53 protein-coding genes and 2 tRNA genes (1 of these 55 running past the window's edge) are annotated in these 57,671 nt (G+C 54.6%); 18 read left to right on the top strand and 37 right to left on the bottom strand.

Annotation, left to right across the window (positions count from 1 at the left end):
• The 9 genes from ccsA to H5T64_00235 form a co-directional block, all read right to left on the bottom strand.
• A protein-coding gene (ccsA, locus tag H5T64_00275) for a cytochrome c biogenesis protein CcsA (GenBank protein ID MBC7262774.1) crosses the window boundary here: on the bottom strand, positions 1-104 show its beginning. Its footprint begins 721 nt before the window's first position; 104 of the gene's 825 nt are visible here — the first part of the coding sequence; the start codon lies at positions 102-104; its stop codon lies beyond the left edge, outside the window.
• 2 nt (positions 105-106) lie between these two features.
• A complete protein-coding gene (locus H5T64_00270; protein ID MBC7262773.1) occupies positions 107-1,144 on the bottom strand; it encodes a cytochrome c biogenesis protein ResB in 1,038 nt (345 codons plus the stop codon).
• A 123-nt stretch (positions 1,145-1,267) separates the two neighbouring features.
• Entirely contained in the window at positions 1,268-3,628 is a 2,361-nt protein-coding gene (locus tag H5T64_00265) for a glycosyltransferase family 39 protein (GenBank protein MBC7262772.1), read from the bottom strand.
• Positions 3,629-3,650: 22 nt separating this feature from the next.
• A complete protein-coding gene (locus H5T64_00260) occupies positions 3,651-5,375 on the bottom strand; it encodes a cellulase family glycosylhydrolase (protein ID MBC7262771.1) in 1,725 nt (574 codons plus the stop codon).
• Positions 5,376-5,480: 105 nt separating this feature from the next.
• Positions 5,481-6,641 (bottom strand): lipopolysaccharide heptosyltransferase II, encoded by a 1,161-nt coding sequence (waaF, locus tag H5T64_00255; GenBank protein MBC7262770.1) that lies wholly within the window; start codon positions 6,639-6,641, stop codon positions 5,481-5,483.
• 16 nt (positions 6,642-6,657) lie between these two features.
• A complete protein-coding gene (locus tag H5T64_00250) occupies positions 6,658-8,004 on the bottom strand; it encodes an ATP-binding protein (GenBank protein ID MBC7262769.1) in 1,347 nt (448 codons plus the stop codon).
• Entirely contained in the window at positions 7,982-8,680 is a 699-nt protein-coding gene (locus H5T64_00245; GenBank protein ID MBC7262768.1) for a DnaD domain protein, read from the bottom strand. Before H5T64_00245 ends, H5T64_00250 begins: the two co-directional genes overlap by 23 nt.
• 38 nt (positions 8,681-8,718) lie before the next feature.
• A complete protein-coding gene (dnaB, locus tag H5T64_00240) occupies positions 8,719-10,062 on the bottom strand; it encodes a replicative DNA helicase (GenBank protein ID MBC7262767.1) in 1,344 nt (447 codons plus the stop codon).
• 4 nt (positions 10,063-10,066) lie between these two features.
• Complete coding sequence (locus H5T64_00235) at positions 10,067-10,573, bottom strand: bifunctional nuclease family protein (protein MBC7262766.1); 507 nt, start codon at positions 10,571-10,573, stop codon at positions 10,067-10,069.
• 150 nt (positions 10,574-10,723) lie between these two features.
• On the opposite strand from H5T64_00235, the gene H5T64_00230 reads away from it, so the two are divergent.
• On the top strand, positions 10,724-11,155 hold the full coding sequence (locus H5T64_00230; GenBank protein MBC7262765.1) for a zinc ribbon domain-containing protein: 432 nt from the start codon (positions 10,724-10,726) through the stop codon (positions 11,153-11,155).
• Positions 11,156-11,225: 70 nt separating this feature from the next.
• Here H5T64_00230 and H5T64_00225 read toward each other — a convergent pair whose 3' ends face one another.
• From H5T64_00225 to tdh, 4 genes are all read right to left on the bottom strand, one after another.
• Positions 11,226-12,215, bottom strand: a complete 990-nt coding sequence (locus H5T64_00225; GenBank protein ID MBC7262764.1) for an SEC-C domain-containing protein — start codon at positions 12,213-12,215, stop codon at positions 11,226-11,228.
• A gap of 38 nt (positions 12,216-12,253) precedes the next feature.
• Positions 12,254-14,029 carry a hypothetical protein gene (locus tag H5T64_00220; protein MBC7262763.1) on the bottom strand — a complete coding sequence of 592 codons (1,776 nt, stop codon included), beginning with the start codon at positions 14,027-14,029 and terminating at the stop codon, positions 12,254-12,256.
• Positions 14,030-14,133: 104 nt separating this feature from the next.
• Positions 14,134-15,318, bottom strand: coding sequence for a glycine C-acetyltransferase (locus H5T64_00215; protein ID MBC7262762.1), 1,185 nt, complete (start codon positions 15,316-15,318; stop codon positions 14,134-14,136).
• A 90-nt stretch (positions 15,319-15,408) separates the two neighbouring features.
• Positions 15,409-16,479 carry an L-threonine 3-dehydrogenase gene (gene tdh, locus H5T64_00210; protein ID MBC7262761.1) on the bottom strand — a complete coding sequence of 357 codons (1,071 nt, stop codon included), beginning with the start codon at positions 16,477-16,479 and terminating at the stop codon, positions 15,409-15,411.
• 344 nt (positions 16,480-16,823) lie between these two features.
• On the opposite strand from tdh, the gene H5T64_00205 reads away from it, so the two are divergent.
• The gene (locus H5T64_00205) at positions 16,824-17,429 is read left to right on the top strand and encodes a protein-L-isoaspartate(D-aspartate) O-methyltransferase (protein ID MBC7262760.1); all 606 of its coding nucleotides are present in this window, start codon (positions 16,824-16,826) and stop codon (positions 17,427-17,429) included.
• On the opposite strand, the gene H5T64_00200 is transcribed toward H5T64_00205, so the two are convergent.
• Together H5T64_00200 and H5T64_00195 are read right to left on the bottom strand one after the other, a co-directional pair.
• A complete protein-coding gene (locus H5T64_00200; protein MBC7262759.1) occupies positions 17,410-18,552 on the bottom strand; it encodes an MFS transporter in 1,143 nt (380 codons plus the stop codon). The genes H5T64_00205 and H5T64_00200 overlap by 20 nt on opposite strands.
• 113 nt (positions 18,553-18,665) lie before the next feature.
• Complete coding sequence (locus H5T64_00195; protein MBC7262758.1) at positions 18,666-21,059, bottom strand: hypothetical protein; 2,394 nt, start codon at positions 21,057-21,059, stop codon at positions 18,666-18,668.
• 279 nt (positions 21,060-21,338) lie between these two features.
• Here H5T64_00195 and H5T64_00190 point away from each other — a divergent pair, with 279 nt between their 5' ends.
• The 7 genes from H5T64_00190 to ybeY all read left to right on the top strand — a co-directional run bounded on the left by H5T64_00190 (position 21,339) and on the right by ybeY (position 29,504).
• Positions 21,339-23,444 carry an acetate--CoA ligase gene (locus H5T64_00190; protein ID MBC7262757.1) on the top strand — a complete coding sequence of 702 codons (2,106 nt, stop codon included), beginning with the start codon at positions 21,339-21,341 and terminating at the stop codon, positions 23,442-23,444.
• Positions 23,441-24,517: a phosphotransacetylase family protein gene (locus H5T64_00185; protein ID MBC7262756.1), complete on the top strand. Its 1,077-nt coding sequence runs from the start codon at positions 23,441-23,443 to the stop codon at positions 24,515-24,517. Before H5T64_00190 ends, H5T64_00185 begins: the two co-directional genes overlap by 4 nt.
• Before the next feature lie 20 nt (positions 24,518-24,537).
• Positions 24,538-25,824, top strand: a complete 1,287-nt coding sequence (eno, locus tag H5T64_00180) for a phosphopyruvate hydratase (protein ID MBC7262755.1) — start codon at positions 24,538-24,540, stop codon at positions 25,822-25,824.
• 158 nt (positions 25,825-25,982) lie between these two features.
• Positions 25,983-26,183 (top strand): 30S ribosomal protein S21, encoded by a 201-nt coding sequence (locus H5T64_00175; GenBank protein MBC7262754.1) that lies wholly within the window; start codon positions 25,983-25,985, stop codon positions 26,181-26,183.
• 181 nt (positions 26,184-26,364) lie between these two features.
• Positions 26,365-26,829, top strand: coding sequence for a GatB/YqeY domain-containing protein (locus H5T64_00170; protein MBC7262753.1), 465 nt, complete (start codon positions 26,365-26,367; stop codon positions 26,827-26,829).
• 12 nt (positions 26,830-26,841) lie between these two features.
• Positions 26,842-29,025 carry an HDIG domain-containing protein gene (locus H5T64_00165; GenBank protein MBC7262752.1) on the top strand — a complete coding sequence of 728 codons (2,184 nt, stop codon included), beginning with the start codon at positions 26,842-26,844 and terminating at the stop codon, positions 29,023-29,025.
• Positions 29,022-29,504: an rRNA maturation RNase YbeY gene (ybeY, locus tag H5T64_00160; GenBank protein MBC7262751.1), complete on the top strand. Its 483-nt coding sequence runs from the start codon at positions 29,022-29,024 to the stop codon at positions 29,502-29,504. Before H5T64_00165 ends, ybeY begins: the two co-directional genes overlap by 4 nt.
• 54 nt (positions 29,505-29,558) lie before the next feature.
• Here the strand turns inward: ybeY and H5T64_00155 are convergent, their stop codons facing one another.
• Positions 29,559-30,176 carry a glycerol-3-phosphate acyltransferase gene (locus tag H5T64_00155; protein MBC7262750.1) on the bottom strand — a complete coding sequence of 206 codons (618 nt, stop codon included), beginning with the start codon at positions 30,174-30,176 and terminating at the stop codon, positions 29,559-29,561.
• 175 nt (positions 30,177-30,351) lie between these two features.
• On the opposite strand from H5T64_00155, the gene H5T64_00150 reads away from it, so the two are divergent.
• Together H5T64_00150 and H5T64_00145 are read left to right on the top strand one after the other, a co-directional pair.
• On the top strand, positions 30,352-31,404 hold the full coding sequence (locus tag H5T64_00150; GenBank protein MBC7262749.1) for a 2-dehydropantoate 2-reductase: 1,053 nt from the start codon (positions 30,352-30,354) through the stop codon (positions 31,402-31,404).
• On the top strand, positions 31,397-31,945 hold the full coding sequence (locus H5T64_00145; GenBank protein ID MBC7262748.1) for a hypothetical protein: 549 nt from the start codon (positions 31,397-31,399) through the stop codon (positions 31,943-31,945). Before H5T64_00150 ends, H5T64_00145 begins: the two co-directional genes overlap by 8 nt.
• Positions 31,946-31,961: 16 nt before the next feature.
• Here H5T64_00145 and H5T64_00140 read toward each other — a convergent pair.
• The 9 genes from H5T64_00140 to H5T64_00100 form a co-directional block, all read right to left on the bottom strand.
• A tRNA-Leu gene (locus H5T64_00140) sits at positions 31,962-32,045 on the bottom strand.
• A gap of 18 nt (positions 32,046-32,063) precedes the next feature.
• Positions 32,064-33,740, bottom strand: a complete 1,677-nt coding sequence (locus tag H5T64_00135) for a peptide ABC transporter substrate-binding protein (GenBank protein MBC7262747.1) — start codon at positions 33,738-33,740, stop codon at positions 32,064-32,066.
• Positions 33,741-33,757: 17 nt separating this feature from the next.
• The gene (gene secG, locus H5T64_00130) at positions 33,758-33,979 is read right to left on the bottom strand and encodes a preprotein translocase subunit SecG (GenBank protein MBC7262746.1); all 222 of its coding nucleotides are present in this window, start codon (positions 33,977-33,979) and stop codon (positions 33,758-33,760) included.
• A gap of 185 nt (positions 33,980-34,164) precedes the next feature.
• Positions 34,165-34,902, bottom strand: a complete 738-nt coding sequence (locus H5T64_00125; protein ID MBC7262745.1) for a ZIP family metal transporter — start codon at positions 34,900-34,902, stop codon at positions 34,165-34,167.
• Positions 34,903-35,029: 127 nt separating this feature from the next.
• Entirely contained in the window at positions 35,030-35,173 is a 144-nt protein-coding gene (locus H5T64_00120) for a hypothetical protein (GenBank protein MBC7262744.1), read from the bottom strand.
• Between the two features lie 86 nt (positions 35,174-35,259).
• Positions 35,260-36,414 (bottom strand): glycosyltransferase family 9 protein, encoded by a 1,155-nt coding sequence (locus tag H5T64_00115; protein ID MBC7262743.1) that lies wholly within the window; start codon positions 36,412-36,414, stop codon positions 35,260-35,262.
• Complete coding sequence (locus tag H5T64_00110) at positions 36,411-37,649, bottom strand: glycosyltransferase (protein ID MBC7262742.1); 1,239 nt, start codon at positions 37,647-37,649, stop codon at positions 36,411-36,413. The genes H5T64_00115 and H5T64_00110 overlap by 4 nt, the downstream gene beginning before the upstream one ends.
• A gap of 28 nt (positions 37,650-37,677) precedes the next feature.
• Positions 37,678-38,784, bottom strand: a complete 1,107-nt coding sequence (locus H5T64_00105) for a glycosyltransferase family 4 protein (protein MBC7262741.1) — start codon at positions 38,782-38,784, stop codon at positions 37,678-37,680.
• Positions 38,785-38,916: 132 nt separating this feature from the next.
• Positions 38,917-39,387 (bottom strand): methylated-DNA--[protein]-cysteine S-methyltransferase, encoded by a 471-nt coding sequence (locus tag H5T64_00100; protein MBC7262740.1) that lies wholly within the window; start codon positions 39,385-39,387, stop codon positions 38,917-38,919.
• A 365-nt stretch (positions 39,388-39,752) separates the two neighbouring features.
• On the opposite strand from H5T64_00100, the gene H5T64_00095 reads away from it, so the two are divergent.
• Together H5T64_00095 and H5T64_00090 are read left to right on the top strand one after the other, a co-directional pair.
• Positions 39,753-40,427, top strand: coding sequence for a response regulator transcription factor (locus H5T64_00095; protein ID MBC7262739.1), 675 nt, complete (start codon positions 39,753-39,755; stop codon positions 40,425-40,427).
• A 6-nt stretch (positions 40,428-40,433) separates the two neighbouring features.
• A complete protein-coding gene (locus H5T64_00090) occupies positions 40,434-41,876 on the top strand; it encodes a HAMP domain-containing protein (protein MBC7262738.1) in 1,443 nt (480 codons plus the stop codon).
• Between the two features lie 53 nt (positions 41,877-41,929).
• On the opposite strand, the gene H5T64_00085 is transcribed toward H5T64_00090, so the two are convergent.
• Positions 41,930-42,370, bottom strand: coding sequence for a MaoC family dehydratase N-terminal domain-containing protein (locus H5T64_00085; protein MBC7262737.1), 441 nt, complete (start codon positions 42,368-42,370; stop codon positions 41,930-41,932).
• A gap of 68 nt (positions 42,371-42,438) precedes the next feature.
• Between H5T64_00085 and H5T64_00080 the strand changes: the two genes are divergently transcribed.
• The 5 genes from H5T64_00080 to H5T64_00060 all read left to right on the top strand — a co-directional run bounded on the left by H5T64_00080 (position 42,439) and on the right by H5T64_00060 (position 45,255).
• Positions 42,439-43,194 (top strand): hypothetical protein, encoded by a 756-nt coding sequence (locus H5T64_00080; GenBank protein ID MBC7262736.1) that lies wholly within the window; start codon positions 42,439-42,441, stop codon positions 43,192-43,194.
• Entirely contained in the window at positions 43,191-44,504 is a 1,314-nt protein-coding gene (locus tag H5T64_00075) for a hypothetical protein (protein MBC7262735.1), read from the top strand. The genes H5T64_00080 and H5T64_00075 overlap by 4 nt, the downstream gene beginning before the upstream one ends.
• 9 nt (positions 44,505-44,513) lie before the next feature.
• Positions 44,514-44,585: transfer RNA gene (locus H5T64_00070), tRNA-Gly, on the top strand.
• A 136-nt stretch (positions 44,586-44,721) separates the two neighbouring features.
• The gene (locus tag H5T64_00065; protein MBC7262734.1) at positions 44,722-44,997 is read left to right on the top strand and encodes a DUF4258 domain-containing protein; all 276 of its coding nucleotides are present in this window, start codon (positions 44,722-44,724) and stop codon (positions 44,995-44,997) included.
• An 18-nt stretch (positions 44,998-45,015) separates the two neighbouring features.
• Positions 45,016-45,255 carry a YgiT-type zinc finger protein gene (locus H5T64_00060; protein MBC7262733.1) on the top strand — a complete coding sequence of 80 codons (240 nt, stop codon included), beginning with the start codon at positions 45,016-45,018 and terminating at the stop codon, positions 45,253-45,255.
• A 274-nt stretch (positions 45,256-45,529) separates the two neighbouring features.
• On the opposite strand, the gene H5T64_00055 is transcribed toward H5T64_00060, so the two are convergent.
• From H5T64_00055 to H5T64_00005, 11 genes are all read right to left on the bottom strand, one after another.
• The gene (locus tag H5T64_00055) at positions 45,530-46,057 is read right to left on the bottom strand and encodes a hypothetical protein (GenBank protein MBC7262732.1); all 528 of its coding nucleotides are present in this window, start codon (positions 46,055-46,057) and stop codon (positions 45,530-45,532) included.
• Positions 46,058-46,646: 589 nt separating this feature from the next.
• Complete coding sequence (locus H5T64_00050) at positions 46,647-47,396, bottom strand: phosphate ABC transporter ATP-binding protein (protein MBC7262731.1); 750 nt, start codon at positions 47,394-47,396, stop codon at positions 46,647-46,649.
• Positions 47,397-47,410: 14 nt separating this feature from the next.
• Complete coding sequence (locus tag H5T64_00045) at positions 47,411-48,292, bottom strand: ABC transporter permease subunit (protein MBC7262730.1); 882 nt, start codon at positions 48,290-48,292, stop codon at positions 47,411-47,413.
• Entirely contained in the window at positions 48,279-49,238 is a 960-nt protein-coding gene (gene pstC, locus H5T64_00040; GenBank protein MBC7262729.1) for a phosphate ABC transporter permease subunit PstC, read from the bottom strand. Before pstC ends, H5T64_00045 begins: the two co-directional genes overlap by 14 nt.
• Entirely contained in the window at positions 49,235-50,209 is a 975-nt protein-coding gene (locus H5T64_00035) for a PstS family phosphate ABC transporter substrate-binding protein (GenBank protein ID MBC7262728.1), read from the bottom strand. The genes pstC and H5T64_00035 overlap by 4 nt, the downstream gene beginning before the upstream one ends.
• A gap of 158 nt (positions 50,210-50,367) precedes the next feature.
• Positions 50,368-50,787, bottom strand: a complete 420-nt coding sequence (locus H5T64_00030; GenBank protein MBC7262727.1) for an Rrf2 family transcriptional regulator — start codon at positions 50,785-50,787, stop codon at positions 50,368-50,370.
• An 80-nt stretch (positions 50,788-50,867) separates the two neighbouring features.
• Complete coding sequence (locus H5T64_00025) at positions 50,868-53,675, bottom strand: glycosyltransferase family 39 protein (GenBank protein MBC7262726.1); 2,808 nt, start codon at positions 53,673-53,675, stop codon at positions 50,868-50,870.
• 14 nt (positions 53,676-53,689) lie between these two features.
• On the bottom strand, positions 53,690-55,777 hold the full coding sequence (locus tag H5T64_00020) for a glycosyltransferase family 39 protein (protein MBC7262725.1): 2,088 nt from the start codon (positions 55,775-55,777) through the stop codon (positions 53,690-53,692).
• Positions 55,778-56,311: 534 nt separating this feature from the next.
• Complete coding sequence (locus tag H5T64_00015) at positions 56,312-56,854, bottom strand: transposase (protein MBC7262724.1); 543 nt, start codon at positions 56,852-56,854, stop codon at positions 56,312-56,314.
• Positions 56,855-56,868: 14 nt separating this feature from the next.
• On the bottom strand, positions 56,869-57,315 hold the full coding sequence (locus H5T64_00010; GenBank protein MBC7262723.1) for a transposase: 447 nt from the start codon (positions 57,313-57,315) through the stop codon (positions 56,869-56,871).
• Positions 57,316-57,413: 98 nt separating this feature from the next.
• The coding region (locus tag H5T64_00005) for a transposase (GenBank protein MBC7262722.1) at positions 57,414-57,671 on the bottom strand (258 nt) is incomplete at its 5' end.

The following is a 57,671-nucleotide window of genomic DNA, read 5'->3' as shown; positions in this document are numbered from 1 at the left end:
CGGTCCAGCGTCTCTTGCCGCCTGATCAAGGCTATCAGGAGGGCCAGGAAGCCTACCCCTGTGATCACACAGGCCAGCGAGATGAAGGCACTCTCACCCGGCACCCTCAACCTCCAATTGCAGGCCGCAATTCATCTGCCCATTTTTTGAGCCAGTATTTGGCATCCGCGCCTATTTCGACCACTCCATCTCGGCCCACGCGGCACCAGACCCGGCGCACAGGGAGGTAGAAACGAAGCATGGCACCGATTACAAAGCACAATGCGCCGGATATCACAAACGGGTAACTCGGATCGTAGACGGCCATCGCTATGGGATAAAGGCATCCCGTTTCGTCCTCATCGAAACTGACGAGATAGATTCCAACACCGTGGTACGAGAGGGGTTCGTTGATACGAATGGTGCTGGATTGGACAACTCGGCCCGCTTCTAATACGGCAACCTGGGCGCGGAAATCCCGGGCACTGCCATCGGGATAGGGTATGATTTCGAAACTCTCTCCTCGCAGTTGGAAACCCGCTCGCTCTACTGGGGTTTCAACGCCCGGTGGTAGAGCCAATGCCTCTATCCGCCAACCCTTCACTTGGCCCCAAGTGGCAGCCAGCACGATGAGGATAATGGGGCCATGGACGAGGATAGTGCCTAGTCGGGCCCAGCCATGTCGCTCGGCATAGATGTGCGTTCCTTTACCCTGTTCCTGATATAGCACACGGAAGCCTGCCTGTTTAAGATTGCGCGCGATTATCTTAACAGCGGAGTCCGGGTCCCTGGCAGTGAAACTGAAACGAGCCTCACAGTGCGTCAGCAGTGCATCGGTGATCTCCATGCTAGTGCGGGTCAGCGCACGCCAGATAGAGCGAAGCCGGGTGGTGGTACATACTATTATGTTTACTATGAGTGCAGCAACCAAACCCAAAAACCATGCGGAGTGAAAGGCATCGAAGATCCTGGTATAGCCGCCGTACCTGGCACTCACTGCATCCTGCCAGAGACTCAAGAGCGTTTCATCCCTCACGGACGGTCGTTGGGGAAAGAGTGTTCCTATGATCGCACCGATCGTCAGAGCAACCAGTAGTGGAAAGGCCAGTTTGCTTGAGCTCAACAGCCCCAGGCAACGCAGGTAAAAGAACCTAATCCGCCCCATTTCGGCCTCCACTGTGCACAACTGTGCACATCCAATACAAAGATACTGCTATTCGGGTTAAATGTCAATCTTGTTGGTTGAATTTTGGAAAAAAGCCACGTCGGAGGATGCGCAGACGCTCATTTATCCGCCCTCCTCCAGAGTTATCTTTGTTAAGATCAGCGTGGCGGAGGGAATGCCTGCCGAGGGCGCGTACTCGAGGCTCAAATGCAAGTCGTAACGGCCAGGTGTCAGCCCGCTGGGAAGGGGCAGGTTGTGCTGATCCCGCACAATCTCTCCTGGCAGCCATATCAATGCTGGGTAGAAGCCTTCGGTTACCGAGGTGTGCCACTCGGCGATGGGGTGACCGGAATAGTCGTGCAGGCGGAAGGTTAGGGTGGCATCCGATGGGGGTGTTTCTTTGGCGAGCCAGAAAAGCGTCAGGTGAGCAATATCCCCAGGGCGCAGTGGCACATTGGGGTCGTGCTCGAAACCGAGGCGAACCAGGGTGAACCCTAGCAATTGCAGGGGACCACAATCTGCTTCGCGGTGGTGCTGCAAATCCAGAATGGCCAGTGGTGGCGCAGACCCACGCCGCACTACCACGGGCTCCAACAGGAGTTTGTCATCCACTGCCTTGCCAGGCACGTAAATAGGGAGGCGGACGCCATCATCCAGGCCATACATGCCAATTTCGATTTGGTAGCGACCGGGTGGAACGGCAGGGAGAATAGGCACTCCGTAATTATCCACTATCAGTTCCCTCGGCGTCCACGTAGTAGTCAGTCGAGCCCCACCGCCTGGCTCCGCATCGCGCTGACCCACAATGTGACCGTGGTCGTCTATAGCATGGACGAAAACCTTGTATCGGTGCCCAATCGGACTAGTCGCTTCCCAGAACAGAGCAAGTTGCAAAATATCCCCTGCTTCGACTTCAGGGGTGAGTAGGCTGTAACCCCGGAACCGAATGCTATCTCCCAAGCGAGCGTCCACTGGGTGAACAATCCGTTCGCCGAGCGATTGGCAGGGAACTGCGTAGATAACGAAGCGCACATCTCCGTACCAAGAGTCAATAGCCTTGTATGCGTGTTCGTCTAACCATGTCTCTACAAAACGGTGCGGATCACTCTCATCGGTAGCCCAGAAGATAGCGAAAATGCGATTGCGTCCGGTAATCATCTCCTTCAATTCAGCCTGGGTGGCATCTTCGTCCAGCGGGCGTTGCCTGGGCAAAGGGTAGATTGGCAACCCGCCGCGATAATAGAGCATGAAAGTCTCAATTTGGCTTGGTGCATTGATGAGAATAGCGTCGCCCGTTTTTTCGATGACCTCGATATAATGCGCAATACTCCGGTAATCATCACGAGCATATTGGCTGTCGAAGTAGTAATTCGCAAGAGAAGTCAGCGGGGCCAGTAGCGTAAAGGCAAACCCCATGCCTGCTAACAAAGCGCGGAGCCATGCCTTTACGTCGCGGTATGATCGCTGTTCTGGCAAGAGGGTACAAATTCCCCGCGCCACCAAAACATAGTAAGCCGGCATTACCCAGAGGAGGAACTTGGGGTCGTACATGGGCCGGCGCAGCGAGGCAAGATATAAGGCACCAATGGGTATAGCCAAGTAGAGTACAACGATGATATGTGCACCCAACGAGCGGGGCGCAAAGACTCCTTCTTTCTTTCTATTGCTTTTGTGGTAACGAACCGGGGGCATCAACCCGATCAACAATAGCGCCGTAAAAATGAGCACCACAGGGGTCGTTTTTGCGGGAACGGAAAGGCCCAGCGAGAACACACGAGCCAGATCGGCGAGGAGTTGTTGCAAGGACAGGGGTTGGCTGATAGCAGGCCAGATACCCAATTGTTCCCGGGTCATCCAAACCCAGGGGATGTAAAGGGCGAGGATGATGACTTGGAGAAGCAGCCACTTGGCTAATGACCTGAGGCGGCGCCTGTACTGGCCAACAAACCACGCCAGGAAAATAAGATTCTCGATCACCAAAAGCACTGCCGCAAAGTAGTGGCTGTACAGAGCCAGGGTTGTGGTCGCCAAGTAGAAGGTGGCCATCAAATAGGTTGGCCGGTCAAGCAAGCGCACGAGTAAGTAAATGGATAACACGGCCCACAGCGTAACCATAATATACATGCGCGCCTCTTGAGAGTAATAGACGCCCAATGGAGAGAAGGCCGATAATAGTGCTGCAAGAAGCCCGATGTTTGAGCCGAAAAGCTGTTTTCCGAGCAAATAAGTGGTGGCTACGACCAGCACCCCGGTCAGCACGGACAATGAACGCGCACCGGCCTCGCTGCTCCCCGCCAAACCGATCCAAAAATGCAACAAATAATAATATAACGGCGGATGGATATCATGGGCTGCACTACGCGTGATCACGGCGAGGCTGCGCCCTGCTAAGGCAACGCTTGTCCCCTCATCGTTCCAGAAACTCTGGCCATCTAGTCGGTACAGGCGCAACCCCAGTGCCAGGACCAGAATAGTGGCAAGCATTATTCGCGTCCGAGTGGACCGGTCAAGCATTTGCGTACCCTTTGCTCGAATGCTTAATCCAACTGCGAGCCACCACCACTGCGAGCAAAAGCAGAAAAAAGAGCACAGCGACAAACGCATTGTGTCCCCACGCCTCGCCTCGCCGGACAATTACTCCATCTATAGCCGCCGTGCCTGATAGTAGGCGGATCTCGACGCTGTGTTTCTGGTTTGGCAGGCCACGTGCCAGGGGAATCACCTCCCCATAGACTAACGTTGGTGAGTGTAGGTCTATCTCCTTCGGACTACAGCCCTGGATCGAGACGAGGATTCGTCCGCTTTCAGGCTGACGTAGGACAACGAGGTCCAAGTCTGTTCCCTTGAACACAAAATTCAAGGTGCTTTCGGGTTCTGTGGCTATCTTGTAAGCGCCTAGGACTGCCTGGTCATCACGTACAGTGATCCAGTTTCCGGAGTACTGCAATGACCAATGGCTCTCTTGATGATAGCCGATAGACATCACCGGGGGTTGATGAGCATAGTCCCTCAGGGCCTCATAGACTGGCAAGGGCGTGAAATCTGGCTCGACTAGGCGAAAATAGTAAAAACTCTGGTCACGCTCTGCATCAGTAGCGCGTTTAAAGAACCAGTAATTCATCACTCCCATCCACGGCCATTCATCCTGGGCACGCTGGTAGGCCTGAACGGCGTACTCAGCCTGTTTCTCCAGCGTAACGCGCCCAAAATTGGCTACGCCTGGGAAATCTGACGGCAGTGCGTTCCACCCGATCTCAGTAGCCCAGATAGGCTTGTGAGCATCACCATTGCGCACCATGATGTCGCGAATGAGCTGGGGGCGGGCAAAATTCGTCCGATCAGGGCTAACTCGCCGGTCGGTCGGCCCAGTCCAGAGGCCGTAAGCCATCACGCCCATGATGTCGAAATAGGGCGCAGCGCCAGCGTCATACATGCGCTGGAGATACATGAGATCGTCCATGTTACGATCGTTGTGCTCGATCGTCTGGGCCAACCCTGCGCAGAGGATCACGCAATTGGGATCGGCTTCTTTTGCTCTCTGGTATGCGATCCGCAGCAACTCCACATAGCCCTCCGGATCGGGGGGCTGTTCGCCCCATTCTGGATAGATATTTGGCTCGTTCCAGATCTGGTAATAGCGGATTTTGCCCTTATAGCGAGAGACCACGGCGTACACAAAGTCACCGAAATCCTCAAAATTGTCTGGCGGGGCGCGGGTGCCGATCTCATCGCCACGGGCACGCGACCAAGCAGGTGGGTTATCCAGTCGAGCGATGATTTCCAAACCATATTGATTCGCCAGTTCTACGATCCGGTCGTACTTAGCCCAGGCACTTACGTTCCATTTGTGGTCCCAGAAGTCTCCTTTGCCACTGATCTCAATGTCCTCCCAAGGGAACTCTTGGCGGATCCAGTGAAAGCCTGCATCTCGTATCATGCGTAGCGAACGCTCCACTTTCTCAGGTTCGACTTCCTGCTCCAGAAAGGTATTGATCCCGAACGGGTTGATGCCCGTGTGCTGAATAGGCACATAGGGGGCTAGTTCCAGCGGAGCCTGGGTGAAACGCAAGAGGATCAGTGCGCCTAACCCTTTGATTTGCTCAACGTGATCCTCTTCCCCGGTGAGATTTACAAGAGTATCTGTGATATAATCTCTCGCCTGCCAGGCAACCAGGATCACCAAGGCCAGGAGAAGAAACAGGATCAACATACCTCGCACAGGGTTAGACAAAGGAACGTCCTCCTATGGTGGTTTGCACTCTATTCAACGGCCGACAAACACCTGGAGTTCCTGCCGTTGCCTCATGCATACAAGATCGAACATTCAGTACACGTTTCACAAAGATGGGGGCTTTGTTTCTGCCTCCAGCAATGAGAGCGCAGCCTCATACACCTCCTCAACTGCAATCGCACGGATACATTGGTAATCGCAGCAAGCCTGATTCCAGCGTCCGCTTACCAGACAAGGGCTACATTCGGGTGGATGCCACAGGACCACGCTGCGACCTCCGTATGGTCCATATATACGGGGGTCGGAGGGGCCATAGAGAGCGACCACTGGCACTCCCATAGCGACCGCCAAATGCAATGCACCTGTGTCGTTGCCGATGAACATGTGCACTCTCTCCATCAGTGCGCCTAGTTCCCCAAATGAGAGCCGACCCGTCAGATCTATCGGCTCGCGTTTCATCGCCGCTCGCACTGCTGCTGCAATAGGTATATCGTCTGGCCCACCCACGAGGATGATCGTATGTCCAGCATCGGACAATCGTTGGGCAACTGCTCCAAATCGCTCTGGCGGCCAGCGCTTTGCAGAGAGTACCATGCCGGGATTAACGCCACCGCCAGGATGGATGACCACTGTGCGCTGGAGCCCTGAACTCATATCCCCAGCCCTTGCCAAAAGGCTGGCCACGCGCGCCCTATCTTCATCTATCGGGTAAAACTCCAAATGGGGATTCTGAACTGGAATGCCTATTGCCCGCGCCAAGTCCAAGTAAAGTTCCACCTCGTGTTTTATCTCATTGACTGGAATGCGAACAGACAGTGAAAATCCCCGCCCATGGCTGTCTAATCCCACACGCCACGGGATACCCGCGAGCGCAGGCAGGAGCGTAATAAGCGGGGAACGGTCGGGGACAAAGCAGGCCTCATAATGACCCTGCCGTATTCGGTTGACCAGTGCCAGATAGTCACGTAGGCTATATCGCCCACTGCCCACTTGGCCGCAGTCCACCAGGCCATCCAACTTCGGGTTCGCCTCCACCATAGCCCGCGAATGAGGGCCAACAGCAAAGTCAAGTCGTGCTTTGGGATAAGCCTGGCGTAAAGTAGTGATAAGCGGCGTAGTCATAAGCACATCGCCGCGGCAGCAGGGCTTGATGATGAGAATAGCCGCAATCTGGCGTGGGGGGATAGACGATGTCGTTAGATGGAAAAAGGGGCGGAGCAGGCGACAGAGGCTGCTTATTATTATGTCTTTCCGAGCGAGGGCCATGGATGGCTCCGGACGGTCAGCGTCGCACGCCCACGCCACGACGTTTAGCCCGATTGGTTGGCGTGGCACGACTGTCTTGTGGTCCGAAGTAACTGGGCGCGATGATAGCCCAAACTTGGCATCGGGATGGATCGAGCAGGCGCGAACGCAACCGGGGTTCCAAGTCTTCTACGCTTTGCTGCGTGGTTATCACCGTAGGCAGACGCGCACTCCAGCGGTGGTTAATGAGTTGAAACATTTTTTCTTTGGCCCAAGGGGTGGCGTTTTCAGTGCCCAAGTCATCGAGGATGAGGCAGGGTGCATTGCGGATTTCCTCAAAGCGGCGGTCGAGAGAAATGTGGCTGGTGGGGCTAAAAGCGGCGCGCAGATAATCCAAGAGATCGGGCACCACCACGAACAGGACGGGGCGTCCTTGGGCTTGGAGTGCATTGGCAATGGCAGCCGCAAGGTGTGTTTTGCCACAACCCGAAACTCCGGTCAGCACAAACCAACCTTTGGGTTTGGCGGCGAACTTTTTGGCGGCCTCATAGGTGCGCCTGAGATTCGTCCTTTCTTCTTGTGGCAACCCGGTACGCAAATCGAAGCGGTCGAAAGTCTGGTCGGCGTGCAGGCCAAGTGAACTGAGGTCGAAGTGTGTGGTCTCAGCAGCGGCACGAAAATCGCGAGCCTGGATATGCACGATAGTGGAAATATCCGGATCTACTATACGGGAACGCAGCCGGATATCGATGTCCTCGAATTCTTGATTCGTAGTGATGACGGTGGGCAAGCGTGCGTTGTAACGATAGTTCAGGAGCTGGTATAGTTTCTCGTACGCCCAAGGTGTCGTGCTCTGGGTGCCCAAATCGTCCAGAATAAGCAAGGGCGTATTGCGCACAGCGTCAAATAATTCATCGTAGGAAACCCGGCTGATGGGAGCAAACGTAGCACGCAAGTGATCGAGCAAATCGGGGACGACCACAAAAAGGACTTCCCGTCCCCGCGCCAATTGTTCATTGGCAATAGCCGCTGCCAGGTGAGTCTTGCCGCACCCAAAGGCACCCTTCAGGATCAGCCAGCGGTCGGGATTTTCGGCATATCTGCGGGCTGTCTCATAAGCCCGACGTAGATTATCGCGCTGTTCGTCAGTAAGGCCGTAACCCTCTGGGACAAAGGAGTCGAAGGTCATCCGTGCGACTTGACTGAGATTACTGGATCGTTGTAATTGTTCGAGGCGCTTCTGCCGCCGTTCTTCCTCCTTACAACGGCAAGGTATCGCGATCCCGAAATCGGGATGACCCGGCGGAACATCGCGGCGGAGATAACCAGCGCCGTGACAGATAGGGCAAACGTTCTTTTCCTCAGTGTTTGATGTAGTCGGCATACTTCCCTTCTATATAGCGCCGGCCGTTCTCTTCGGACCGCAATTCTTTCTTGCCTTCAGTAGCCCACCGCTCCAGGATGGCGCGCACGTAGCGCCAATTCCGCACGTTGTTCTCGGCGGCGATGCGGAAAGCATCAGCGATCCAATCTGCTGGATAATCTCTCTCCGCTTCTCTCAGTTCCTCTGCGATCATCGGCTGCAAGAGTCCAATGTTCTGTTCGTAGAGCACGAAGATGTTGGGTTTCTCGGCAGTGAGACGTGGGCCACAAACTGTCGCGGGGCCACCCAGCGCAATTTCACCGCATTCGATCTTCTCCACGGTCTTTCGTCCTTGCTCAGTGTTCAGGAAATAGTAGTGCGCTTCCGTCTCACCGTCGCGAGTCATGATGTGCAGCAATGTTCCGCGGGTAGTGGCTCGCTCTAGCGCCTTCTGGAGGGACTTTTCCGGCGACTCATCAAGGCCCGACAATCCGCGGAGGAGCGTTCCATCACTGAGGAGTTCGCGTAATTGCACGCAACGTGGATAACCCCGCCTACGATTCAGCAGCCAAATGATGTGCAGCGTGACTTTAAGTTCGGCCAAATCATCAATGGAAGGCAGAAGTTCGCTGAAAAAGAGATCGGGCACAGAAGTGAACCGAACCTTGCCTCCTGGGAAGCCAGAAAAACCCTGCACTGACTTCACCTCCAGCAATTCATTTCGCAAGGGAGTACTTAGTAGTACTCTTCTTCGGTATGAATGGTATCCAGATCCACGAAGCGGGTCTGTTCACCCATGAAACGCAGTGATATCTGCCCAGTAGGGCCATTACGGTGTTTCGCCACAATGATATCGGCGATATTGCGGCGGTCAGAATCCTCGTGGTAGAGTTCATCGCGGTAGATGAAGAGCACCACGTCGCTATCTTGCTCGATAGAGCCACTTTCTCTTAGGTCCGATAGTATGGGTCTGCGGTCCTGCCGCGACTCGACTGCGCGCGAAAGTTGTGATACCGCAACGATCGGTACATTAAGTTCACGGGCCAGGCTTTTGAGCGAACGCGAGATGTATGAGATTTCTTGCACCCTGTTTTCTACTCGCGTGCCGCCTTGCATCAGCTGCAAATAATCAATGATAACCAGGTCCAGGCCATATTCGGCAGCCAAGCGGCGGCACTTCGTGCGTATTTCTAGGGGGGAGGGGGTGGGCGTGTCATCAATGAAGATCAGCGTTTCGGAGAGCATACCCGTCGCTTTCATGAGTTTGTCCCATTCCACATCGCGGATGTCACCAGTACGCAGCCGTTGGGAACTGATGCCTGTTTCCCCCGCGATAAGCCGCTGAACAACCTGTTCGGCAGACATTTCCAGACTGAAGAAGGCGACCACGGCGTTATACTTCGTTGCTGCGTTATGGGCGACGGTTAAACCGAATGAAGATTTACCCATACCCGGCCGGCCAGCCACGATGATGAGATCCGATGGTTGCAGCCCCCCTAACAAGCGATCCAGATCCACAAAACCGGTGGGCAGGCCCATACTTTCGTCGCGGTGCTTATGTAAGTAATCGAGACGGTCGTAGTATTGGGTGAGGATACTTTTGATGGGCACCAGGGCTTGCCGTACACGCCGTTGTGAGACATCAAACAAAATTTGTTCCGCTCGGTCTACAACCTGGTCAATGTCCTCGGCTTCCCCGTAGGCCAATTGTGCGATCTTCCCGGCTGCCTCGATCAAGCGACGCAAGATTGCCGTCCGTTCCACGATGCGGGCGTAATACTCTACATGGATAGAGGTGGGGACAGCATTGATGAGGGAGGTGAGATATTCGGGACCACCAACGGCGTCGAGTTGCCCACGCCTCTCCAATTCATCGCAGAGGGTGATGAAGTCTGAGGGTTCACGACGCTCGTATAAATTGAGGATAGCGGCGAAGATTTGACCGTGGCTCTCACGGTAGAAATCTTCGGCTTTCAAGAAATCCGAGATGCGAACTATGGCATCTCGGTCAATGAGCAAACTTCCGAGAACGGACTGTTCGGCCTCAATGTTCTGTGGCGGCAGGCGGTCCAACGACACGGACTTACTCCTCGTCTTCTGGCTCGTCGAAGTCTAGGGTATTCACAAATTCGCGAAAGGCAGAGAGTCTTTCCTCTTCCTCTGGCGAAAGGGTGGTCAGGTCAATTTCCCTGCTGGGACCCACTGCCGCAGCAGCCAGCACCTCTTCGGCTACAAATATGGGCACCTGCAAGCGCACTGCCAGAGCGACTGCATCACTGGGTCGGGAATCCACCTCTATATGCCGCCCGTTCGCATCCATCACGATGCGCGCAAAAAAGGTGTTGTCGTGCAGATCATTGATCAGGACATGTGAAACAGTGGCCCCCAGTTCCATAATCAGGTTCTTGAGGAGATCATGGGTCAAGGGACGGGCTACCTGGATACCTTGCAAGGCAAGGGTGATCGCGTCAGCCTCGACTGGGCCTATCCAGATGGGCAAAATACGGTCGCTATTGAGTTCTTTCAGAACAATCACGCGTTGTTGGTTTAGAAGGCTGGCCATAATCCTATCAATTTTTACCTTAATCATTTCGCACTCCTTAATAAGATCCGCCCATCGGATTTATCAATACTCATTATAGCACACCCCTTTCGCAATGCCAAAGTCCACCTCAGCCAACTATGAAAAATGGGCGAACAGTGCTATAATATGCCGACTTCTAGAACAGGGAGTACCTGCATGACTATACCTGCTAATCTCCTCCACATCTTGCGCGTCACTGTCGCTTTGATCGGCGCTTACGTCGCTCTCTTTTGGATCACCTTAGTGATCTGGACGGCACGCGACATCCATTCACGCACTCGTGACATCCTGGCGCAAATTCTGGCCACACTCATCGTATTGGTGTTCAATGTACCCGGACTATTGCTCTACCTGGTTCTACGGCCAGCCGAAACGCTCAGTGATGCCTACCAACGTTCTTTGGAAGAGGAGGCATTGCTTCTGGATATTGAACAGCAGTTTAGTTGTCCCGGCTGCAAGAGGCGCATTGAGGCGGATTACGTGATCTGCCCTCATTGCCATACCAAACTCAAGGGGAAATGCGCCCACTGTGGGCGACTGCTTAATCTGAATTGGGATATCTGTCCTTATTGTGGGCAAAGTATTTAGATAACGGATAAGGCAGAGTCTCTGGCACGAGTCACCTGCTATTCAGAGCAAGGGGCCTTAGCATCTGCGGCTATGTCGTTTGCGGTGGCTTGTACTCTACGCCGCTGGGCAAGATAATGCCGGCTGCAGTGCGGGTGAGATCTTCTAATCTCTCATCTGCTCCCTCTTTGCGGCGTTCTTCTGCTTCCGCTTCCCGGAGTGCTTCTTCCCTTTTTCGGCGTGCTTCTTCTTGCACATGTTGCAGTTTCCGTACTGCATCCTCCGCGTCGTAGTACGCGTGGCCACGAACCCGCGTGGTGCCTCGCCCTTCTGTGATAGCCTGTAGCAAGTACACATTGAAAAGGTGGCCATTTGACGATAGAAATTCGAACCAAGTGGCCGTCGCATATTCCTGCCGATAAGAGATGAAGGCACTGCCGATTTGCTTGGCCAGCAAATCCTGGGGCCATGGTGGCAAGAGTGTGATGCCCCACGACAAGTGCGGTTCTTCGGGCAGACCACGGAGTCTGGCCACTAATATGTCCTCTCGGCTGGCCAGCCGTGCCAAGGTGTTATCTGTGACTTCGTATGTGTGGCCTTGTAAAACATCGCGCAGGTAGAGGGTGGAAGTCCCTGTCTGGACGTTCTCGACGCGATACAAACTGAGGTGCGTGTTCAGCCAACTTTGTAGGACCTCGCGTTCATGAGCGGGTATGTGGCGTCCTGGTCCTTCCAAGAAAAGTTCGATGATCCGCTTGCGGTCTCGACTGGTCCGATAATCATGGATATACCAATCGAAAAAGCGCAGCATATCTGCTTCGCCCAGGGCCTCTGCACCGGCCACGCCGTAGTTACCACCCCAATATAAATTGAAAGCGGAAACAAGATCCAGTTTTTGGGCTGCGTCTTGGCTGAATGCAAAAAGCCGACGATCCAGTGCCGCCTCATCGCGCCGGATGCCAATTTCTCTGGCCCTCGATGTCTGCTCTTTCCTCATGCAGCACTGTTTGTATTTTTTCCCACTGCCACAGGGGCAAGGGTCGTTGCGTCCCAATTTAGTTACTCGATTCTCTGTAGGCAATTCCTACCCCCACTACCTGAATAGGCTGTGCAAACTCCCTACGAGACCAGCATGGTAGGTACGTAAATCAGTAGAGAAAGCATTGTATCCGTTAGTATAAAAATCAGGTAAGACCCGAACAAAGTGGGATACTCAGACCGCTTATAGTAGATGACAAGCGCTCCGCAGGAGATCAGAAATGTAAGCAGGGGTACAGCAACGATCGCCAAGGCCTCGTATTGCCTGGGCATCATATCCAGCAATGGCGAATAAAAGAGCACGGACGGCATTAGGAAAAGTTTGGCGAAAAGATATAAGCCGATAGCGATGACTAGCGCTACTCTCGGCCCCCGACGGTCGAGGCCGCCCTCCAATTGGGTGATGTAATATACGACAACGAAAACGAAGGACGGGAAAGCCCATACCAAGAGGATGGGAGGGAAAAAGCCCAGTGCTGGCGCAATGCTCCACACTGAGCCCAACAAATCACCTACCACATCGCTGAGTGTGCGTCGGTCGAAATTACCCTTCACATCGGTTCTCGTGCTCGCATAGTAGACTTCGTATCTGCCGAACCCACCTGGGCTAATCCAGACCAGGTGAAGGTTGGATGCGTCATCTGCTGTAGCGACAGGGCGCATGGAGTTGGAACTGGTCCGAGCAGCAATTTGGTAGCCCTTCAATGTGCCAGCCTCGAGGTAAGCAGCGACAACATCCACGCTAGAGTGGGTTCGTGTACTGAATTTCCCAGATAGAAACAGGGCCAATTCCGCGTGCTGACCCGGCACCACACTGGGCATGTACAAGAAGTCTGTGTCTCCGTAGATCGCGCCTGGATCTGGGGAACGATATGCCAATCGTTCGTAAGTGAAAGCGCCCTTAGCAGACTGATAGTCAGGCTTCATAGCGCCTGGTATGGTAAGGCGAACGGGTTCTCGGTAGGCTGGTTGGGAGAGAGGGAATGTGACGTACCAGGTCTCAGCACCTCCTGCCGTAAGCCCGCCCCCGCGTTTTTCCAAAGCCCAGAACACATAAGCGTTCTGATTATCCAATCCCAAGACGGGCCCGTAAGCGATTAACCCCGTCCCGGTGGAAAAACGTCCTACAAGCGTCCTGGCATATAGCAAGCCCGTTGCTGGATCAAAGACTGCATAATACACATCATTCTGGTACAGCGTGGACTCCTGGACCCAAACGAGGTGGATCCTGCCCTGACGGTCTACTTGCAAGTGAGGTTTTCCTCCGGCGGGAGCGATGAGTGTCGAGTCCGAGGTGACCGTGCCTAGTCCGTCCACTCGCACATGGTAAAGCCCACCAGTGCTTTTATCTTCAGTCGTCCAGAAGACATCCAGTTCGCCATCTGGACCAGGGGCAGCGACCACGCTTTCGGCCTCCACATCGAGCGTGGATATCCGAACGGGCTGCACGAGTATGTCCCCATTCCTGCTCAGATGCGTGTAGAAGACGGCGCGGGGTATTTTGGGATTGTCCAGGTAGAGGAGATGCAGTTCGCCAACTCCCGCGGGAAAAAGATGCGGCTCCCTGGGCCGCTGCGTCGTGAGGGGCAAGTCCAGTTCGACGAGGGTGTTCCCCATCGTGTCTAGAGCCATGAAATGTATAGCGGCTTCGTTTTGAGCCACCCATGTCAAGTAAATACTTTCATCCTGCCATACAACTGAGACTGGCAAATTGTTCCTCGTCTGGCCCAGGTTCTTACCACGGCTCCAATCCGCAATCACCTTCGGCGTCTTAGGCAATGCCATGCCACATCCGCTCACCAATACTATTAGAATGCCAAGGACCAGCAATCTGAAACAACAGGATATTCTTTTCATGATCGCACTTCCTTAACGACAGCGATAGAGTGGAGTAAAAGCGGCAGAGCCCACAAACTCCTCTGCCGCTTCGCTATAGAAATCGTCCTTTTCGGCTAGGGATGTCAAATCACGCCCAGTTCTTCACCGACTTTCTTGAAGGTGGCTAACCCCTGATCGAGATCCTCACGGCTATGATTTGCTGATATCATAACTCGGATACGGGCCTGCCCCCTCGGAACAGTTGGGAAACCTATGGCCATCGCAAATACACCCTCCTCAAAGAGCCGTCTGGAGAAATCCTTCGCCAGCGGGGCTTCACCCAACATGACCGGGGTAATAGGTGTCTCGCTTTTGCCAATGTCAAAGCCCAGGCGTTTCATCTCCGCTTTGAAGTAGCGTGCATTCGCCCACAGCCTATCCACCAGTTCTGTGGACTCTTCCAGGAGATCTATGGCTGCCAGACAAGCGGCGGTATCCGCGGGCGTAGTGGCGCTGGAAAAGAGGAATGGGCGCCCCTTTTGTCGCAGATAATCAATGATGATTTTCTTGCCAGAAAGGGAACCCCCTACTACGCCGAATGCTTTGGAAAGGGTTCCCATCTCAACGTCGAATTTGCCATGTAAATTGAAGTGGTCAACGATGCCGCGCCCTCCTCGGCCCAGCACACCTTCGCCATGAGCATCATCTACCATGGTCAGCACGTTGTACCTCTGTGCTACCTCGTACAATTTATCCAAGGGAGCGATGTCGCCGTCCATGCTAAAAACCCCGTCTGTGACCAGCAGGCCGCGTCGGTAATTGCCAATATTCTCTCTGATTTTGCGCTCGGCGTCTTCGGCATCGCAGTGCTCATAGACAACGATCTTGGCACCAGAAAGCCGGCAACCATCAATGATAGAGGCATGGTTCAACCGGTCGGAGAATATCACATCTTCCCGGCCCACTAATGCGGGGATCGCAACTTGGTTGGCGCAGAAACCAGACTGCACAAACAAAGAGGCCTCTACACCCTTGAATGCTGCCAACCGTCTCTCCAGTTCGAGATGTAATGTTTGTGTACCAGCGATAGAGCGCACTGCTGCTGGGCCGACGCCCCACTCGTCGATGGCCCGTTTGGCTGCCTCTTTCAATTTGGGGTGATTGGCCAGCCCCAAATAATCATTGGTGCAGAAGTTGAGCACTCGTTTGCTATCTACTAGCATCCATGGACCCACAGGCGATCCCATGGTACGGATGTTGATGAAAAGTTTCGACTCTTCCAACTGCGCGATATCCTCGCGAATAAAATCCAGTTTGTCTTTCGGCATTTTCCTCGTCCTCCTCTTCCCTCACTAATGGATAGGATTTGCGTTTTCCTGCAGCGATTGACCAGTGGGATTTCGTTGCGATAAACCCTTTTAAATATCCGCTGGATCTGGAAACATCACAACTTTGCCACACTTACGGTCAGGCGCGCACATCGCTTCGAAGCCCTTCTCGAAATCATCCAGTGGTATCTTATGGGTGATTACTGGCGAGGGGTCCAATTTGCCCGATTTGAGAAGCCCAGCCATCTGGTACCAAGTGTCCCACATCAGACGTCCGTTGATGCCAAGTACTCTAGCCCCCTTAAAGATAATCGCGTTGTTCAAATCCAATTGGATAGGGCCAGAGGGCAGCCCAAAGGCGGAGAAACGCCCAGCCTTTCGCAACACTGCAAACCCTTGTGTAATCGCATCTTGGTTGCCGGTCATCTCCAAGGTTACATCCACTCCCACACCCTCTGTAGCATCGAGGATGATCCTGACCACATCCACGCCTGGTTCCGTGATATTGATTGAAAAAGTAGCCCCCAGTTTCTTCCCAATATCCAGACGGAAGGGATATTTTCCCACGTGAAAGATTGTTCCTGCTCCGGAAGCTCGCGCCACAGCCACAGCATTCAAGCCAGCGGGACCATCGCCGAACACAGCGACCGTTTTGCCAGTAATGGGTTCGGCCAGGACCGTGTAGACGGCGTTGCCTAATGGTTCTTGGATGGAGGCAATGGCGGGGTCCAGATCGGGATCGTTCTTCCAGGCGCAGATCTCGGGCAGGACGGCGTAATCAGCAAAACAACCCGGCGTATCCACCCCCAGGATCTTCAAGTTCGCGCAAATGTGCTGCGCTCCCTGGCGGCAGACGGGACAAGTGGTGTCAGGGATGTGGCTTTCCGCCGATACAAAGTCCCCCTCTTTGAGCAAGGTTACATCTTTGCCCACTGCGACTACATAACCGCAAAACTCGTGTCCAATGATCAGTGGGGGTTTGATGCGACTTTGCGCCCACGCGTTCCATTCATAGATGTGGCGGTCGGTTCCACAAATGGAAGTCGCCTTGACCTTCACCAGTACGTCGTGAGGACCGATGGTGGGGATATCTACCATGCGCATCTCGAGCCCGGGACCGGACTTCGGTTTCACCAGCGCTCTCATCTTTTGGTTAGGCATCGTTTCACTCTCCTTTGAGTAATCTCGTGCCACACTTCAAAGAACGGGTTACCGCTGGCAGTATAACACGTGAAGACTGTTTCGTCAAAAGGAAGCCAAATGTTCTTGCTTGCCGGCTGGATTATGGTGTGATACAATTAATAAAAGAAAAAAAGGCCTGCATCCTAGGCTGTCTAGGAGGTGAGAGCGTGTCACGGCACTTTGTGCTCTTGCTGATAGTTTTTCTATGGGCTTTTGTCGCGTGCGCAGCGCCGATCCAGAATACACCCACCCCGATCCTTCCCACTCCTACCGCCAGTCCGCAGCCAACAGAACATGATCCCTACGTTGTCTTGAGAAATCACATGGTTGATTTTCAGATCAAGGTGCGAGGCGTTGCGGACGAGAGGGTACTAGCCGCTATGCGTGCCGTGCCTCGCCACGAGTTCGTGCCCCCCGAACAACGCGATAGCGCCTACGCCGATCACCCACTACCTATTGGCTACGGCCAGACCATTTCCCAACCCTATATCGTCGCCCTGATGAGTGAACTGCTCCGGCTCGAGCCCGGTGACCGAGTGCTCGAGATCGGCACTGGCTCCGGCTACCAAGCGGCTATTCTGGCTGAATTAACCGATCAGGTGTACAGTATCGAGATCATCCCCGAACTGGCTACACGGGCATCGGAGACTCTAAAGCGTCTGGGCTATACCTGTATACACACCAAGCAAGGCGATGGCTACTATGGATGGGAAGAATATGCCCCCTTCGATGCGATCATTGTTACTTGCGCTCCGGACCACGTGCCCCCGCCCTTGGTAGACCAATTGGCAGATGGTGGTCGACTGGTCATCCCCGTGGGGCCGCCTGGGGGTTACCAGACCCTGTGGCAAATTGAGAAGCGAGGTGATCAGATCATCACCAACAACTATGGTGGTGTTATGTTTGTGCCTATGACGAGGGGGCCTTAATATTTGGCGCGGTGTCATGCATCAAGCAGAGTATCAGAAATACGCACAGGGCAGCTCCGAGCAAGTTCACGAGAATAGGACCACGGAACCCAACCGCCTCATAGATTAGACCACCGATGGCCGGCCCCGGAAACGACAAGATGCCACGGAAGGCACTTAATCGCCCCATTTCCTCAGCACGCGATGTTTCAGGCACGTGGTGTGATACCCACGTCAGAACAGCAGGCACCCAGGTTGCTGGCACCAGGCCATTCAGCAGTTGCAGCGCAGCGAAGGCCTCGAAATGAACTGCCATTAGCCAACCAAGCATCATAACCACCCCAATCGCTTCGGATATAGCCATAAGTAGGCGTGGTCCCCAGCGTTCGGCGAGTCGCCCTAACGGTATTTGGGAGACAGCCCAGGCTACCGACGCGACGGTAGACAAAATGCCCAACTGGGTGTTGCTGAAATGATACGTATCGCGCAACATACCGTAGATGATCCCGGCTCCTATACTCCACACCAATGCATCCATGGTGGTGGCTAGGTAAAAGCCTCGCATGTGAGTCGGCGGTAGAAATAAGCGCTGGACTACAGGCCATAATTCCCTGAATGCCAAGGTACGTTTGGATACCCCATTATTCGGCTCTTGCAGATAGCGTAAGGCGATCGCTAAGGAGCAGAGTTCTAGGAAGGCGCCAAGGCCGAACACGATCACTGCTCCCCAATGATCGGCGATGAAACCCGCGCTCAAAGCAGCGAAAATTCCGGCTAGTGCGAAGGCGAATATCACCTCCGTGTAAGCCCGCATTCGTTCCCCTGTCCCCGACGACTCGGCTACAAGTGAATCCCGGACTGGTGCACCGAAACCACCCAGACCCAGCAAAATCACGCCGGGCAACAACAACTGCCACTGGCCAACGGTTCCCGCTATTATGTAGGTGGCGTGGGCCAGAAGCACGAGTGCGCTGGCAGCGGCGATGAACATCACCCGCCCGCGACGGTCAGAAAGCCAACCAGCGATAGGTTGGATGAGTGCGGGGATCACACCGCGGAAGCCGCCCAGGCTCTCTAACAACCCGATGGTGGCCACCGAGCCACCCAGGCTCAAGACGAAAGGTTGCCACACGACAGACATCATGCTGAGACGGAGACCGCTTAAGAAGGTTATCACAGAGAGAACGCGCACGTTACGTGCAGTTTTATTCCGGCTTCCACCTCCGAGGAAAGTCAAGAGATGCCTCCGCCTTGCGTTTATCGTAGATCTGCAAATGACCACAGGACACACAGAGCCCCACCGTAGGCGAGAACAGCAGCTACGGCGACAGCCGAGAATCCTGCCGACATGGCCAACATCACTGCCAGGATGGAACTGATTACCGAGGCACAGCCATTCACCGCCCACACCCAGGGCACTAGACCAGGTGTTATTCGCCCTACAATGCGCACCCCGGAGGGGAAAGCAACGCCCATCAGAAAACCGGGTGGGCACAAGGCAATGATAGTGACCATCAGGCGCACCACCAACGGTGCAGCCAATGTCGCTTGGAATAGAGTCGGCATGAAAGCAATGTACACCAAAAGGAGCGCGACGAGCGCCCCTAATGCCGCCCGCAGAGGTAGCCGTGGGGAGAGAGCACTTCCCACACCTGATGAGAGCAAGAGAGCGAAGAGCACTGCAGCGAAGGCATAAGTAGGTTGGCCTAAGAGCAATATAAAGCGCTGCATGAGGGGCATCTCCACGAAGAAAAATGCCAACCCCAGCAGCAGGAAGTAGAGCAAAAATCGTCCCCGATATTTGCCCGCTTGAACTACTCGCTGACGGACAAGCAGCGGCCCGGCGATGAGCAATACCGAGGCAAGCATAGCGAAGGTCAGCAGGATGATCAATACCAGGTACCCGCTTCCACCAAATGGCAACCAGAACTGCCCCAGATGCTGCAAAATCGTCGGAGTCTGTGCCCACTTAAAGAAATGAAAGAAGAAAGGCCGGTCATCGGTAGGCGGTGAGATTTCATAAGGGTAATTTCGATAGAACTCACGCCGATCTTCGCTCTGGACGAGTTCGCAGAAGGTATTGTAGTATACTGGCTCTTGGAGAACATTGTAGCGGTTTGCTTCTGATGCGGGCATCCCTTTGTAATACACCAGGTCGAACTTGCGAGAGGCACAGAAACGACGCAGAGCATCAATATCCTGCTGGGTAAAAGGTGTTCGTTTGACAAATACTGTGCCAGTGGACCAGCTGCGAATTGCTGCTACGTGCGCTGCCGGATCGCTTACCCCCACTCGTTCCAGTGCTTCTAAGGCAATGGCCCACAAGCGCAACGTCTCGCTGGGCGGTAACTGTAACCAACGTGTCGCCACCAGCAGGCCGTTCTCCGAGAGATGTTCTAGACACTCAACAAAGGATTCGATCGTGTACAGATAGTTTTCGGAAAGGCTATAAGCGCCAGAGGTGACTGGTTTATAGCTATCTACCAGACAAAGGTCAATCACGTCAAAAGTCGCACTTGTCCGGGCGAGATAACTGCGGGAGTCTGCAACCACAAAATCTATCCGAGGATCGCGAAAAATGCTGCCGGAATAATCACCGAACTTATCACGCGTGGCTGCTACGACCAGTGGGTTAGATTCGACCACTACTATGGACTGTGCGCCACCTTGATAAGCGACGAGCACGTCCAGTCCACCCCGCGGTTCGATAACTAAAGCATGGGCTTTTGGCACAAGGACGTAGGCCGCAGAAGGGGCCAGATACTCTAAGAAATGTGCGTCTTCCGGCAAGGTTTGTCGTGTGATTGGCGTCAAATTGTCGCCGTCTATGGTAAGGCCCAATTGTGGCGGTGGAGGTGCGCCGTAGGCCAGGCTCAACCCTGGTGCGGAGCGAATACCAGCACCGCGTACCACCTCCACGCGGGAGAAGGCGTTCCATCTCTCGAAAACCACTTCGGTGCCAGGATACAGAAGCGCTTGGCTCAGCGTTTTGTAAGGCGACATGCGCACTTCCAAGAATGCTGGTCGGATAGCGAGCAGGATTACCAGAACCAGCGCCATCCCATAGATCCACCCTGTTTTCGTGCGCTGCAGGCAGCCCCAGTCGAAAGCAAGCGCGCCCAGTGCGCCTAAGAGCGCCGCCGCCACGACTGTGCCTGCGCCACCCAAAAGGGGCAGCAAGATCACGACGGCAAAACAACCCAGTGCGGAACCAATCAAATTGACCGCGTACACGCGACCTACCCGACTCTGCTCTGCAGCCAGCAACAACCCAACGATTAACCCGCCGCATAGGAAAGGCACGGTCAATGACAGATAATAGAGTACCAGGTAGAATAACTGTATCCGCTCCCAAGCGATGCGGTAGGAGTCGAAGGGAATGTAGTTCATAACCAGGTAAGCCCCAAGAGTACTCGCAGAAAAGAAAAGGGCTACCACCCCGAGGGTGCTTTCTCTTGCGCGGACGCGAGTCACCCAATGGGGGAAAAGTGTCAGAAGAGAGCCGCTCGCCCCTGAGCCCAGCAGCGCCAAACTCACACTCATGAAGGCGAAGTGGTACCCCTGGGCGACGGAAAAGATGCGGGTAAGAGTGATCTGAAAAAGGATTGTTGCCGCTGACAACATAAAAAGACCCACTTCGGTGGGTGACATAGTCACATCCTCGCTTTCATGCCTTACGATACTATAACAGAAAGGCTAAAGAGGGTCAAAGTAAAGGGCGCCTCAGAAAGACATTCTCCAAGAAAGCGGGAGAGCGTCCTTCGTCTTTTTGTCAATTTCAAGTATAATTGCCTGGACGCCATCTAAAGGCAACTATTTTGCACCATACACTATGCGTGCTCAGGCTTTAGACATTACGAGTTGCTGCATTGGGAGACCCATGAGTAGCGAGGGACTGCATCATATTTGAGTCTTGAGGAGAATCCGTTCATGCTGGACATGTTTTTCAATCCTCGTAGCGTTGCGGTTGTCGGTGCCTCCCGTGACCCCGAGAAACTGGGTTACAGCGTGCTGAACAACATTATCCAGTACAAATACACTGGCAATGTCTACCCGATCAATCCCAAGGCCGATGAAATTCTGGGCTTGAAGTGCTATCCCACAGTTTCTGCCTGTCCGGGTGAAGTAGACCTGGCTGTGATTGTAGTGCCTAACACACTCGTACTATCCGTTATGGAAGATTGCGCTAAGAAAGGTGTGCGAGGGGTGATCATCATCACCGCCGGGTTCCGTGAGGCAGGCCTCGAAGGAGCCAAACTGGAGCGAGAGTTGGTCAAACTCGCGGAAGCAAATAATATCCGCATCATCGGGCCAAACTGTCTGGGCTTAATTGACACCGTGCAGCCTCTGAACGCCTCTTTTGCCGCTGGCATGCCGGAGAAGGGCACCATTGCTTTTACCTCCCAATCGGGCGCATTATGCACGGCCATCCTCGATTGGGCTCTGGCTGAGGGAATCGGATTCTCGCGGTTCGTCAGCCTGGGCAACAAAGCGGATGTGAACGAAGTGGACATGCTGGAAGCATGGGAGAATGATCCCGATTCTCGGGTGATCATCACTTATATGGAGGGTCTGGCCGACGGACGGAAGTTCATGGAGATAGCCCGCCGCGTTACACGACATACACCGGTTATCGCAGTGAAATCTGGCAAGACCACGGCCGGACAACGGGCTGTCTCCTCACATACGGGTTCCCTCGCCGGTTCCGACAGGGCTTACGATGCTGCTTTCCAGCAGTCGGGCGTGCTGCGCGCTGAATCTATCGAACAACTTTTCGACTACTCTCTTGCCTTTGCTTATCAGCCAATGTTGAAGGGGGACCAAATCGCTGTGGTTACCAATGCGGGTGGGCCTGGGATTATGGCCACCGACGCGTTGGAGCGCAGTGGTCTCAAACTGGCTTCCTTATCACGGGGGACCATTGAACGGCTCCGGGAGAGGTTGCCTGCAGCAGCCAATGTCTATAACCCCGTGGATGTCATCGGCGACGCCCGAGCCGACCGATACGAATGGGCTCTTGATGCCGTGCTCAAAGATGAGCAGGTTCACGGCGTCATAGTGATCCTGACGCCACAGGTGATGACCGAGGTTGAAGAAACGGCGGAGGTTATCGGTCGGCTCGCTGCTCAGGCTGATAAGCCAGTATTAGCCTGTTTTATGGGCGAGAAGAAGGTGCGTTCCGGCATCCGGATACTTCACGATTACCGCGTTCCCAATTACCTTTTTCCTGAGCGAGCGGTGGGTGCAATGAAGGCTATGTACCAACACTGGCAGTGGACCAAACGCCCGGAGCCGGAGATCGTACATTTCGACATAGACAAAGAGCGAGTCCGTGAGGTCTTCAATAGAGCACGAAGCGAAGGGCGTCTGACACTTGGTGATGCGGAGATCCGCGATGTGATAGCTGCCTATGGCATCCGCATCCCGAAATCCAAATTAGCAAAGACAGTGGATGAAGCCGTGGCTTACGCCGAAGAGATCGGTTTTCCGGTGGTGATGAAAATCGCTTCGCCCGATATTTTACACAAATCAGACATCGGTGGGGTCCGTTTGAATGTGCGCGACCGCGATCAAGTGCGTGACCTGTTTGATTTGCTTATTTACCGGGCTCAGCGCTATATGGCAGATGCGCAGATCTGGGGTGTGCAGATCCAGGAGATGGTCAGTGGGGGCAAGGAAGTAATTATCGGCATGAACCGCGACCCCCAGTTCGGTCCATTAATCATGTTCGGTTTAGGCGGCATCTACGTAGAGGTACTGAAAGATGTCACCTTTCGCATTGCTCCAGTCTCCCGTCAAGAAGCAGCCGAAATGATCGGTGAGATTCGCTCTGCCCACTTGTTGCGCGGCGTGCGTGGCGAGAGACCATCGGACCTAAACGCAGTGGCCGACTGTATCATGCGCGTTTCCCAGATGGTCATAGATTTCCCCGAGATCATGGAAATGGACATCAATCCTTTGATGGTACAGGCTGCCGGGGAGGGAGTAGTGGCTGTAGATATGAGATGCGTCCTCAAAGAAGGAGGGACAGAATGATTACATTGAGCGTTATGTCTCTAGAGCCTTTCTCTGGAAAGAGTGCCGTCTGCGTGGGTCTAGGCCACCATTTCCAGCGGAATGGCCTCAAGGTTGGCTACATGCGACCCATCACCACAGCGGTGAAGCGCGTTGGTACCCGCTTGATAGACGAGGATGCCAATTTCATGCGGCGAGCCTTGGGGCTCACGGAGTCGGCGGCTGCGATCTGGCCTGTAGGGTTGGATCCGTTGGTAGTGGAGAGGGTCCTGCGTGGCGAAGGTAATGACTACGCTCGCCAGATCAAAGAGGCTTTCGCCATTATCTCCAAGGACAAGGATATAATGATAATAGAGGGTGGGGGCAGTCTCGTGGAAGGCTCAATGGTGGATTTGCCCACTTACCAAATTGCGGAGTTATTCCATGCCCGTGCGCTGGTCGTCGTTCGGTATGACAACGACCTGGTTGTGGATGAAATCCTCGGTTCGCGGACACTGCTTGGTGATTCGATGCTGGGCACAGTACTCAATGCGGTGCCTCAATACAGAGTGGACTTCGTAGAGAAATCGGTGATCCCATTTCTGGAAAAACATGGCGTCCCCGTTTACGCTGTGCTACCCCAACAGCGGATCTTCCTCTCCGTCACCGTGCGGGAAATTGCCGAGGTGTTAGGGGGCGAAGTCCTATGCTGTGATGACCGCCTGGAGGAGTTGGTCGAAAACCTGATGGTCGGCGCCATGAGTGTAGATTCGGCACTTACCTATTTCCGCCGCAAACCGAATAAGGCAGTGATAACCGGCGGCGACCGACCTGACATTCAGTTAGCCGCTTTGGAAACTTCCACCAAGTGTCTGGTGCTCACGGGCAATTTGTATCCCAGTCCAATCATCTTGTGTCGTGCTGAGGAACTGGGTGTGCCGATGATACTGGTGAAACATGATACGCTGACCGCCGTACAACTCCTGGAGGAAATTTTCGGCAAGGCGCGCTTCCATCAGGACAAGAAGATCGCGCGTTTCGAACGCATGATGGAGGAGCGGTTCAACTTCGCGCGCTTGTACAACGCGTTGGGGTTAGAGCCGGCGAGAGGGTAAAAAACCGGGAGGTCTTTCAAATGACGCTGATAGAAGATATCATCGCCAGACAAATATTAGATTCGCGTGGCAACCCCACTGTGGAGGTAGAGGTACATCTATCTGGTGGTGCGGTAGGGCGCGCGGCGGTGCCCTCCGGAGCCTCCACTGGCATCCACGAGGCACTGGAGCTGCGCGACGGCGACAGACAGCGCTACTGTGGCAAGGGCGTTCTGAAAGCGGTGGCCAACGTCAATGAAGTAATTGCCGAACAGTTACTGGGTTGGGATGCCTTGGACCAGGTAGGTATAGACCAGCACATGATGGAGTTAGATGGTACGTCTAACAAAAGTGTTTTGGGTGCGAATGCTATCTTGGGGGTTTCCTTGGCAGTAGCGAAGGCTGCTGCCAAGGCGCTTGGCCTGCCCCTGTATCGTTACTTAGGCGGTGTCAACGCCCGAACTATGCCCGTGCCGCTATTCAACATTCTGAATGGTGGCAAGCATGCTACTAACAGCACCGATTTTCAAGAGTTTATATGTGTGCCAGTCGGTGCGCCTACCTTCAGCGAGGCGCTACGCTGGGGCGCAGAGGTATATCAGGCCCTCAGAGCCGTTCTGAAGAAGAAAGACCACAATACCAACGTGGGTGATGAGGGTGGCTTTGCCCCTTCGCTCGACGCCAATGAAGAGGCAGTGGCACTCATTGTAACGGCCATTGAGGAGGCGGGGTTCAAGCCAGGAAGGGACCTGTATGTCGCTCTCGACCCAGCGGCCAGCGAGTTCTACGAAGACGGCCTTTATGTGCTCAAAAAGGAGGGCCGTAAACTCCGCGCCGAGGAAATGGTAGATTACTATGCCCAGTGGGTAGAAAACTACCCTATCATCAGCATTGAGGATGGCTTGGCTCAGGATGACTGGGAGGGATGGCAATCGCTCTATCAGCGCTTGGGTGAGCGTGTGCAGATCATGGGTGACGATCTCCTGGTCACCAACGTTGAACGGCTGAAAATGGCCATCGAAAAGCGCGCCGCAAACGCCATCCTCATTAAGCCCAACCAGATTGGCACGCTGACAGAGACCATAGCGGCGATCGAAATGGCCAAGCGGGCTGGGTGGGCTGCTGTCATATCACATCGTAGTGGTGAGACCGAAGACGCAACGATCGCCGACTTGGCGGTGGCTTTTAACACCGGCCAGATCAAAGCCGGCGCTCCTTGTCGCAGTGATCGCGTTGCCAAGTATAATCAGTTATTGCGCATCGAGGAAAAACTCGGCGATGCCGCAGTGTATCCGGGTCTGGCAGCATTCTACAATGTTAAGCGTTAGAAAAGGGGATTGTCAGAAGATTCAACCAGCGCTGTGGGAACGCGACTCTGTGTTTGACAGGGTCGTTTCTTGCCTTTATAATTTAGATTGTAAATACGCAGTGTAGACTCGAGCATTTGTTCCTGGGTCATTGACTGTGGAAGAAAGGGGGGTCACGTGTGACGCAGATTATTGTCGAAAAGAACGAGACCTTCGAGGCAGCTCTCAAGCGCTTCAACAAGAAAGTGCAAGCCGATCGGGTTCTCTCGGAGGTCCGTCGTCGCCGCTTCTATGAGAAGCCCAGCGTCCTTCGCAAGAAGAAAGCGGCGGCCAAGCGGCGCAAAAGCCGCAAGCAAAGTCTGAAGAACCAGTACGAATAAGTGCCTGGATACCAACATCATAAATACGCGGGTCCTCCCTAAAAACGTTCAAGCAGAGTCTTTATGTAACGTGGGGCAGGGCCCATATTTATCATCAAAGGCTGTACTAAGAAACTCATTTCGCTGAGGGGAACAGGTGGAAACACTTAGAGACAAGTTAGCCAGTGACTTAAAGCAGGCTATGCGCGATGGCGATGCAGCGCGCAAATCGGCTATCCGCATGGTACGCGCTGCTATCACCAACGAAGAACTGGCTCGCTCTGCGACCGCCTACCAAGACTTGGAACGGGCTGGCAAGGATGTAGAGGGGACACAGATCCGATACCAACTAACTGACCAAGAAATCCTCGATGTGATCCGACGAGAGATCAAACAGCACCGCGACTCTCTGGACGCTTTTCAGAAAGCAGGGCGACAGGACCTCATTGCTGAGGAAAAGGCCATACTGGCTACTTTAGAAAGTTACTTGCCCAAGCAAATGACCAGAGAAGAGATCGCTGCGGCCGCTCTCGTAGTGATCGAGGAAACAGGGGCTAAAGGGCCAGGGGATCTGGGTACAGTCATGCGTGTGCTTTTGCCGCGAATCAAGGATCGGGCTGACGGCCGTACGGTGAATGAAGTCGTCCGGGATCTTCTGACACGTTGAGAGTAAGACCCGATGGGTAATACCCACCTCGACACGCTGAGGCATGCCTCGAATGGGGCAAGCCGCACAGCCGGGATTGTGCCGGGCGAGATCAGTGAGCGTCGCCTGCTCTTTGTGCACAGAAAGAGAACACTGTGGTTTCTGGAGATGGCTCTAACCACAGTGCTTCTGATATTGGGGCTCACGTTTGTTCTGAATTTCTCTATTGCACCACAGGAGTTAGATCTCACTGTGGGTGCAGTGGCCCCTCGTGACATACCTGCACCAAGGCGCATCAGTTATGAGAGCGCGTTGCTCACTCAGGCCGAGCGAGAGAGAGCCGCGACAGCAGTGGGGAATGTATACACTGCTCCTGATCCCAGCATTACCCGCGCCCAACTCAATCGGGCCCGAGAAATCGTCGCTTACATCGATTCTGTTCGACACGACGATTATGCCCCGCCCGAAGTCAAGGCACGTTGGGTGGCCGAGATACCTGACCTGACTCTCTCCACAGGGACCATCAGTACGGTTATTTCCTTGGAAGAAACCGCCTGGCAACGAGTGGTGGCGGATGTGTACAGTGTTTTAGAGCAGATGTTCCGCATGGACATCCCGCAGGGGCGACTGAACGAGGCACGGACACAGGTTCCAAGATTAGTAAGTTATGCCCTTCCTGCAGACCAGGCGAACGTGGTAGCCGAGATAGCGCGAGATCTCCTTGTTCCCAATAGTTTCCTTGACGCGGAAGCAACCGAAGCACTGCGTCAGCAGGCCCGCGCGAGTGTTGCCCCGATACAGCGCACTATCGAACGTGGCGAGATCATTGTGCGCAGTGGTGATGTGGTAACTGCTCTGGATATTGAGGAACTCGAAGCCCTGGGTCTCTTGCGTGGCCCACAGGGATGGCAAAAAGTAGTCGGCACATTCTTCTTTGTTGCCAGTATGGTGCTGGTACTATTGGTCTTCATGTATCGTTTCCGACCAGAGATGCTTACGAGCCACAAACGAAGGGTCCTATTGGTGCTGACCATCCTCTCTTCACTCATCCTGGCAAAGGCGATGATACCGGGTCACGTAGTACTACCCTACGTATTTCCTATGGCCGCTATCTCGATGCTACTTGCCCTGCTTTTCGATATCTCTGTGGCGCTGATGGTGACGACAATGCTCAGTTTCGCTGTCGGGGTCATTGCAGGCAGCTCGTTGGAACTGAGCGTCTACGCCCTACTGGGCGGTTTGATAGGCGCGGTCAGTGTGTACCAGGTAGAGAGGTTGGGCGAATTCGTGTGGGCAGCCGCTTACGTGGCTTTAGCGAATGTGGTAATAGGCTTAGCCTTCCGCCTTTACAACCAAAACTATGATCCCATTGGTCTTTTGCAGATCGCCGGGGCCGGCATTTTTAATGGCGCTCTTTCGACTAGCCTGGCCTTCGCTACTTTTTCGACCTTCGGCCGGGTCTTCGGCATTACCACCTCACTCCAGTTGCTCGAAATGGCTCGTCCCACCCATCCCCTTTTGCGACAACTCTTGCTTGGGGCACCGGGAACCTATCACCATAGTATTATTGTGGGCAACCTCGCAGAACGAGCAGCCGAATTAGTGGGTGCCGATAGTCTGTTGGCCCGCGTTGGTGCATATTATCATGATATCGGCAAAATCAAGTGTCCTTACTTTTTCGCCGAGAACCAGGTTGACGGCCAAAGTTACCATGAACGATTGGATGCCAGAACAAGTGCACAAATCATCATCAATCATGTTAGGGATGGCGTAGAACTAGGGCGAAAATACGGCTTGCCCGATCGAGTGCTTGACATCATTGCCGAGCATCATGGCACAAGCACCGTCAGTTATGGCTACTTCTATCAAAGGGCCATAGAAGAGACAAACGGCCAAGTATTGGATGAGTCAGACTTTCATTATGGTGGGCCACGACCTCAAACCAAGGAGGCGGCTATCGTGATGTTGGCCGACAGCGCGGAAGCCGCTGTGCGTGCGGCGCGCCCTACCTCTCCCAGCGAAGTCGAGCGTATTGTGCGCACGGTCATCGATGAGAAACTGACAGCAGGGGAGTTAGATCAATGTGACTTGACATTGGGTAACCTCGATAGCATCCGCACGGCTTTCATTGATGTTCTGGTTGGCATCTTTCACCCTCGTGTCCAATATCCTGCGGGCACAGCCGGGACATGCAAGAGCGACCCAGGAGCATCATGACGGAAGAGCCCACCTACTATATAACGGTGGAAATTTCGCCAGAGGTCACTGGCAGCGTCCCAGTAGAGGATCTGATCCGTGCAGCGCGCACAGTCTTGAGTCTGGAAAATGCTGCGGGACCACTCGAACTCTCCGTCGTAATTACCGACGCAGAAACCATTCGCGGAATGAATCGAACATACCGAAGTCTGGACGCGCCAACTGACGTGCTCGCATTTGCTATGCGCGAAGGCACAGACCGTTTTGTGCTACCCACCGCTCTCATCCCTTATTTGGGCGATGTAGTTATCTCTTACCCCAATGCCGTAGAGCAATCACAGTTGGGAGGGCATCCTGTGCGCGATGAACTTATGTTACTAACCGTGCATGGCGTCTTGCATCTATTGGGGTATGACGATCAAGAAAAGGCAGCTCGCCAACGTATGTGGGCAGCCCAGGGAAGGGCATTGCGGGCACTGGGCCTCTCACTACAGGTATAAGGACAAATAAAAAGGCTCTCGGGAGGATAAGCGAGAGCCTTTTGGGTTTTAGAGTTAATATGGCCCGAACTCGACGCGTCTTTCCGTACCCCGCAGCAATCTCACGACATTCGGTCTCAGCGCCCAAATGATGATGAGCGCCGCCAGGAGGCCATAAAGCACATATTCACCTGGCGAGTGGATAGCCCAAAAAGCGATCAGTAGGGCGATAGGCGTTGCCACCGCTGCAGTAAGTGAAGCGACCGAGGCATAATGCGTGAGCAGAGCCGTAACAAGCGCCAAAAGGACCAAGATAACAGCAATTTCGGGGAAAATAACCGCGAGTACACCGATGTTGGTCACAGTGCCAGCGCCTCCTTTTAGGCTCAGGAAAACAGAGTGGTTATGTCCCCATACTGCTGCTACACCCGCCAGTACGAGAGCGAGGTGTGTGCCCACCAGAGTCCGAGCTAACAAGATGGCCACCCCGCCCTTCAGTGCATCGCCTAGAACAGTAAGTGCAGCCGCCCTCCAACCGGCCACTCGATAGACATTTGTACCCCCGATGCGACCACTTGCACACTGGCGTACATCCACGCCTTTGAGCAGGCGGACAATAAGATAGCCGGTGGGGAAAGAGCCTAATAAATAGGCTGTTGCAGTAACAATTGCATAAGAGAAGATGTCCCACATGCTGTCATAATCCTTCGATTTTTCTTCATAAATTAGCAACACGGGAGGGCAGTTGAAGTTGCGGCAAGTTTCCTGTAGAATTACGATGGCACCGAGATACCCGTCTTTTCCATTATCTGTGTACTGGCGCGAAATCAGAACAGAGCAGTGGTGAATGCCAAGATAGGGGAGAAAATTGCGCATACTGGTCATGGGGGCGGGAGCGATAGGTTCCCTTGTAGGTGGATATCTGGCTGCGAGTGGGCACGATGTGACCCTGGTTGGACGGCGGGATTATGTGAATGCGGTGCGAGAGCGCGGGCTCGTTGTCAAACAGCAGGAGCAAGGAAATTCCTTGATAACACATCCACAGGCCATAACTGGCGTAGGGGAGATAGAGGAGCGCTCCTTTGACGTCGTTTTGATTACAACAAAAGCCTACGATACCGCTACAGCAGCCCAACAAGTGCGAACTATTCTGACTCGTTCAACCGTTGTGCTTTTGCTTCAAAATGGTGTTGGTGGAGAGGAGATCGCGCTCAATGTATTAGGCCACGTGCCCTTTCTTTCGGCAGTTGTTACGTTGGCGGTGGCTGTAGACGCGCCAGGTTGTGTCAGCCTGGTTACCCAAAAAGGCGGCCTAACCTTTGCTCCTGTGCATGGGGAAGTACCAGTGGTCAAGATAGCGAAAACGTTCGCTGCCACAGGGTTCAGAACTGCCATCTGCAAAGATTATCGGGAGGTGAAATGGTCTAAATTACTCCTCAACCTCCTGGCTAACGCTATCCCTGCCATCCTAGATATGAAGCCCGAAGAGGTGTACGCCGACCCCCGCCTGTTTGCGCTTGAACGAGCGGCTCTCAGAGAGGCACTCGCTGTAATGGCTGCACTCAGACTGCGACCGGTGGACCTAGTGGGATATCCGGTGCGCCTTTTCGCCTACGCGATGCGGCATTTTCCTCAGCCAGTATTACATACTACGCTGCGATATATCATTGCTGGAGGGCGAGGAGGCAAAGCACCTTCTTTACACTTGGACCTGGTTCGAGGTAAGGCTGAGTCGGAGGTGGATTTTCTGAACGGTGCAGTTGTGCGAGCAGGGGTGGAGGTCGGTATACCCACACCCGTTAACCAACTGCTTTACAGCACTCTGAGGAACATTGTCCAGCAGGAGTTGCCGTGGCAAACTTTCCGCCGGCGACCCGAAGCCTTACTCGCCTTATTTGAACAAAGGAGCTCTGATGAATAGTTTAGACGTCTGGAATGAGAACTTTCTGGTCGCTGTTTTTCCCGATGGAAGACTCAACTTCCAACTTATGGTCGAAGGGCGCCCGACAGGGGTATACCTGGGCGAAGCGTATTCATTGGCAGAGGTAACTGATTCAACCCTATTTGGGGAATTTGCCGTGGGCATTGCACGCTATCCGCTGCCGGCCGGATATGAGCGGGTGATTGTGCGACGCGAAGGTGAGCCCCAGCCTGCATTAACTCAAGAAATGGGTGACTTGCCCCCTGAAATAACGGCTGTTGATGAGGAAATGGAGTTTTATCCCTGCCTGCATATTCTCCGTGAGCGCCGTACCGCTCTTCCCTGGCGTTTGGAACAATGGTATACTCTGGTAGGGCAATATCTAGTGTATGATAGCAACCAATATTTCGAAAAGGGTGCAGTGCCGGGTCAATTCGCTCGTGGGGAACGCATCATTGCCGAATTGCGGCAGGTGTTAGATGTGGTACGATTGGCCAACGGCCAATCTGCAGCACACAAAAATCCCAGCCAGGCTCGCTGACCGGGATATCTCTTGATGCCGAGGGTGGGATTTGAACCCACATGAGCCTTCGCCCACTACGCCCTGAACGTAGCGCGTCTGCCAGTTCCGCCACCTCGGCCGGGGTAGTGATACTTTATCATTCTTTACTTGGTTTGTCAAATTCCCACCAACGCGACTCGCTGAGGATGACGCGCTTTGTTAGCATATACCAATCTGTCACCGTGCGAAAGCGGTCGCTGGCCTCGATCATTGGCCCAACTTGGACTCCGAATACCGTCTTACTGATCGCGTAGTTGTAAACGGGGTAGTAAAGCAGGAGCGATGGCACATCCTCGGCGAAATATCGCTGGAATTCTTTATACAATTCCGCCCGGCGACTTCGATCGGCAATGACCCGCGCTTCTTCCATCACCAAGTTGGCAGCATCATTGTTGTAGCCAGAAAAGTTCTGCCCATCTTCTCCAATCTGCGAAACGTGCCACTGGGGATAAGGGTCTGGGTCGGGTGGAAAGCTCTGCCAGGCATAGAGAAGTGCATCGAACTGGCGTGGTACTAGAAAGTCCCGCACTACTCCTGCAACGCCAGCCGTCTGCGGGATTGCCTTCACCCCCACTTGACCCCACTGGCGGGCCAATTCCTCGATAATGCGGACGCGGGTTGGATCGTCATTAGTAAGCAATGCAAATTCGAGCCGTATTCCCTCTTTTTCTCTCACCCCGTCGCCATCCATATCCAGCCAACCAGCCTCATTTAGCAAAGCCTCGGCCTTAGCGGGATCGTAAGTGTATTTGAGGATATTTGGGTCATAGGCCCACGAGGAAGGCATGATGGGGCTATGTGCTACGATACCTTGTCCGTTTAGCAGACGATCCACGATGCCTTGGCGGTCCGTAGCCCACAGCAGAGCCTGGCGCACTCTTGCATCCCGGAAGAAAGGTCGGTCCAGATTCAAGAAAACCAATGTATAACCAGAGAGCGGCGCAGTATAGAGAGTCAGTGTCTCATCACGGCGCACTTCTTCTAATTGCTCTGGTAGCACGCGACAGATGCCGTGCACCTCACCGCGCTGATAGGCTTGGACTACTGAGGGATAATCTGGATAGAAGCGGAACTCGATCTTGTCAAGTAAAGGGCGCTGGTCATAGTAGTGGGTGTTGGCTTCCAGGAGAGCATGCTCGGCACTGATCTCGGCCAATTCGAAGGGGCCGGTGCCGATGGGCTGGGCATTGAACTGACTATCGGGCAATAGTTTCGCAGGCACATCGGCTAGTAGGTGAGCTGGTAGAATGCCAATAGTGGTGTAGTCTAAGAAGGGAGCAAATGGTTCCTGAAGGGTGAAGCGGACGGTATGGGCGTCCGGCGCTTCTACTTTCACGCTACGCCAGAGGTCTGCTAATGCGGGTAGACCCTGAAAGTCGGGGTCCTGAATGGCATGAATGGTGAAAAGCACGTCATCGGCGGTAAAGGGTACACCATCGTGCCAACGTACTCCATCGCGCAGGTGAAAAGTGTAAACCAAGTTGTCGTCAGAGATCTGCCAATCGGTGGCCAGATCGGGGACGATTTCGCCCCGCTCATTTGCCGTCGTCAGTCCGCCGAAGATCAAGGCCACTAAGTCGCGATCAACGGTGTTGTAGTAGCAGAGGAGGGGATTGATATAACGCGGGTTTCCCGCCACACCCTCGATATACGTTCCCCCGAAATCGGGAACGATCACCATCGTACGGCTGTAGGCAGTATGTGCTAATAGGCCCAATATGACGCCAAGGGCCACCAGAGCCACAAGTACTTGCCAGCGCGTGCGCTCCAACAAGACAGCCCCCGACAGGGTTATCTCTGCAGAATAACGTTAAGCAAGGAAAATGCAAAGAAAACTACAATCAGACCGACGGTGATATTGAAAAGCACCTTCTCTGCACCCCGGCGCTTGGTGAACACTACGCCTTCGCCACCGAACATGCGTTGCAGGCTCCCGCCTTTCGCCTGCAATATGATCAAAGCGATCAAAGCGATGGACAGAATGATCTGAACAATGTTGAGATAGATGGTCAATGCAACCCCTCACGCTGAATTTATTTGCTTGAGGCAGGACAACTCCTGCCTTTTGCCAGTCACAGATTATAACAGTCACAGATTATAATGTGTTATTTTGTTTTTCGCCAAGTGGTGGAAACTGCGCGGTCATCCCAGAAGAGCTAGCCTCTCCCAGATGCCGCGATTCTGGGCTATGCGATGCTTCAACCAAAAAGGTTATCTAGCAGCATCATCACTGCGAAACCAAGGATGACCCCAAAAGTGCCCTCACGCTCAAAGCCTCGGCGGTGAGTTTCGGGAATGATCTCATCGCTGACCACGAAAAGCATAGCCCCGCCGGCAAATGCCAAACCCAGGGGCAATACCGATTGCGCTGCACTCACCGCCGCTGCGCCGAGAAGGCCAGCGATTGGTTCGGCCATACCGGTGAGGGCAGCATATCCAAATGCGCGTAGACGAGAGTAGCCCTCACGGGCCAGGGGCAATGCTACAGCCAGGCCCTCGGGCATGTTTTGCAAGGCGATAGCGATAGCGAGCACGACTGCTCTGGAGAGATTGCCGCTGCCGAAGCCGACGCCAACCGCTAGACCTTCGGGAAAATTGTGCAGCGTAATAGCCAGCACGAGCAACCAGATGCGGCGCAGCGAAGATGAGGGACCCTCAGGACCGGCGATGAAATGCGCGTGCGGAACCAGCCGGTCCATCAGGGATAAAAAGGCTGCCCCCAGAAGCAAGCCGCAGATGGTGATCCACACACCGCCCTGTTGGATAGCAGGGACGAGCAAACTAAATGCGGTAGCAGCCAACATCACCCCTGCGGCGAAACCAAGCATGGCATCAAGGACCCGCTCAGACACATTGCGCGTGAAGAGCACTGGTAATGCCCCTGCGCCCGTAGCCAGGCCAGTGCCAAGAGTTGCCAGGAATCCACAGAGGACGATGTTCGATGCTGTGGGCAAGTTGGCTATCGGTAATAGTGGCAAGTTCAGGGTCGCCTATTCAACTTTGATTCTGGTGGTCTTTTTCTCCGGCTTCTTTTCCGTTCGCTCGATGGCTGCATCAATTAAACTACGGAACGCGAGGAGTGATTCGCGCGTTGCGCAGATGTTCCCAGAACGCCTCGGGCATGATGCGCGTTGTTTCCAGCCTGGATCGCATGCCTCTCATCCCTTCCACCAGCCAATTCTCAAGAGAGAATTCTTTCTCTGCCATTAGAACACTCACCTCCCCTTACGTTCTCAGGCTGCATCTCATATTCTACTGAAACACAGTAGAATGCAAAACTTGGGTGAAAAGTCTTAACCTAATATTCTTTGCGCCGCATTCAGTACAGATTCCGTGGTGATCTCCTGCACACAAGGGTGGGCAGCAAGTTCCTGGGGAGAATAATCCAAGCGATTGCAGGGTATACAATCCCGCTCTGAGCGTACAACGATGTGCCTGGCTGGGTCGCCCCATGGACCGAAGGTGTTGGTATCCACTGGCCCATAGAGGTGCACGGTGGGCACGCCAACAGCCACGGCTAAGTGCAGCGGCCCACTATCAGGTCCGATGACCAAGGCACAGCGCTCGAAAAGGGCTGCCAGTTGCCCGATGGTCGTTTCTCCGGCAGCAACAATGGCGGGCGCCATCATGCGCGCGGCTACGGACCAGGCCAGACTCAGTTCATCCCGCCCGCCGGTGATGACCACTTGTGCTTTGAATCCGCGGACTAAAGCATCGGCCACAACCGCATATTTCGCCGGGTCCCACAGTTTGACCGGCGCACCTGCACCCGGGTGGATTGCTACAAGAATGGCATCACGCTCTACACCTCGTGCAACCAGATATTGGCTGACGGATTCTCGGTCCTCATTGGTGGGCGTGTATTCCAATGGATAAAAGCGTGGATCTATTGGCTTTGCCAACGGCCTGCCGCACAAGGCCTCGACCAAGTGCAGGTTTTGTTCTACCTCGTGGCGGCCGCAAATATAGGGCACTGCCTCCGTTAGGAAGGGTCTACACTCGGGGACGTCGTAGCCTAAGCGGAAGGGGATGCCCGCTAACCAGACCAGCATCGCTCCCCACCAGTGATCGAAGCGGAAGATAACCGCCGAGTCATACGTTCCTCGGCGCAACTCGTTTGCCTCACGCCACAATTGCCGGTAAGGAGCAAGTATCCCACCCTTGGCTCTACGTGTGAAAGCAGGGAACTCGCAGGTCGAGATAGCATTGAGGTGAGGATTGTGCGCTACCACAGGAGTAGCCCAAGGGCCTACAAGAGCGGTAATGTGGGCTCCCGGATAAACAATGCGTAGGATGCGTAAGGCGGGTGTAAGGAACAGTAAATCACCGAGGTGATCAGGGCGAATAATCAAGATGCGATGACCCAATCGCTGTGAGCGTGGACGGGGCCATTTTGCCACTGCACGTAGTAGGGCCAGGCGCACCCGCTGACGCGTTGTCTGGCTCATGGATCACCTTCGTACACTTGTTCCAGGCGTGGAACCAACCTTCGCCAGTCGTAATGTTCAGCGACGAAAAAAGCGGCGGCTTGCCCCAACTCGGCTCGACGTGGCCCGTTGGCCAGGAGGGCTAACACTGCATCAGCGAAGTCACGCGGTGTGTCTGCCAATAGGGCTTCGTAGCCATTTTGGAGGTACACACCTTCGCAGCCAAGGGTGGTCGAGACAATGGCTTTGCCCATTGCCATCGCCTCCAGTACTTTGAGCCGGGTGCCACCCCCTGTGCGCATTGGGACGACGTAGACTGCTGCTGCGGCGATATAAGGCCGTACATCTTCCACATAACCAGTAACCACCACCTCAGGTCGTTCACGGAGGACATCGAGGCGGGCGTGAGGATTCTTGCCAACGATGTAGAAACGTGCCTGTGGCGCGCGCTCGCGGATGAGCGGCAAAACTTCGTTTGCAAACCAGAGCACCGCATCCACATTGGGCCGGAAGTCCATTTTACCAGTGAAAACCAAGGCCTCAGGACCTAAGGCAGCGGGCACGATATCCGGAGCCTGGTAGTAAGCGATGTCCACGCCGTTGGGAAGTACCAGAGGCTTGAGCCCGGGGACGAGCCGGGCCAGTGCTTGGGCATCGGCATCTGAGACGGCCACCACTGCATCAACGCGATGGCAGAAATCACCTTCATAGCGGCGTAATTTGAGCCACTGAACAGTGGAATAAAGCGCGCCTGGCCAGCGCCACGCAGTGTGCCAATCGATCTTGGCAATGCGATGTTGTAGTAGGTATTCAGCATTATGTGCATCGAAGACGAGCAAGGGGCGGTGGTTTTGTCTTCGGGCCAGTGCCTGATAACCGTACGGAGCCATTTCCAATCCTTCCACTTGGAGCACGTCGAAGTCGTGAGTCGATAGCATCATGGCAAGGCGCTCAGAGAACAGGGGCGAGGCCAGGCGATGGGCGATGTCGGGCCAAGGAGTCGCCAACAAAGAGAGCCGCTGCCATATCGTGCGCTTAGGGGCAGGCACAGACTCCAGTGTACAGCACAGGCTATGTAATGGTGCCGCGGCTTTCAAGGCCGCCGGGGATGAGACAAATGAGAGAAGGTGAATCTCATGTCGCTGGGCTACGTTGGCGATAATGTTGTAGTTGCGAATGGCTGTGCCTTGTTCTGGAGGATAAGGCAATTGGGGAGTGAGGAAAAGGATCCGCTTGCGTGTGTCATCGCCATTCATCTCATCGCCTTTACTGCACTAGTATTTGTCATCCTGTAACTCGACGATAGACCTCGAGCGTCTGGAGAGCTGCCCGTTTCCAGGAGAAAACTCTAGCCCGACGCAAACCTTTCTCTCGCAGTTGAGCACGCAGGTCTGCCTCGCTAAGGACACGCCAGATTGCAACCGTCCATCCTTCCACATCCTCAGGGGCGACAAACAGTCCCGCATCACCCACTACTTCTGGCAGCGAGGAGACATTCGATACAATTACCGGTGTGCCACAGGCCATGGCCTCAAGGGGGGTCAAACCAAAACCCTCATAGAAAGCCGGATGTACTAACACGCGGGCAGCATTGTAAAGCCAGAGCAGTTCCTCCGCAGTGACATGACCTAGGAAAAGCACATCGTCTCTAAGCCCTAGTTCCGCTACCAAATCGAGTACATCCTGGAAAAGCCAGCCGGTTGCCCCAGCCAATACTAGTTTCACCGAAGGCCGATAATCACGTAGCAGACGATGGTAAGCCCGCAGTAAAGTAGATACATTTTTGCGAGGCTCAATGGTGCTTACGAAGAGGATAAAATCGCCACCAATTCGGTAGCGACGCCCCACCCACTGCACCAATTCAGCGTTTGAGATGGGGCGAAAAATGGGGTTGGCGGCCTCGTAAACCACCACGATTTTATCGGCAGGCACACCTAAGAGCCGCATCACATCGCGCTTGGTGCTTTCGGACACGGCAATGATGGCATCCGTATGGCGCACGGCTTGGTCAATCTGTCCATAATAGCGTGCACTTTCGCGAGTGAGAAATTGTGGATAGAGCAAGAAGGCGAGATCATGAATGGTGATCACCGAGCGATAGTTGCGGCGAAAGGGAGGGATAAAGTCGGGGCTATGGAGCACGTCCATTTTGCCTGTGGCCAATTCCAGTGGCAAAGTGATCTGTTCGAAGCGATGATGGGATGGGGTCCAAAGCGGGCGATGTTGGAAATTAGGTTGATTTACGATAGGCTCATGATCTTTCCGGCTCTGCCAAATGATGAATTCATCCTCGGTATTCACTTTGGCCAGTGCCTCCACCAAGCGGAGAATGTATTGGCCAATGCCTGCCTTATGATAATACACCAAACGGGCATCTATCCCGATACGCATGGGTCCATCCTTAGATGTCACACCCACTGAGCCGTCTTGTTGATAAAAATACCCCCATCTCTCGCGCGAAATGGGGGCAACAATGACCCCTTTTGCCAAGTATGTGGCTGGCTATACGTCTCATCTAGTGGCTCAACGAGACAGAGTAATTGCCCCCTCAAGCATTAGCAGGCGTGCCTTCATCCCCAGGCCGCCACCGAAGCCTGTCAATCGGCCCCCTGCTCCTACTACGCGATGACACGGCACAATTACCGGCCACGGGTTGGCAGCCAGTGCCTGGCCTACGGCTCGTGCCCAGCCCAGGTTGCCTAATTGCCGCGCTATCCACCCGTAACTGCGCGTCTCGCCCCGGGGAATCGTCCGCGTGATGGCCCATACCCGGCGTTGGAATGCCGTGCCTGCATTCGCGAGGGGGTAATGTTCGAAATCCACAGGGAGACCTTCAAAGTACCGCTGCAGATCTTCTTTCAACCCAGCCAGAAATAACGGCTCTGAAGCGTGCTCTGGGCCTCGATACTGGTCGAGAGATGTTTCTGCTTTGGCGCGTGTCGGCGCAGGGAGGCTCAAAGCCAGAATAGAATCTTCGGAGACGGCGATGCTCACCCAGCCGAAAGAGGTGCGACAACATGTGATCAGGCTTTTCACTATTCTCGTATCCTATGGTCGTTGTACACACATTATATATCGCTCCTTTGGACGTTGTCAATTCGCCGTATTGCCTCACTGGATGAGGTGTTTTCTTGCGTCGATCTGGTTCATAAGATATACTTCCCGGTAGGCCAAATCGGCCATAGCTGGTGCTTCCTCCTGGTCGATAGTTTTCCATAACAATTTTACCGGAGAAGCACCAGCTTTTCCCAAAATGGCACTCATCACTTGGTAACGATCTGTTGGCGCAGTACGGTTTTTGGCTGTTGGCGTAGCAGAGATTGCTAAAGTATAATGTTCGAGGACTGGCTAAAGACCTTATGACTACCGTTCTGATTGTGGATGATGAAAAGAACATCGTGGAACTGGCGAGGCTCTATTTAAGCAAAGAGGGCTTTCAAGTGTATGGCGCACGGAATGGAGCCGATGCTCTGAAGCTGGTTCGCGAGCAAAAGCCGGACCTCATTGTGCTGGACATCATGTTACCCCAGATAGACGGCTGGGAAGTATGCCGGCAGTTGCGACGAGAGGGTAACTTTGTACCCATTATTATGCTGACTGCGAAAAGCGATGATGTAGATAAGGTGGTGGGTCTAGAACTGGGGGCTGACGATTACATCACCAAGCCCTTCAACCCACGGGAGTTGGTAGCGCGGGTGAAGGCTGTCTTGCGCCGTGCCCAGATGCCTCATCGTCCGCACCTCACCATTGACCTCGGCCAATTGCGCATTGATCGTGATCGACGGGAAGTAACCGTCAAGGGTCAACCCATCCGTCTGCGCAGCAAGGAATTCGACTTGCTCACAACCCTCGCCGAAAACCCGGGCCGTGTTTTCACCCGTGACCAACTCCTCGATCAAGTTTGGGGGTACGACTATTTCGGCGGCACGCGCACGGTAGACGTGCACGTGGCACGATTACGAGAAAGACTGGCTGGCAGCGAAGTGCATATCGAAACAGTATGGGGTGTTGGTTATAAATTGGTTATTAGGTAGAAAGCAATGTTTAAGACTCTACGGAATCGGCTCATTTTTTCTTACACGTTGATCATCCTCCTTTGCCTTTCGTTGGCTGGGTTCTCTGCACTGATCCTCATCCGGCACTACCAGCGAGAACTGGCTCTCGTTCAGCGGCGGGCTGTGGCAAGCACTGTGTCTCAGCGGCTGGCCTTCTACGCCACCCAATTACACTCTGCTGAACTCTTCGATAGGGTGCAGGAAGAGGCGGTCTCGCTGGGGGTACGGTTGCTCGTAGTCTCAGCGGAAGGAATCGTATTACGCGATACTGAAAAAGAAGGGAGTCTCGAGGGCGCACAGATCCGAATACCCATACAAAAGATCTTGGATGACCGACAGCGTCCGCTGATTCTACCTTACACAGCAAAGAATGGGCAGGACTTCTTTTTGGTCATCGCGCCCATCCGATTGTTCCCTCAGTCGGACGACCAGACTCCTCCGACTTCTCAGGCGCGCTTTGTAATGCTGGCCGTTCCGGTACGCGACATACAGCCACCATGGCGCGAGTTGGCAACGCCGTTGATTGCATCGGGCGCGATTGCGTTGGTGGTCTCCACCATCGTGGCGTTTTTCCTGTCCAACTCCATAACCCGCCCACTGGCAGCGATAACGCGTGCCACAGAGGCAATGGCGCGTGGCGACTATCAGCAGTCTATCTCTGTGGCAGGCGAGGACGAGATAGCACGTTTAGCGACCGGTTTTAACCGCATGGCTCGCGCGGTGGAGCAAGCCCGTCAATCTCAGCGAGACTTCTTGGCCAATGTATCGCATGATCTCAGAACGCCTCTCACCTCCATTCGTGGGTTCGCGCAGGCTATTCTGGATGGGCAAGTCAGCGACACCGAAGGGTACATTCATGCTGCAGCGATCATCCAGGAAGAAGCTGGGCGTATGTCCGATCTAGTCGAGGAACTGCTAGACCTGGCGCGACTGGAGGCAGGCAATGTGAAGATGGCCAGGGAGCGGCTTGACCTGACTGCTCTCGTACGTAGCAGCATCGAGGCGCGGACTCCACAGGCCGTGGCAGCTGGAGTGACCCTGCGAGCCGAGGGAACAGGCGTGCCCGCTGTAATAGGCGACGAGAGTCGGCTGAAGCAGGTCTTCGATAATTTGCTGGACAACGCTATCAAATACACCCCATCGGGAGGCACGGTAACAGTCAGTATTCGCCAGGATGGGAAGTGGGTGGCCGTTGCGGTTGCCGATACGGGCCGGGGTATTCCGAGAGAAGATCTACCTCGTATTTTCGAGCGATTCTATCGTGCTGATAAGTCTCGAGGCGAGACCGTGGGCGCAGGGCTAGGACTGGCCATTGTTAAGGAAATCGTGTCCGCGCATGGGGGCCGCATAACGGTGGAGAGCGAAGAAGGGCAGGGATCGGTTTTTACTGTGTTCTTGCCGCCAGCCGATAAGCCGCTACCCAAGTGAAGGGCAAGTTGTTTTTCAACTTTGATTGTTTCCTCGATGTATGGGGGGCGGCATTACTTGCTAAGCCTGCTTTTCACCAGCACCGTCCACTCTCCTTCCTGTACCACCTCGTCGCGCTGGTTCACAAGTGAGACTTTCAGCACCACTACCCCACCGCCCAGTCGGCCCAAAGCCTTGGTACGAGCGACCTCGCCACGCAGATGGATGGTGTCGCCAATAAAAATGGGGCCCTTGAATTTCCAGTCCAAGCCCAGAAATGCCTGAGCAGTGTTCTCAATGAAACCTAACCGAGCAGCCAGACCCGTGGCCACCGACAATCCCAGAATGCCATGGGCGATTGGCTTGCCGAACATGCTCGTCTTGGCGAATTCGACATCGGTGTGGATGGGATTGTAGTCGCCCGAGATGCCTGCAAAGTTCACCACATCTGTCTCGGTGATGGTACGCGAAGGACTGACCATATAATCACCGATGTGGAAGTCTTCGAAATACATGTCCCGACTGATCACCGTGCGCATATCTCTGCCCATGTTGACCTCCTAAACTGTAGGACTTTGCGTCTGTGCTTATTCTCTTTTGGGACCCCATTATAGCGCAGATTTGCTTGGTACTGGCAAGTTACAACAGCGCTGCGGGCATCTTCCCGACTTTGTGCTCATTCCCCTTTCGTGTTAGAATCCCATTTGTATTCATCATGGACATGCTAATCAGCCTTTTGGTGATGGTGTTTAACCTGCCTGTCGAGGAGATCTTATCAGCCTTGTTCCTCAGCGCCGGGCTGCTGATCCTACTCTCTCCATACCGTTGGTCATTGCTTGTCCTCGCCACGCAATACCTCCTCTTGACTTCATTGCTCTATAGGCTGACGCCACCCCTTGCGCTCACGAAGGGCCTGGGCGGATTTGCCGTCTGCATTCTTATACTGCTATCCAAGCGGCAACCGCCAATCCCAGTGACGCCGCGCGTTGCTATTGCCCGATGGTTAGTCCGCCTGTTAGTGGCTTTGTTTGCCCTTCTCGGCGCGTACGGTCTGTGGCAGAGCCACCCGCTACCTATGTTGTCACCCGTCATCCAACCGGCTGTGTATCTTCTGATCCTATCCGGCCTGCTGTTGGTGGCGAGCAGCCGTGATGCTCTCCCTGCCGCGTTGGGTTTGCTCTCCCTGGCAAATGGGCTGGAGGTCGCCTACACGTCGCTGCACAGTAGCCTGCTGGTCGGAGGCGCGCTGAATGCTATGCACATTTTGCTGGGGCTGGCGGTTGCTCACTTGGTATCTGTGGAGGCCGTGGCGCAATCGGAGTTGGAGAGCCAGCCATGAGTGATCTGGTGCTCGGACTTGGTGTACTCCTTGCCACGGCTATCCTCGCCTACCTGCTACACCGCATACCCTGGGCAGCGGCACTACTTTCCGCGATCGCGCTGGTCGCGTGTTTCATCCTTAGCGCGAGAGTGAGCGATGAGAATATGGCTCTCTATGGGCTGCAATTGAGTGTAAATACATTGTCGCGAGCATTCCTGCTCATCCTGTTTGGTGCTGCTGCATTTCTCGCTCTGGGCGCGGGACACGACCAGCACATCGCCTACCACGGGGTTTTGCTGGCAACAGTTGCTGTTCTGGCGGGTTCCATCCTCGTGCAAGACATTCGGCTAGCGGTCATCCTTCTGGGCGTGGCCACGGCAGTTAGCATGCTGATGGTGCAGCGCGGAGGACGCAGAGCAGGACTGGCTGGAGTGTACTCCCTGCTTCCCGTGCCCCCGGGGGTGATCGCATTGCTGGCGGCATTCTGGGCTGCAGAGGTCTTCGCGCTGAACCCTGACCAACTGAAGTTACCCCGGATTTCGACGATGGCTGCTTACGTTGGTCTGGCCTGCTTGTTGGGAGTCTCGCCCCTGGGAACCGGGTTGCTTTCGCTGGCCGACGTCACCTCGCCTGGTGCTATCACCGGATTTCTGCTCACCCGGGACATCGGGATGATTTACCTATTTCTCCGTATCCTCGCTTTATCCTCTTTGTCGCTGGAGGAGGCAAATGCACTGATCTGGATGGGGGGATTACTGCTCAGTGCGGTGAGCCTCCTGGCTTCAGTGGTCCGGCAGCCAGGTCGACTGGTGGGGCTTTCCGGCATCACCGACCTAGGCGTTGTGCTCCTCTGCCTGGCGGCGGGCACGGCGGAGGGCGCGACACTGGCATTCTTTCATCTCATCGTACGCTCAGCGGCGATGGCGCTCATAGAAGCAGGGCGGGGTCTCGTCGGCCATAAAAAATACACAACAATCGCCAAGATGGGGTTGTTGGTCGGAGGGCTGACGGCGGGCGGCCTCCCTTTGACAGCAGGGTTCGTGGCCCGGCGGTTTATCTACAATCGCCTCGCTGGGGGCGAAAAGATCTGGCTGGGGATGCTACTGATTGCCTCAGCGGTCACCTGTCTAGCCTGGCTATGGATTGTCTTCGTCGGCCTGGAGGGGGAGGGGCAAGGAGAAGTACCGGCGCGTTCCACAATGGTGATGGCTGGGGCAGTCATCGCGCTGGTCGGGCTGATCGCCTTGTTGAGCTTGCAGCCGAAGATCCTGCTCAAGCCGCTGGCCGGGGCGGTTGAAACTTTGACAATTGCCGCATTCGCGCTATAATAAAAATAAGCGGGTGTAACTCAGGGGTAGAGTAGCTGCTTCCCAAGCAGAATGCCGTGGGTTCAAATCCCATCACCCGCTCTTTAATTGTTGTGCTGCCTGCCGCTGCCGGCCTCGTTCAGCGAGGCAGGTCGCTGGCTAAATGCAGTAGGGCCCGTCAGCGTTCGCCAGTTTGGTCAGTGGTTGCCAAACCTGATAGCATTAACGGAGAGCATCCTTGGGCATCAGACAAATTCAGGCATTGGTTCGCAATGGCCTGTATTATCTCACTGAGCACGCTGACGACGAAGCCATGGCTGATGGCTTTGACATCTATGATGTAGAGCATGGGATCCTAACCGGCAAGATTAGAAAAACATGGCCACAGGAAGGCAAATACGAGCTGGTGGGATCGGCACTGGATGGGCGACGGATTGGAGTTGTATGTCGCATAACCAAGGCAGGGAAGGTTCGCATCATCACGATTTACGAAGACCAGCCCATGCCGCAATGAGGGTAGGAAGAGGTAAGCATGAGTTTTTGGGAAGGCGAAACGTGCGAGTGTTGCGGCGGAGAAATTGTTGAAAAGCGCGTGACTCTGCATCGTAAAGTCAAAGGAAACTATGTGCTCATTGAGGGCGTCCCCGCAGGCGTATGCACACAGTGTGGCATGCGCTACTTTGCAGCCAACGTGCTCAAGACCATTGAAGAGAGTATTCGCGGCCGTCGAAAGGCACAACGAGAAATCCTTGTGCCCGTGTATTCACTATGACTGAGGGCTTGCAGCCAGTCAGGTGTTCGAATCACCTCGATGATAGTTTCATGATATTGGCCTGCTTCACCCGGTAGTAGTGAGCCGGTCAGCATAAGATTCTCAAGAGCAGACATGTAGCTCCGCTGGACTTGACGTCAGGCGAGGCTTTGTTCTACCAGTGCAAAAATATCGAGGAGGTGTAGGCTCACGCTGGTATACCGCCATACGGCGGCCAATCCACAGCTTCACAGCAACTGGCGACGCGGCGAGGACTGATCTGACCAGTTTTGATTCACGGCGATTGTTGTGGTGTCGTGAATTGCCACCGCTCCGACGGTTCTCCTGCAGCGTAATCCGTCATTGCCTGCACGTCCCATGAATAAGTGGAGCCAGGCATAAGTGACCTTTCGGGCATTTCAGGTACAGGTGTCCATGTGAGTGCGAATTCCGTGTCACTCACCGGAAAGCCGAATCCCCCTACTCCACTGAGATGAACCCACACCAGGTATTCCGTAGCCCCCTCAACTGGCTCCCACCGCAAGGTCACTGGCAGCGACGAGAGCGTGATCCCATTAGCGGGTGACAGCAGTCGCGGTGCAGCTGGGATTATGCCTGTAGAAGTAGTAGTAAAGGACCAAGCATCTGAGTAGTCGGAAACCAGTTCATCGCAGGACAAACGTACTCGCCAGTAATAGGTTGTCCCGGGGTTCAAGTTGGTGAGCTCAAATTGCACCCTCTCTCCGTTACCCTTGTAGTGCTCTTGAGAAAGACGCATACTGTGATATGGGTCTATGTTGGCGAAATCGGGGTCTGTTGCCACTTCTATTTTCCATATCGATTCGTTCGGTATGCCAGTGCTCTCCCACTTAAAGACTGGGAGCAAGGTGTTTACGACGCTGTCGTTAGCGGGAGCAAGTAGTTGGGGCTTCCTTGAACAAGGGTCTGCTAGAGGCGTCAGGGTGGGGGATATGGTCGGTGTACAAGTAGTCGTTGGGATGGATGTTGCTGTGGGAACAAGTGTTAGAGTAAAAGTAGGACGAGCGGTATGAATGGGGACCGGCGTATCTGTTAGAGCAAGTGTAGGCGAAGGCTGTGGCGCCGGAGCGGCGCCACAGGCAGTAACTAGCGACAGTGCCAATAGCAGACAGCACAAATGAAATCGCGCGTTCATTGTTCACCTCCGTAAACCAGAGAGGATTTTCTATCTTCTCCGCTAATCGCACCGCAAGCGAAAAGACCACCGGCCTGCAGATGAATGCTCACTTCTCCCCATGCAAATTATAACATAACAAGTATCAAAAGCGAATCAATCGGAGGTGTGGAGAAAACGCCAGCGTGTCTTATATCTCCTGAGTAGCGCTGGCACCCCTCCAGCGTCATGCGGGCAGGCTAAGCAACACTCGCTACACCTACTGCCCAGCCACATACGCCTGCGTGCGGGGCTGGCGCGGGGCGTTGAATACTTGCGTCGCTGGGCCATGTTCCACCAGTTCGCCTAGCCAAAGGAAGGCAGCGTAATCGGCCAGCCGCCGCGCTTGGCGCAAGATGTGGGTTACGATGACGATGGTGTACTGCTGCTTCAGTTCCAACAACCGGTCTTCGATATAGCGAGCCGAGATGGGATCGAGCGAGGACGTGGATTCGTCGCAGAGCAACACCTCTGGTTCCACCGCCAACCCGCGGGCCAGACACAGTCGTTGCTGCTGTCCTTGCGATAGCGCCCGCGCTGGGGCGTGCAGCCGGTCCTTCACCTCGTCCCACAACCCAGCCAGTCGCAGGTAGTGCTCCACTAAGTCATCGAGTTCCTGTCCCCTGGCCAAACCGTGTAGGCGCGGGCCATAGGCCACATTGTCATAGATAGACATGGGCAGCGGAAAAGGGCGTTGTGCCAATAACCCCACCCGGCGGCGAACATCAATCTCATCTACACCGGGTGCGTAGATATCGGCCCCATCGAGGAACACTCGACCACGAACCCTCACCCCCGGCTGTACTTCTACCAACCGGTTGAGTGACTTCAGCAGGGTGGACTTGCCACAACCCGATGGTCCAATGATAGTTGTGATCTGCTGACGCGGAATAACGAATGATACCCCTTGCAAGGCAGTGAACCCCGGGTATTCAACCCACAGATCCTCGACCTGAATGTGGATATCCATCTCCCAAACCCCTTTTATCGCACTACGTAGCGGCTCAAACGAGCGCTTAATGCCCGACCGAGCACGCCGGTAGTCAATACAATGATGGTCAGTACAAGCGCTGCGGCGTAAGCCCGGGCCTGAGTGGCCGGGAACGGTGTCGCCAGTTGGAAAAACACCGCCAGGGGCAACGAGGCTACCGGCTCAAGCAGCCCGCCCGGCAGGCGGTCCGTGTAGCCTGCCGTAAACAGCACTGCCGCCGCATCACCAATACCCCGCCCGAAAGCCAGCAGGAGAGCGGTTGGCACGCTAGGTGCTGCCTGGCGAAGGAGCACTTGCGCATACTCCAGCGGCGTCGCCCCTAGGGCCAAGGTACCGGTATAGAGTTCCTCAGGGGCGAGACGCAGCACCTCATCCAGACTGCGGGCAAGGATGGGCAATTCCACTAGTGTTAAGGCGATAATGCCACCTAAGAGTGAGGCTCGCAAGCCCACAGCCAGCATGAGCGCGAAGCCGAAAATACCATATACGATGGAGGGTATGCCCCACAGGATGTCTAGTGACAATCTCGTGACCACTGCTAACCGGTTTATAAAACCGTTTCGGCGGGCATAGACATTAAGGAACAGGACCAGGGGCAGGCTCAGCAAAAAGGCTGTGAACGTTGCCCCTACTGCAAGCCACCAAGAACCCAGTATCGCGTTGCAGATACCGCCACCCCCACCTAGGTAATAGCCGGCTGTGGGCGGCTGCGTGAGCATCTCCCAGTTTAGTTCGCGCGCCCCGCGCCAGGCGATCACTCCCACAATCAGTCCAAGTATGCCCACGATCAATGCCAATGCCACCCGCATCAAAAAGTACATCAAGCGGCCTTCTCGATAGCGCTGCCGAAGGCGTGAGCGTTCATTGGCTGACATCGTCAGTACCTCCTACCCTCCGCAAAACGAGGCGTGCGCCAAAGTTGAAGGAAAACACGATCAGGAAAAGGATCAACGCGGCGGTCATCAGTGCTGCATCATACAATGGGATGGACATCATTTCGCCGAAATTGTTGGCGATCAGGGCGGGCAAGGTATAAGCTGCGTCGAAGGGTGAGCGCGGCAGTTGTACTACATTGCCGACTACCATCAACACCGCCAGCGTCTCGCCGAAAGCCCGCGCGAAGCCCAATACCACTGCAGCGATGATCCCACTGCGCGCTTGTCTCAGAAGGACGTGTTTCACCACTTCCCATTGCGTTGCCCCTAATGCCAGGGTTGCCTCGCGCAAACCCTGGGGCACAGCACGTAGAACCTCCTCGCTCAGCGCTAGGATGAAGGGGATTACCATTACCGCCAACACCAATCCACCACTAAGCACGCTGTAGCCAGTGGGGTTGTCTGTTCTGGTAAATGCCGCCAGTTGGCGCACCACGGGGACGATGACCAATATCCCCCAGAGGCCATAGACTACCGATGGAATGCCGGCCAGCAGTTCAATAAGTGGCTTAAGCGAGGTCCTGGTCCGTGGGTGTGCGTATTCGGCCAGATAGATGGCGCCGAGCAGGGCCACTGGCACGGCAACTGCGAGGGCGATCGCTGTCACCCATAGGCTGCCTGCAATGAAAGGGGCAAAGCCAAAAGCGCCGGAGAGGGGGCGCCACTCGGTGCCGATTAGAAGTCGTGGCAGAGGGATAGCGCTCACGAGAGTCCAGGAGCGCACAAGCAAGGCCCCCAAGAGCGCGGGAACCAGGATCACGATCAAAGTGGACAGGCTGGTGAACAGTATCCCTGTCACCCACGAGATGACGTGGCGAGCGCGGTATTGTATGAATGTTCCTCTGCTCGCGCCTCGGTTCGGAGCAAGGTTCCCGGTGGAATTCATGGCAGACGCCCCAATTCAGTTTGCAGTACTGTCTCGGGTAGGCTGACGTAGCCCACCTCGTCCACAAATGCTTGTCCATCCGTCAACACCCAGCGGATGAAATCTGCCTCAACGGGATCTGGGGAACCTTTCGTTACCAGGTAAAGCGCGCGAGCCGGCGGTGAGGGGTAGCGCCCAGCAGCGATAGCAGCCACAATGTCGGTTTTGGTAGCATAGAAGGATTCATCTGGATCGAGTTGATAGTTGCCGTTTAGGTCAAGTGGCACCACCTGAAGCCCAGAAACCGCTACCCCAGTCGTCAGGTCGTAAGCGAAGCCAATGTTGTTGTAGCCGATGCCTAGTGGATCTCGACGCACTGCTTCGGCTACACCGGGGTCGCCATTTACAGCAATCCCGTGCAAATCTTCCTGTGCCTCCACACCCAGATACTTGGCAACCATCTCGGCCGCGCCGCAAGAATCCGCGCGGGTGTAAACGTTGACCCGCTCAGTATGACCAGTGCCCAGAAGTGCACCCCAAGTAATGGGTTCCGGGTTAAGAAAGAGCCGCGCCAACTGCTCTTTCGTCAGGCCGTGCGCTGATAGCAAGTCCAACACGGGGTTCTGTGCGTTGACCACAAAGACCACGGCATCCTTGCAGACGGCGAAGGGCACTGCGCCCTGCTCTACTTCCACTTCTTTGATGCTCCGCGAGATCATGGCTATGTCCACAGCCCCGGCCAGCACATCGGTCATACCCTTGCCTGCACCACCAGCCTGTACGTCGAACTGGATGCCTGGATGGCGGGCTTTGTACTCTTCACTCCAGCGCACGACCATGGGGTAGAGAGCATACGCGCCAGAAATGGAGATAGGTTTACCTGTATTCTCGGTGGTAGAGCCTGTAATCTGCTGCTTTTCCCTACAACCCACCGCTGAAGTCAAAGCCAGTACGATGGACAATAAAGCATAGAACAACGTACATCGTCGCATCGCAATGTCTTCCTCCGGGTCTGAAATTGGGCTAACTCCTAATTCCCTGCGTATAAAGGGGTATTTGGCTTCGGAAACGGCACTGGGAGCCTCGGCTACACGCCTTCTGGCTCCCAGTAGTGCGTAATCGTTTTGTAAGTTCGGGTTTTGACGCGGATCTAACGTTTCGGCGCTCTCTCACATACCTCGGCGAAAGTAGTGTTATCTAAAACTTCCGCGATCGCATTCCGTGTTTCCTGCCACACCCATTTGAGGCCACAGATGCCTTCCCGGGGACAGAACTCGTAGGCGCTTACGCTCACGCAACCAATCGGTGCGAGAGGTCCATCCATGGCCCGAATGACCTCGCCGACCGTAATAGCCTCCGCTGGACGAGCCAAATAATATCCGCCGTTGGCCCCGCGTTTGCTGCGCACGACACCTGCGCGCTGCAAAGTGAGCAGGATGGATTCCAGATACTTGAGAGGGATATCCTGGCGCTGGGCGATGTCGCGGATTTTCACCGGGCGTTGACTCCCCCGGAGGGCGATTTCCATGACCGCCCGCGCTGCGTATTCACCCCGGGTCGAGAGTTTCATCCTCTGCAAACCACTTGTTTATAATTTCTATTATCTTAATAGAAATTGTAGCATACGTGGCCTGACTTGTCAAATGGGGTTCATGGGGGCCCAACCACTTCGATGGTCCCTAGGGGAACACGCCCATCCACGCGCTCGATGCCATCGAGAACGACTTTCAGCCGTTCTAACACCTTGGATTTGGGGTCATAAAGCCCGACATAAAGCGAATACACCCCTGGTGGAATCTGCTCACCAATCGTAAGGTGGTGCTCATCCACAATGACTTCGCCGCGCCGCCAACTGTCTGTGGGTCGGGTCCAGTTCACCGGCACACCATCGGATTGACTTACGATGACCTCGTGCGCACTGACCAGATGCACGAAAACATGATAACTTCTGTCAAATGTTTCTACGGCTCGCCAGTAGAGTGTGAGTGTCAGGGGACCCGGCGTGAGGCGACTGGCGGAGAGGTTGTAGCCTTCTAGTCGAGCCGCTCCTCCCACCAGTGCATTCGTCTCGTGCACCATCGGTGGGGTTTCGGTGACAAAGGGCCAGCTCTCGACGCGAACTCGGCCCAAGGTGACAAAGTTTGTTGGCCAAGGCCCAGCACCAACGACGCCCAGGGCTTCGCCGACCGCCACATCGAACACCTGCAGACACAAGTCATAATCACCGCTCGGTATCTCTCTCGGGAGGCGGAATTTCAGCCTTCCCCACGCGCGATCTCCCTGCTGCCAAAGAAATGTGGGAAAGTCAATGGCCGATAGTGTGGTTTCCATTTCCCCCCAGCGCTGACCCCACTGCCCAGCCAGCCAAACCCTCAGGCGATAATCGCTCTGCAATGTTCGTGTCGCTCGCCAGTGGAGTTCCACAGGCAGCGCATAGCCCGGTCGTGTTGGCGACTGAGGTAGGCGATAGGCTATTAGTTCCAGATCGGGGACGAAACGAACCCGCGTTGGCGTCCCCATTTCCTTGGCATAGAATTTCGTTGGATCAGTGCAGCGTGCCACACGTATCGTACCGAGAAGCAGAGCAGCGTCTCTTTCCTGATCACCTTTGCCGGTCAGGACGAAAGTATGCCCTGTTTTCTCATCAGCGATGCGCACTTGCACGCCGTATTCAATGGGTGGCAAATCGGGTGGTAGCCTGAACTCTACTTCCTGGACCATGAACTGTCCTTTTGGCCAGGCGCGTGTCGGTAAGAATTTGAAAATAGGGCCATCCCATCCCGCCCATTCCTGCCCTTGAGGATCAATGAGGCGGAACTGGAGGTGGTAATCAGGCTGGTTATCGGGTCCTGCCAACCAGTACAAATGGAAAGATATCTTTTCTCCCGCCAACGATGGACTCGTCGGCAGGCTGACTGCTGCCAACTGCAGGCCAGTCTCCCATTCTCTGTAGATTGGCACTGCATCATCCGGGGGGGTGGAAACCGCGGGGTATCGCGGCCCATAGACTGCTACACCCATCGGTAGCCACATGAACGGGAAAACCACCTGGTCGTATTTCAGGAGGTTGGCGTCGGCCCAATTGGGCAGCAAATCTGGGGGAAAGGCCGCCCGGGGCGGTGGCCAGTAGAGAAACCACGTGCGGCGATGGGTCTCTGCAGCCTCTTGGAACTCCATTAGGGCAGTATTTTGGTCATTCTGGGTGTATTCTGGGATGACAGTCCACGGGGCAGCGCCTTCATAGTAGTAATCGAACACAAAGCCGATGATGGCATCATGTAGTATCACGATATCATCCGCCCGGGCATTTTCCGTTATGTAAGCCGCTGCGGAGCGGATATCATCTTTCACAAACCGAATGTCGGTGAACTGGGTATTCAGCCAGATGATCATACCTGCGGTTACCCACAGGGCAGCCATAGCGAACAGGAATTTCTGTCGCTCCCAGAGAAGAGCCAGGCCCTGCCCCATCAGCAGTAGGAAAGCCGGCAGCACGATGATCAGGTGGCGAGGGCCGGTATAAAGGGGCTTGAATAAAGTGATGACGAAAAAGATGAGCACCGGGACGAGAAAATAGGCCAGCAAAAACAGTGAGGGTCTCCATTGCCTATCTCGCACCCAAAATGCGCCCAAGATCGCGAGCGCCAAGAAAGGCAGAATTGCCCACCAGGGATGTACCAGCGTCTCTGAGAGACCCAGACTGAACGCGCTGATGAGTTCCTGAAAAATGCGATCCAGCGGGCGAAAAGCCACGCCGTATTCACTAACGTGCTGAGTTCTCCAGACAGCGTATTGCACTAGGGGGATGGTAGGCAGGCTGGCAAGGATGCCTACAGCCAGTAGCCAACGTCTCCGTGACCGCAGTACACTGTCCACAATGAGCACCACGCCTTCAAAAGCGAGGACTAAGAAGCCCGTGTAATGGGTGTAGAGCATTGTCACCCCTGCCAGTACCCAAGCACCGACCCACATAACCCGCTGGGAACGTGACGCAAGGTGATCTCTCATGCGCAACAAAGCGTATACTGAGATTAGACTCAGCGCAATGAGCAGGGAATAGGTACGCGCATCCTGGCTGTACCAGACATGGAATGGTGAGAGTGCACCTAAGAACGCTGTTGCTAGGCCGGCTTGCTTAGAGAAAAGCCGTTGCCCTAACAAGAATAGCAATGGCACCATCAGTACGCCAGCCATTACGCCTAACATGCGCAGGGCAAAGACTGATTCACCTGCTCCTGCTCTCAGAAAATGCAACAGCAGGAAATAAAACGGCGGGGTCGTGTCCTTGGTGACTACACCGCGCACCACGATCTCGTTGCTCAAGATGCCTGGTAAATCCAATCGAGCGCGATAAAGACTTAATCCTTCGTCGGTCCAGAGCGGTTGAGCCTCCAAGCGGTAAACGCGCACGCCGAAGGCGATGAGTATGAGGGCTGCCAATAGCAGCCGGATGGGCATCGCGTGGCAAGACATCATTGCACCGTTACTTGAACTGGCAGCACAACCTCTTCTATGCTTTCAAATGCTCCACCGGACACTGATAGCCGAGTACCTGTTGTCCGGTCATATAATCCTACCACCAGGGAATATTTCCCTGGCTTCAATGGCGCTGTCAGCGAACGCTCGTCCACCACTGTTTCCCCAGCATCCCACCAGGAAGTGGGATAATTGCCGTCCTGCGGCTCACCATCGGCCTGGGCCACGATTTTGCCCTTCTGGTCGCACAGATGCACGAATACCGTGTGATCTGCTGAGGGCATCCGTAACGCTTGCCAGTACAAAGCTAAGGAGACACGACTACCGGGCTTGCTTGGCTGCTGATCTATCCTATATCCAAGCAAAGCGATCTCCTCCCCAAACTGGGCAACTAAGGGGTTGGGTATAGTGACAGTTTTCTCCGTTGGAGAACGTACCTTGATCTGACCCACAAAGGGATCATCGGTTGGCGTCCCATCCGCCAAGTAAATGGGTAATCGCTCTTGGGTCTGATGGTTAAACAGCCCTACGGCCACGCGGTAAAGGCTGGGCGCGGGTGCTCGAGGGGGGATAGGGACACGCAGAGTATCGCAAAAGGCGTCGCCAAGTTGCCATTGGCTCGTAGGATAGGAACCAAGCCCAGGATATGTATAACGGTCGGCCACGATCTCATCGCCATGCCCCACTATTTGCACGAATACGCTGTAATCCTTTGTGGTCTCCCCTAATGCGCGCCAGCAAAGGGTGACCCACGCGTTCTCACCTGCTACCACTCGTTCAGGCGAAATGCGGAAATCCCAAAGTGCAGCCAAATCCCCGTAGTAGCGCAAAGGGATCTCTGAAGGCGCTACTTGCTGTGGGCGAGCGTAGGTGGGTCGGATCACGGCAACTGGCGCGGCCAGTGCGAATACGAACACCGCAGCCAGCGGTAGGAGCAGAATTCGTTCCCACTTTGCGGGCACCAAACGCCGCCAGCCTAATACAAGCAGGACCGAGATAGCGGGAGCGGCAGGGAAGAGCAAGCGCCCGTGTGGAGCCGTAACCCATCGCATCCATAGTAACAACGCAGCCAGCATTACTCCTACCCAAAGCGTCAGGAGGCATATCACACGAGACCCAGAGGCAGGCAGGGGTTTTACAGCGTAGATTATCAAACCGACGAAAGCCGCAAGTCCGAATGTGGCAATGGCGCTATAAACCCGAGAAGGGAACTGCACATTACCCCAGCCAAAAGCAGCGAAGTAGGACCTTCCAACGGCGGGCAGTTGCGCCCAGAGACGGGATAGCGGTGCAGGCGTCGTCCGGACCCAATCCATAGCGAAGTGTGTGTCCCAACCCAAGGGATTACCATAGAGCAGCCAATTGCGCACATACCACCAGCCTGCAATGAGGGAAACGAGTACTAGGAGGACCGCACCCATAAGAATGAGCGGTCGAGATGAGTGAAAGTGATCTTTGGCTGCCAGTAATGTCAATATGGCCAAGGGTATCAAGCCCAGAGCACTTATCTTAGCAAGACAGGCTAGACCTACTGCCACGCCTAAGGCAATGATCCACCGCCATGAGGGTCCCGAGCGTATTAGATGGGCCATGGTCCATAAGGCCAAGCCACAGGTAGCTGCTGCTGTCGCATCGTTGTTCACTGATGCACTGATAAAGAGAAACTGCGGGGTGCAAGATAGCAATAGCGGCGGTGCGAGCACCAGCCACCGATCTCCGTGAAACACCTCGCGAGAGAGAAGATACGTCGTGAACACTGCTACCATGCCCATGAGAAGCGATACCCAGCGTGAGAGATATAGTGCGAGGTACGTATGCTCGGGCGGCCATTCTTGGGTCGTGTGCAACACCACATTCTTGTTGTCGTACTCCGTACCATACGCCTCGGGCCAGTAGTGTGGATTGAGACGCACTATAGCGGGGAAGTTGTTGGCATCCACCCAGGTGGTTACTATGCCGGCGAGGACATAATAGAGGGGTGGCTGGCTGCCCTCTTGCCGGCTAGGGCTTGTCAGCGCTTCCTTCCCCTGTGGAGGTAGGCCACGTCCCTCGGCCAGATGGCGCACGTAAGCAAAGTGCTGCATCTCATCGGGGCTCTCGAAGGGCGGGTTAGCAAAGCTGTAGGCTATCCCTAGCACGAGAAAACCCAACAATAGAACGCTTACAAATCTACTGGCTCGATCACACATATCCGAATTGCTCTCTCGTTCTCGCCCGAGTAACAGCAAAACGCCCTTTTCGGGAGATCCTAACAGAGTGTTGTCATACTAACACAAACTCGCAATTTTCGTCAAAGACCTCGCATCTCATACAGTACAAATTCAGGATGCTTGGATTAGACAAACACTACTGTAAGGTACTGGATGCATCCAGTTGTGTGTCGAAGTTGCCGCCGACAAAGTTGACTTTTCAAAACCGTCGTTAAAGAGAGTGTTGAAAAAGTGGGTTATTGAGAGCTAACTCTCTAGCGGAGAGGAAAAATTGACAGGTTACAAACCTATCACAGGCTTGTGAGAACCTCTTAGAAAGCCAAGCCTAGTGCTGATCAGGCCATTTTCCATCCTCTAACCGCCTTTCGCTCTACCCTCTTCCTCTCTCAGACGCACTCCTCCCTCGGTCTAGACCACTACTTTGGCCCGGCCTCGGAATGAGACTCCAGTGAGCAACTTCACCAACCGCTTGAGATTCAATACGATGGCCGTCAGAATGCTCTGAATGGCGTAGCGGACCAGGCCAAGGTAGCGGCACCTCCCCATCCCGTGATATCTCTTGCCCTCACCAAACTTGCGCTCGATCTTGTACCTCTCTTTCAAACCGGCCTGATATGGCTCACTAACTTCCTTTTCCAGCCACACCCTCTTGTTGAGGTCTTTCTTCCGAGTCCGATAACTGTTCAGCCGAATAGCGGAATGCAAACCGTTTTCAGCCAGGAAAACGTGATTCTCTGAGTCGTCGTAGCCCCGATCTGCAGCGTAAGTCTCTACCGGTAGTCCTAATGCCAGGTCGGCTTCGACCAGGCGAGGAAGGTAGTGCCCATCGTAATCATGACCTGTGGAGCAACAAAGGCTGGTGATGATCTCTGCCTGGGCGTTGAAACTGACATGCTGCTTGTACCCGTAAAAGTATTGTGGCTGTTTTCGGACTCCCCTCTCCCCTCGCACTTTTTTGCTTCCCTTCACCCCCAACTGGCGTGGTTGTCCCGAGGGGGTTTGCCTTCCTTCTGCCTATGTTCCTCCTTCTCCACGTTCACATCAGCGATGGAATGGGTGCTATCTACAACCTGGATGGAGCCGAAGGCCACGCCCCGTTCCTGGGCTAGGCGGACGATCTCTTGGAGCAGGCTCTGGTAGGCAGCCAGTTTGCCATTCTCCAGGATGCGATTCTTGAAAGCGGTCAGAGTGCTGTGATCAGGGGCCTTCTCGTCTACCCCCAGGCCCAAGAAATACTTTACCGGCAGGTAGAAGTTAGCCAGGTCTTCTGTATCACGCTCAGAGATATTGTACAAGTAGGAGACGAGCAGCATTTTTAAGACCACGACCGGGTCATAGGGCGGACGCCCCTCCTGGGCGCGGCCTCTGTAATATTGAACTAGTTTCGCGGTGAATTGCTCCCAAGGGACCACGTGATTCAGTTTGACCAGGAAGTGGTCCTCAGGTAGGTCAAGTCAGGTTTTTCCTGTAAAATAGGCGACGTAGGTACGCTATGATCAGTACAGCCCTCCTATGTGTTGTACAATGGCAATCCGAGTTCGCGGCGCAGGAGATGCAGTTGTTGCTGCTCCAACTCGGTCATGCTCACCCGTCGCCAACGCTGACTTGCCTGCCACAAGGCCGAGAAGACCAGTTTCAGGCACGCTTTCTCGGTGAAGAAATGTGGGATCACCCTGGTGCGCCGACGGCTCTCCTGAAAAGCGCGCTCCAGCAGGTTGGTGGTGCGGATCGCTTTGTGGTGTGCCAGCGGGCAACGCAGGTAGGCCAG

Source organism: Chloroflexota bacterium (assembly GCA_014360825.1).
GTDB lineage: Bacteria > Chloroflexota > Anaerolineae > UBA2200 > JACIWT01 > JACIWT01.
The sequence above is the reverse complement of the archived record's forward strand: the minus strand, read 5'-3'. Positions and strand labels throughout refer to the sequence as shown.

Excerpts from the sequence above, each read along its gene's own strand:
- H5T64_00060 (MBC7262733.1), top strand. The coding sequence starts at position 45,016 with ATGAGTTTTTGGGAAGGCGAAACGTGCGAGTGTTGCGGCGGAGAAATT.
- H5T64_00030 (MBC7262727.1), bottom strand. The coding sequence starts at position 50,787 with ATGAAACTCTCGACCCGGGGTGAATACGCAGCGCGGGCGGTCATGGAA.
- H5T64_00265 (MBC7262772.1), bottom strand. The coding sequence starts at position 3,628 with ATGCTTGCCACTATTCTGGTCCTGGCACTGGGGTTGCGCCTGTACCGA.
- H5T64_00075 (MBC7262735.1), top strand. The coding sequence starts at position 43,191 with ATGAGTGATCTGGTGCTCGGACTTGGTGTACTCCTTGCCACGGCTATC.
- H5T64_00045 (MBC7262730.1), bottom strand. The coding sequence starts at position 48,292 with ATGTCAGCCAATGAACGCTCACGCCTTCGGCAGCGCTATCGAGAAGGC.
- eno (MBC7262755.1), top strand. The coding sequence starts at position 24,538 with ATGACGCTGATAGAAGATATCATCGCCAGACAAATATTAGATTCGCGT.
- H5T64_00195 (MBC7262758.1), bottom strand. The coding sequence starts at position 21,059 with ATGTCACCCACCGAAGTGGGTCTTTTTATGTTGTCAGCGGCAACAATC.
- H5T64_00090 (MBC7262738.1), top strand. The coding sequence starts at position 40,434 with ATGTTTAAGACTCTACGGAATCGGCTCATTTTTTCTTACACGTTGATC.
- H5T64_00115 (MBC7262743.1), bottom strand. The coding sequence starts at position 36,414 with ATGAGCCAGACAACGCGTCAGCGGGTGCGCCTGGCCCTACTACGTGCA.
- H5T64_00220 (MBC7262763.1), bottom strand. The coding sequence starts at position 14,029 with ATGAAAAGAATATCCTGTTGTTTCAGATTGCTGGTCCTTGGCATTCTA.
- H5T64_00250 (MBC7262769.1), bottom strand. The coding sequence starts at position 8,004 with ATGCCGACTACATCAAACACTGAGGAAAAGAACGTTTGCCCTATCTGT.
- H5T64_00155 (MBC7262750.1), bottom strand. The coding sequence starts at position 30,176 with ATGTGGGACATCTTCTCTTATGCAATTGTTACTGCAACAGCCTATTTA.
- tdh (MBC7262761.1), bottom strand. The coding sequence starts at position 16,479 with ATGCCTAACCAAAAGATGAGAGCGCTGGTGAAACCGAAGTCCGGTCCC.
- H5T64_00020 (MBC7262725.1), bottom strand. The coding sequence starts at position 55,777 with ATGCAGCACTTTGCTTACGTGCGCCATCTGGCCGAGGGACGTGGCCTA.
- H5T64_00230 (MBC7262765.1), top strand. The coding sequence starts at position 10,724 with ATGACTATACCTGCTAATCTCCTCCACATCTTGCGCGTCACTGTCGCT.
- waaF (MBC7262770.1), bottom strand. The coding sequence starts at position 6,641 with ATGGCCCTCGCTCGGAAAGACATAATAATAAGCAGCCTCTGTCGCCTG.
- H5T64_00025 (MBC7262726.1), bottom strand. The coding sequence starts at position 53,675 with ATGCCCATCCGGCTGCTATTGGCAGCCCTCATACTCATCGCCTTCGGC.
- H5T64_00050 (MBC7262731.1), bottom strand. The coding sequence starts at position 47,396 with ATGGATATCCACATTCAGGTCGAGGATCTGTGGGTTGAATACCCGGGG.
- H5T64_00105 (MBC7262741.1), bottom strand. The coding sequence starts at position 38,784 with ATGCGTATCGGGATAGATGCCCGTTTGGTGTATTATCATAAGGCAGGC.
- H5T64_00185 (MBC7262756.1), top strand. The coding sequence starts at position 23,441 with ATGATTACATTGAGCGTTATGTCTCTAGAGCCTTTCTCTGGAAAGAGT.
- H5T64_00085 (MBC7262737.1), bottom strand. The coding sequence starts at position 42,370 with ATGTATTTCGAAGACTTCCACATCGGTGATTATATGGTCAGTCCTTCG.
- H5T64_00095 (MBC7262739.1), top strand. The coding sequence starts at position 39,753 with ATGACTACCGTTCTGATTGTGGATGATGAAAAGAACATCGTGGAACTG.
- H5T64_00235 (MBC7262766.1), bottom strand. The coding sequence starts at position 10,573 with ATGATTAAGGTAAAAATTGATAGGATTATGGCCAGCCTTCTAAACCAA.
- ybeY (MBC7262751.1), top strand. The coding sequence starts at position 29,022 with ATGACGGAAGAGCCCACCTACTATATAACGGTGGAAATTTCGCCAGAG.
- H5T64_00170 (MBC7262753.1), top strand. The coding sequence starts at position 26,365 with ATGCGCGATGGCGATGCAGCGCGCAAATCGGCTATCCGCATGGTACGC.
- H5T64_00200 (MBC7262759.1), bottom strand. The coding sequence starts at position 18,552 with ATGATGTCTGTCGTGTGGCAACCTTTCGTCTTGAGCCTGGGTGGCTCG.
- H5T64_00035 (MBC7262728.1), bottom strand. The coding sequence starts at position 50,209 with ATGCGACGATGTACGTTGTTCTATGCTTTATTGTCCATCGTACTGGCT.
- H5T64_00270 (MBC7262773.1), bottom strand. The coding sequence starts at position 1,144 with ATGGGGCGGATTAGGTTCTTTTACCTGCGTTGCCTGGGGCTGTTGAGC.
- H5T64_00190 (MBC7262757.1), top strand. The coding sequence starts at position 21,339 with ATGCTGGACATGTTTTTCAATCCTCGTAGCGTTGCGGTTGTCGGTGCC.
- H5T64_00110 (MBC7262742.1), bottom strand. The coding sequence starts at position 37,649 with ATGAATGGCGATGACACACGCAAGCGGATCCTTTTCCTCACTCCCCAA.
- pstC (MBC7262729.1), bottom strand. The coding sequence starts at position 49,238 with ATGAATTCCACCGGGAACCTTGCTCCGAACCGAGGCGCGAGCAGAGGA.
- H5T64_00120 (MBC7262744.1), bottom strand. The coding sequence starts at position 35,173 with ATGGCAGAGAAAGAATTCTCTCTTGAGAATTGGCTGGTGGAAGGGATG.
- H5T64_00215 (MBC7262762.1), bottom strand. The coding sequence starts at position 15,318 with ATGCCGAAAGACAAACTGGATTTTATTCGCGAGGATATCGCGCAGTTG.
- H5T64_00145 (MBC7262748.1), top strand. The coding sequence starts at position 31,397 with ATGAATAGTTTAGACGTCTGGAATGAGAACTTTCTGGTCGCTGTTTTT.
- H5T64_00165 (MBC7262752.1), top strand. The coding sequence starts at position 26,842 with ATGGGTAATACCCACCTCGACACGCTGAGGCATGCCTCGAATGGGGCA.
- H5T64_00205 (MBC7262760.1), top strand. The coding sequence starts at position 16,824 with ATGGTTGATTTTCAGATCAAGGTGCGAGGCGTTGCGGACGAGAGGGTA.